Origin of the sequence: Methylobacterium sp. UNCCL125 (assembly GCF_900116795.1) — a bacterium.
In the GTDB taxonomy this organism is placed as follows: Bacteria; Pseudomonadota; Alphaproteobacteria; order Rhizobiales; family Beijerinckiaceae; genus Methylobacterium; species Methylobacterium fujisawaense.
In genome coordinates, this window is the sequence record NZ_FPBW01000012.1 from 57,239 (window position 1) to 114,463 (window position 57,225).

A 57,225-nucleotide genomic window follows, 5' to 3' on the forward strand; every position below is an offset into this window, starting at 1 on the left:
AACGCCGTGCAGGTTCACCCGAAGGGCGACGCCATCATGGCGCCGGGCGGACTCGTGTCGAACCCGGTGGAGGCGATCTCCCTCGGCGTCGGCCTGATGTTCGGCACCGCCGGCCTGCCGCACATCCTGATGCGGTTCTTCACGGTCTCGGACGCGCAGGCCGCGCGCAAGTCGGTGTTCTACGCCACCGGCCTGATCGGCTACTTCTACATTCTCACCTTCATCATCGGCTTCGGCGGCATCGCCCTGCTGATGTCCGACCCGGTCTACTTCAAGCTCGGCGCGGCCGGGACCTTCGACAAGCTGAAGGACATGATCGGCGGCACCAACATGGTGGCGGTGAACCTCGCCAACGCCGTGGGCGGCCCGTACTTCCTCGGCTTCATCTCCGCCGTGGCCTTCGCGACCATCCTGGCCGTGGTGGCGGGCCTGACGCTCGCCGGCGCCTCGGCGATCAGCCACGACCTCTACGCCCAGGTGATCGCCCGCGGGCGCACCACCGAGAAGCACGAGGTCAACCTGTCGAAGATCTCCGCGGTGGTGATCGGCATCGTGGCGATCTACCTCGGCTACGTGTTCGAGAACCAGAACGTCGCCTTCATGGTGGGCCTGGCCTTCGCGGTGGCGGCGAGCTGCAACTTCCCGGTGCTGGCCATGTCGATCCTGTGGCGCGGCACCACCACCTGGGGTGCGCTGGCCGGCGGCCTCGTCGGCCTGCTCGCCGCGGTGATCATGGTGGTGCTGTCGAAAGCCGTGTGGGTGACGACGCTGGGCAACCCGGCCCCGCTTTTCCCTTACGACAACCCGGCTTTGTTCTCGATGCCGTTGGCCTTCGCGACGATCTGGGTCGTGTCGCTCATGGACAAGTCCCGCCGGGCCCAGCGCGAGCGGGCCGCCTTCGAGGCGCAGTATGTGCGCTCCGAGACGGGCATCGGGGCGTCCGGCGCCCACGCGCACTGACCTCAACCAGACGCGTCGGACAGGCGGAGGGCGCGGCGCGAGCCGCGCCCTTCGTCGTTCCGGTGACAACTCGGTGCGCACCTGTGTTGATGAGGCTCTTCACAATCGCTTTACCGGTTGACCCGCAACGCCCTTGAGATAACGCATAGGTGATCTGCGCTTTGCGCAGGGCCGCCCGGGAGCGGGCCGGGAAAGGGCGATCCCATCGTCGGGCCGCCGATATGCGTTTGGGAGGACGTGTCTTATGGCTGTGGCAACCGCGATCCCGCGGGCCGGAGACGCCGCGAGGCCGATGACTTCGGCCGAGAAGCGGGTGATCTTCGCGTCCTCGCTCGGTACTGTGTTCGAGTGGTACGATTTCTATCTGTACGGCTCTCTGGCGGCGATCATCGGCGCGCAGTTCTTTTCTGCCTATCCACCCGCCACGCGCGACATCTTCGCGTTGCTCGCCTTCGCGGCCGGCTTCATCGTCCGTCCGTTCGGCGCCCTAGTCTTCGGCCGCATCGGTGATCTCGTCGGACGCAAATACACGTTCCTGATCACGATCCTGATCATGGGCCTGTCGACCTTCATCGTCGGCATCCTGCCCAACGCGGCCACCATCGGCATCGCGGCTCCGATCATCCTGATCGTCCTGCGCCTCGCCCAGGGCCTCGCCCTCGGCGGCGAGTATGGCGGCGCCGCCACCTACGTCGCCGAGCACGCGCCCAACGGCCGGCGTGGGTTCTATACGAGCTGGATCCAGACGACCGCGACCCTGGGCCTGTTCCTGTCGCTCCTCGTGATCCTCGCGACCCGGACCTTCACCGGCGAGGCCGCCTTCGCCGAGTGGGGCTGGCGCATCCCGTTCCTGGTCTCGGTGCTGCTGCTCGGCATCTCGGTCTGGATCCGCCTCCAGCTGTCGGAATCTCCGGCCTTCCAGCGGATGAAGGACGAGGGCAAGACCTCGAAGGCACCGCTCACCGAGGCCTTCGGCCAGTGGCGCAATGCGAAGTTCGCGATCATCGCCCTGTTCGGCCTCGTCGCCGGTCAGGGTGTGGTCTGGTACACGGGCCAGTTCTACGCGCTGTTCTTCCTGCAATCGATTCTCAAGGTCGACGGCTATACCGCCAACCTGCTGATCGCGTGGTCGCTGCTTCTCGGCACCGGCTTCTTCGTGGTCTTCGGCTGGCTGTCCGACAAGATCGGCCGCAAGGTCATCATCCTGGCGGGCTGCGCCATCGCGGCGGCGACGTTCTTCCCGATCTTCAAGGGCATCACCTCCACGGCCAACCCGAAGCTCGAGGCGGCGATCGAGAACGTGAAGGTGACGGTGACGGCCGATCCGGCCGCCTGCGGAAACCTGTTCAACCCGGTCGGAACCCGGGTGTTCACCGCGCCCTGCGACCTCGCCCGCGACTTCCTGTCGAAGTCGTCGGTGCGCTACACCACCGCTGCCGGGGCGGCCGGACAGCTTACGACCATCCGGGTCAACGATACGGAGATCCCCTATCCGCAGGGGGGCAACGTCGAGGCCAACAAGGCCACGACCGCGGCACTCCAGGCCGCGGGCTACCCGAAGGCGGGTGACCCTGAGATCGTTAAGATGTCGAATCCGTTCGACATCTTCCGGCCGCAGGTCGCGCAGGTGATCGGCCTGCTGTTCATCCTCGTTCTCTTCGTCACGATGGTCTACGGCCCGATCGCCGCCATGCTGGTGGAGTTGTTCCCGACCCGGATCCGGTACACCTCGATGTCGCTGCCCTACCATATCGGCAACGGCTGGTTCGGCGGCCTGCTGCCGGCGACCGCCTTCGCCATGGTGGCCCAGACCGGCGACATCTATTTCGGCCTCTGGTACCCGATCGTCATCGCGGTCGCGACCGTGATCATCGGTATCCTCTTCGTGCCGGAGACCAAGGATCGCGACATCTTCGCGGATACCTGAGCGGCGCAAACCGGCCAAACCAACCACGCGTCGACGACGCCCAGGCAGTTCCCACTGCCTGGGCGTTTCCATTTCCACAGAGATGTCCGCGCCCCTTCGGGCAGAGGGCCGCCGGTCACGGACCCGTGCCGGGTCGTGGCCGTAAGGCGGGCCGGGCCGTCTCGGCTTGTGTCGAACCCGCAACGCGACGGCGGAATCGCAATCCGTGCGGTCTGTCACGGATTGCGTTGCGGCGGATCCTATACAGAGGTCTCAAGTATCGACGGCAGACGGAACCATCACCGTCGAAACGGCGAGCCGACACGGAATGTCCTGATTTCCGACCACCACGTTGCAAGCAGTCAATGACTGCAACTTTCAGTCCGTTTCTCGGCCAATGCCGGTCGTCCAACAACTCCGCCGGCCGCCGGAAACTGTCCGAAATTTAATCTTTCGCCGATCGCCCCGGCGGAACCTTAGCGGTACAAGGCCGTATAAGGTTCCCCTACGATCCAGGGCCCCTGGGAATTCCATCGTGAACGATGTCGTGCCACATTTGCGCCGTCAGCCTCATCGGAAGCTGCATCTTCTACTTCTAATTATCTGGATGGCCGTGGCTCTGGGCTTGTGGGCGCTGATCAACACCCTCGCCGGGCGGCTGGTTTGGTGGTGGTGACGCTGGTTACAGCCCGCGATTGTTCTCGGGATAGTCGGTGAGATAGGCGCCGAGCAGATATCCCGCCTGATGGGCCGTCAGGTATCCCAGCATGATCAGAACGTGCAGCAGGTCGAGGCCGTAAACGGACATGAAAATGGTCATCGCAGTGAACATGACCACCGATGAGGTCATGGCGATGATCATCACCGAATAGGAGCGGCCGATCAGCGCTCCCACGAGAAACAACAGCGCTGCGACCACCATCTCGTCACCCAACCCGGATTCGTTCCAGGAAGTTCTTCTCACGAGCTTCCGGCGCACATCTGGGCAATGATGGCGTGCAGCCGAGAAAATATCAACCCGCTCCGCAGATGCCACCCATATTCGCAAAGATGGGGGTATTTGTTCGGCAATAATGCTCAAAAAATAGCATTCATCGTTACGGGACATCCATTGCTGAGCTTCGGCACAGGCCACGCCTGTTCACGGCAATGCTGAGAGACATCGCAGCCCGAACAAAAATCGCCGCGACCGCCCCAATCCGTGCGGATCGTTAACGGAAGCGCGGCGGCGCCGCGCGACGGACAGGCCTCTCGGCGGTGCTGGGGCACGGAGGCACGGGAGCGTCACGTCGTGACCCTCCCGACTCCGCCCGATCAATGCCGGAAGTGACGGTGGCCGGTGAGGACCATGGCCAAGCCGGCCGCATCGGCGGCCGCGATGACGTCCGCATCGCGCATCGAACCGCCGGGCTGGATCACCGCCGTCGCGCCCGCTTCGGCGGCCGCCATCAGCCCGTCCGCGAACGGGAAGAACGCGTCCGACGCCACCACCGAGCCGACCGCCAGGCTCTGGGACAGCCCGAGGCGCTTCGCACCCTCGGCGGCCTTCCAGGCGGCGATGCGCGAGGAATCAACCCGGGACATCTGACCCGCGCCGATCCCCACCGTCGCGCCGGCCTTGGCGTACACGATGGCGTTCGACTTCACGTGCTTGGCAACCCGATAGGCAAACCGGAGATCGGCCAGTTCGGCCTCGCTCGGCGCCCGCTTGGTGACGACCTTGAGCGGCATGTCGTCGACGACCACCGCATCCCGGCTCTGGACCAGCAGACCGCCGGCGAGCGTCCGCACGGTCTCGCCGGGGGCCCGCGGGTCAGGCAGTCCGCCGGCCAGAAGCAGGCGCAGGTTCTTCTTGCCCGCGACGATGGCCGCGGCCTCGGGCGTGGCATCCGGGGCGATGATCACCTCGGTGAAAATCTCGACGATCCTGCTGGCCGCCTCGGCGTCGAGCGTCCGGTTGAGGGCGACGATGCCGCCGAAGGCCGAGGTCGGGTCACAGCTCAGAGCCCGCTCGTAGGCTTCGAGCAGGCTGGTGCCTTCCGCGACGCCGCACGGATTGGCATGCTTGATGATCGCCACGGCGGCGGTCCGGGCCGGATCGAACTCGGCCACGCACTCGTAGGCGGCGTCCGTGTCGTTGAAGTTGTTGTAGGACAGCTCCTTGCCCTGGAGCTGCCGGGCGGTGGCCACACCCGAGCGGACCTTGCCGGGCGCGCGGTAGAAGGCGGCCGCCTGATGAGGGTTCTCGCCGTAGCGCAGCGCCTGACCGAGGGTGCCGCCGAAGGCGCGGAACTGGGCCGGCGCATCCGTGCCGAAGCGGCCGGCCATCCAGTTGGCGATGGCGGCATCGTAGGCCGCGGTGCGGGCAAAGGCCTTCTGCGCCAGGCTCCGGCGCAGTTCCGCGCCCAGGGCGCCGTCATGCGCCTCCAGTGCGGCCAGCACGCCGGCATAATCCGACACGTCGGTGACCACGGCCACATCCGCGTGGTTCTTGGCCGCTGCGCGGATCATGGCCGGGCCGCCGACATCGATGTTCTCGATGCAGTCGGCATCCGACCGGTCGGCCGCGATGGTGGCCTCGAACGGGTACAGGTTGACCACCAGCAGATCGATGGCGCCGATCCCATGGGCGGCGAGCGCGGCCTGATGCTCCGGGTTGTCGCGGATGGCGAGCAATCCACCGTGAACCGCCGGGTGCAGCGTCTTGACCCGGCCGTCCATCATCTCCGGAAAGCCCGTGAGATCGGCCACCTCGGTGACAGGCAGGCCGGCCTCCTGCAGGGCACGATGCGTGCCCCCGGTGGAGACCAGCGCGATGCCGCGGGCGTGGAGCGCCCGGGCAAAGTCGACGAGGCCGGTCTTGTCCGAGACCGAGAGGAGCGCGCGGGAGACCCGCACCTGATCGTGCGCCATAGCTTCGTGCCGAAAGTTCGAGATTTCCCGGCGCGGTAGCATGGAAACGGTGAGCCCGGCCAGCCGGCTCCCTCAGGGTGCCACACCGCGCAGCGGTGCGGACGCCTGACGCTCGAAGCTCCAGCGGACCTCCACGTCCTCGGAGACGCGCAGGTGCAGCACGATCTGGTCGGTGCGGCGCGGCCCCGTCAGGCCCGAGAAGTAGACGCTCTCCTCAATGGCGATCTCGGCGTTCTCGGCGCGGAACACCCAGACCTCGCCGAGCGCCGAGGCGAGTTCGAGCCCGTCCGGGATGCCGCGCACCGCGATGCCGGGATGGAGATGGAAGCGGATCGCCACATCCTGCGGGCGCAATCGCCGACCCCGGCTTGGCGCCTTGCCCTGGCGCAGGAAGGCGTCGCGGCCCTCCAGCCGCACCGACGCGTGGAACAGCTGCCAGCGGCGCTCGTGCACGATACCGAAATCGGGCGCGTAGCCGTTGTGCCGGGCCGCGAGGACGACGCTGTCGGCCTCCTCGGCGCGCTCGGCGGCCACCGCCGAGGGCCCGCTCAGCACCACGGGCCCGCGCCGGCGAATCAGCCAATCGGCCAGGAGCCGTTCGCCCCACCACCCGGTACGGGTGAGGAACCGGCACGACGAGCTGTGGGCGACTGAGGCCGTGGAGTGGGCCGGCGTCGAACGGGCGAGGAGGCGCAGATCCGCCCCGCTGGCCGGCAGGCCGCAATTGACCACGATGCGCTGGGGGCCGCTCGACATCTCGAAGGCGAGGCAGCCGGCACCGGCATTCACCGAGTAGGGCAGCGGCGGGCACGCGCCGACATCGGCCACGATCACGACCCGGCCGCCTTCCAGGCGCTCGTAGCCCGAGTTCGGCGCGTGCATCAGCGGCCGGGCGAGCGCGCCGTCGTAGACCAGCAGGGTCGCGAGGTGATCCGCATCCGTGGCGCCCATGCCGTTGAAGTGGCTCAGCGAGGCGTCCGGGTGGCGCAGGAGTCGCAGCAGCGGCAACATCCGGTCGACGGCCCGCAGCAGCGCCATCGGCGGCTCGACGCTGCGGCTGAGGTAGCTCTGGCGCAGGGGCAGGAGGTCGAGGAGCAGATCCATGGCGAAGCGCGGGTCGCGGGACCGGTGGCCACCATCGGTCAGGATCTGGCGGTCGAGCTCCCGTGTCAGAATCCGGGTCGCTCGACGCAGGATCGGCTGAATGCCGTCGCAGCACAGGCCGGCGTAACAGAGCGCCACGGCGGCGTTCAGGCGCCATTGCGGTGGCACACCCCGCCGCAGATCGCGCTCGAGTTGCTGCGCGTTGCGTCCGATCGCCTTGAGGAAGTTCTGGTAAAAGCCGTGATCGGCCCCCTCCAGCACGAGGGGCGACTGGCACAGGAACGAGATCAACCGGCGGGCCGCCACCGGCGTCTGCCGGGCGAGCGCCGCGTCCCCCCGGCCCGCGATGAAATCGGCCACGAAGGCGCGGGCATTGGCCCTGGCGAGGGCGGTGTCGGCGGCGCGCAGGTGGCGCAGCCAGCCGAAGCCGTAGAGCTCGTCAGCCCATTCCGGCGACGGCGCCGCGTAGTCGAAGGGTGAGCCGCCGCTCGCCGCGAGCGACCTGCCCGCGAAGACGAACAGCCCGGCATAGATGTCGTCCGCAAAGGTCGCGTCCGAGGTCCGCAGGTCCTGCGGTGCGATCACCAGTCCGGTCACCCGCATCCGGGCGAGGATGTCGGGCGGTGCGGTGACGCTGGCTCCGGCCGCGCGGCCCGCGCGTGCAGCCTCGCGCGCGACGAGCCGATAGAAGCGCCAGCGGTCAGGCCCCCAAGCCACGCGATCTCCGAGCTGCGCGTTTTCACAAGGCCCCAAGGCCTTGAGCCCTCGCGTACGAGGATCGGCTGGCACCCGTTTCGTAAGGCTAGTGGGGGCCTCTTAACCGGCGGTTTACGCTATGTCATGCCCGACGCCGTGAAGGCGACTGAGGACGGCACCGTCAGTCGTGGCGGCTCGTGACCTGGGCCGGATCGGCACAGCCGCGGAGCACGTCGTCAGGATGGAAGCTCGATCCTGTCCTGTCGGAGCCGGCATCCGGCCATGACACGGGCCAGCCCTCGGCGGAGCGGCTGCAGCGCAATCGATCCCGCGCCGGTCGGATCGGGTCACTTCGGCATGAGCGCGGCGTCGAACGCCGCCAGGTTCGACCGCATCAGGTCGAGATAGGTCGCTGCCGGACCGTCCGCCCCGGAGAGCGCGTCGGAATAGACCTTCCCGCCGATGCGGGCGCCGCTCTCGCGGGCGATCTGCTCCATCTGGCGCGGGTCGCTGATGTTCTCCAGAAACACCGCGGGTACGCGCTCGCGGCGAATCTGGCGGATGATCGACGCCACGTCCCGCGGGCTCGCCTCGCTGTCGGTGGAGACGCCCTGCGGCGCGATGAAGCGTAGGCCGTAGGCCGCCGCAAAATAGCCGAAGGCATCGTGGGTCGTGATGATCTGCCGCCGCTCCGGCGGGATTTGGAGGATCGCTGCCCGGACGTCCCGCTCCAGGGCATCGAGCTTGGCGAGGTAGCCGGCCGCGGCCTCCTGATAGGCGGCGGCATGGGCCGGATCGACCTTCACGAGGCCGTTCCGGATGTTCGCCACGTAGATCCGAACGTTGGCGACGCTCTGCCAGGCATGCGGATCGAAGGCGTGCTCACCGTGTCCGTGACCGCCCTCCCCGTGGACATGCTCGTCCTGCGCCGGGATCGGCGACACGCCCGTCGAGACGGTCACCACTGGGGCGCGCGTGCCGGAGGCGCGGATTAGCCGGTCGAGCCAGCCCTCCAGCCCGAGGCCGTTGACGAATACGATATCGGCCTCGGCGAGCTTGCGCGCGTCGGCTGGCGACGGGCTGAAGCCGTGAACGTCGGAATCGGGTCCGACCAGGGTGGTCACCGTCACGGACGCACCGCCGATCTGCCGGACGAGATCGCCCAGGATCGAGAAGCTCGCAACCGCCCGGATCGGGACGGTCTGCGTGGTGGCCACCGCCGGCACCCCAAGTCCGAGCCAGACGGACAGGACCGCGAGCGCCGCGATCCGGAATGTTGTTGCCACGCCCCGCACCGTTCCACCTTCCCGCGCCTTCGGTCGCACCTGCCACTAATGTAACATTGTTACATACACAAGCGGGATACATGCCCGGTCCCCAATGCGCGGCGTCGGACGCGTCGCGCCCCGTGGGTTCCGACGCTGTCCGGAGCGTCAAGATGGAGGATTCCATGTCCCGCCGTTTGAGAGCGAGCATCCTGGTAACAGGGGCCCTCGGCCTGGGTGTCGCCAGCGCGGCCGTTGCGCACGACCATGGACCCGACGGCTTCCGCGGTCACGGGCGCTGGAGTGCGCTCACGCCCGAGGATCGGGCGGCCTTCACGGATGCCCGCATCGCCGCCCTGCATGCCGGCCTGAAGCTCAACCCCGACCAGGAGAAGCTGTGGCCGCCCGTGGAAGCTGCAATCCGCGACATGGCCAAGATGCGCCAGCAGCGCCGCGAGGCGATGCGCGACCGCCCCAAGTTCAGCGACGATGCCCCAGCGGCCCTTCGGGCGATGGCAGATGCCGCGACGGCACGCGGAGAGGCCCTGCGCAAGCTGGCCGACGCGTCCCAGCCGCTCTACGCCAGCCTCGATCAGGACCAGAAGCGGCGCGCAACGATCCTCGCCCGGCCTATGGGCGGGCATGGTCACGGCGGCTGGCATCGCGGCCGGGAGGGCGACCGGGAGGGCGGCCGCGGTCCGGACGGCGACGACCGTTGAGCCAAAGGCCTTGATCCGCGGCGATGGCGGCGGCACACCGCTGCCGCCGCGCATCCTGCCCGAGGCCGGCGCTGATCCGACCTGGTAGGTTTCATGGCGCGCCTCCGCGGCGACACGGCTCCCCTCCTCGCGCGCCTCTGGCGCACCTGGCTGTACCCGCACCGGGCCACCCTTGCCGTGGTGCTGGTGCTGATCGCGCTGGTGGGCGCCTCGACCGGCCTCTACCCGGCGCTGATCAAGGCCGCCTTCGACGCCTTCGACCGGAAGGATGCGGCGGCCATCGCCTATGGGCCGCTGGTGGTGATCGTCGTCACCGCCACGCGCGGCTTCGCGCTCTATGGCCAGACCGTTCTGACGAACAGGGTGGTCACCCGGGTCGAGGCCGACATGCAGGCGGCGCTCTACGGGCACCTGATCGAGTCCGATCTCGCCCAGCTCGGCCGCGAGAGCCCGGCGGCGCTGACCCAGCGCTTCACCACCGATTTCGCCTTCATCAAGGAAGCGCTGACCCGCATCTCGACGGTGCTCCTGCGCGACATCGCCATGCTGATCGGCCTCGTGGGGGCGCTGATCTGGATGGATCCGGTGCTGACTCTGGTGGCCGGCGTCACGGTGCCGTTCGTGGCCGGACCGATCGGGCGGATCGGGAAGAAGCTCAGGCGGGTGTCGACCTCGACGCAGGAGCAGATGGGCGCCACCGCCAGCCTCATTTCCGAAAGCCTCCAGGGGGTCCGGGTCGCCAAGACCTACGCCATGGAGGCCTACCTCAAGGGCCGCGCCGCGCAGGCCCTCGACGAGGTGCGCCGCCTCAAGATGAAAGCCGCCAATGCCCGCGGGCGTCTCGACCCGCTGCTGGAGATCGGGGGCGGCATCGCGGTGGCGGGGGTGCTCGTACTGGTCGGGCAACGGGTGCTGGCGGGGGAGAAGACGGTGGGCGACTTCACCGGCTACGTGGCGGCGCTGCTGCTCGCCGCGCAGCCGGCCCGGGCGCTGGGGAACCTCAACGCCATCCTGCAGGAGGCGGCCGCCGCCCTCAGGCGCTACTTCGACGTCATGGACGAGGCGCCCGAGATACGCGAGGCGCCCGACGCGCGGCCGCTCACCGTGTCCGCCGGGACGATCCGCTTCGACGGCGTGCGGTTCCGCTACCGGCCGGATGCGCCGGCCCTGGAGGGGATCGATCTGACGGTCCCGGCGGGCTCGGTCACGGCCCTGGTCGGACGCTCAGGCTCCGGGAAATCCTCGCTGCTCAACCTCGTCCCGCGGCTCTACGACGTGACCGAAGGCCGCGTGACCATCGACGGACAGGACGTCCGCGCGGTGACCCTCGCGTCCCTGCGCGCGGCGGTGGCGGTGGTGTCGCAGGAGGTGGTCCTGTTCGACGACACGATCGCGCGGAATATCGGCTTCGGCCGGCCCGGGGCGTCGCCTGCGGAGATCGAGGCGGCCGCCCGCGCCGCCGCGGCCCACGACTTCGTCGCGGCCCTCCCGGAGGGCTACGACTTCCGTGTCGGGCCCGGCGGCGGCCGACTGTCCGGCGGCGAGCGGCAGCGGGTGGCGCTGGCGCGCGCCTTCCTGAAGGACGCGCCGATCCTGCTCCTCGACGAGGCGACCTCGGCCCTCGATTCCGAATCGGAGCGTCTGGTCCAGGAGGCGCTGACCCGGCTGATGCGGGGCCGCACCACCCTGGTGATCGCCCATCGCCTCTCGACGGTGCGCGACGCCGATCAGATCGCCGTGATGGAATCGGGCCGCGTGATCGAGACCGGACGGCACGACGCCCTGCTCGCGGCCAGCGGCGCCTATGCACGCTTGCACCGGCTCCAGCTGTCGGAGCCCGCGACCGCCGAATAACGCGCGTGTGCGGTGACACCGTCATGCGCCGGCTCCGTAGATTCGCGCGCCGGAGCGCGCCATAAGGGCCTCAGTCGATAAGGACCAGACCGTGAGCGACCTGACGTTCGAGATCCAAAGTCATCCCGCCCCGCGGACCGCCGAGGAGCGGGCCGCGCTGATGGCGAATCCTGGCTTCGGCAAGGTGTTCACCGACCACATGGTGGTGGCGCGCTACACGGCCGGTCGCGGCTGGCACGATGCGCGGATCCAGGCCCGCGAGGCGATTCCCCTCGATCCCGCCTCCGCGGTGCTGCACTACGCGCAGGAGATCTTCGAGGGCCTCAAGGCCTACCGCACTGCCGATGGCGGCGCCGCCCTGTTCCGGCCCGACGCCAATGCGCGTCGCTTCCGGCACTCGGCCGAGCGCCTGGCGATCCCACCGTTTCCGGAGGATGCCTTCGTCGACGCGGTGCGCAAGCTCGTCGAGATCGACCGCGCCTGGATCCCCGACACGCCCGACGGTAGCCTCTATCTCCGGCCATTCATGATCGCCACCGAGGCGTTCCTGGGCGTCCGGCCGGCCTCCGAATACCTGTTCATCACCATCGCGTCGGCGGTGGGCTCGTACTTCAAGGACCCGAACAGCACCGTCACGGTCTGGGTTTCGGAGCATTACACGCGGGCCGCCCCGGGCGGCACCGGCGCGGCCAAGTGCGGGGGCAACTACGCGGCGAGCCTCGCCCCGCAATCCGAGGCCGCGGCCCAGGGCTGCGAGCAGGTCGTCTTCCTCGACGCGGTTGAGCGCCGCTACATCGAGGAACTCGGCGGCATGAACGTGTTCTTCGTCTTCGAGGACGGCACGCTGGTGACGCCGCCGCTCTCGGACAGCATCCTGCACGGCATCACCCGCGACTCGGTCATAACCCTGGCGCGGGAAGCCGGCCTGACCGTGAAGGAGGAGCCCTACACGATCGACGCGTGGCGCACCGACGTGCGGGAGGGCCGCCTGACCGAGGCCTTCGCCTGCGGGACCGCCGCGGTGATCACGCCGATCGGCACCGTGAAGGGCCGCGAGGAGAGCTTCACAATCGGGAACGGCAAGGCCGGTCCGGTGGCCCAGCGGCTGCGGAGCCTTCTGGTGGACATCCAGCGGGGCAACACCAATGACGCCCATGGCTGGTTCCAGAAGATCTTTTAAGGCGTCTCGCCAGTTCGAACTCATGGCACGGGGGTCGAGCAGGCTTGGCTCGCACCCTCGGCGCGGCACCCGCACGTCCAACCCATCCCCGCATCGTGAAATGGCGCAGCGCAACGGAGGCCTCGCAGGAGGCCTCCGGACGGCCGCGCGATCCCTGGACCGCGCCTGCGAGGCTGCTGGACAGCACCTCAGGATAAGAGGGATCGATCGGACAGACCGCGTCGTGCCACGGCGGTTGCGCCCGTGACCGTCGCGGCGGGGCAGGTTCCCGATGCGGCCATCATCGGCCCGTGGAACCCCGGCGTCCGGTCCGATCTGCCGTCCGCCTTCCTGCCGCTGGTGACCGTCTACCGGTCCGAGCACGTCGAGACGCCGCTGCGCGACGCCCTGGATCTGAGCGACCTCTGCGGACTGCCGGCCCGCCAGCTCAGCCGGTTCCGGGCCCGCCGCCTCGTCGTCCACGAGGTGCTGATCCGCGTGATGTCGGACCTGTCCGTGCCGGTCGGTGCGGTCTATGCCGATCTCGGCGTGAACTTCCGGGCCATCGTGTCCACAATCCTGCGCGAGGGCATCGAGCCCCGCCTCAGTGAGATCGAAGCAGCCCTCGCCCAGATCCGCGCCGAGGCCGACGCGCTGCTCGATCGTGAGGTCGCCGCCATCCTCGACGAGGCGCCGGCCCCGCCGCCGCCCGAGCCGCGCTGGCTCGATAGGCTCCTCGGACGCCGCCCCCCGGCGGTCGTGGCCCCGCGCGAGGATCTCGCGACCCGGTCCCTGCGCCATCTCGAGACTTGGCAGCGGCGCGCCGCCGAATCCGGCGACGGCCTGGAGATCGCCGCCTGCGAGGCCCTGCGCAGCGTGGTGTCCGGCCTTATCGCGCGGCAGAACACCTTGATCCGCGACGGATCCCTGATGCGGACCATCGCCGGTACGCTGGTCTCGAACGGCTACGGCAGCCGCCGCATCGGCGAGCTGATCGAGCCCTGGATCGCCGCAGTGGTGGAGGCGCATGGCTATCGCCGGCTGGCGCCGCAGGACTTCCCGGTGGTGATGAACGTGAAAGGGGCCTCGGCCTCCGGCAAGAGCACGATCCGTCCCTACCAGCTCGGCCTCGCCAGACGTCTCGGCATGGCGTGGTCGGACTTCGCGGTGATCACACCCGACGTCTGGCGCAAGTACCTCCTCGACTACGACAGCCTGGGCAAGGCCTCCCGCTATGCCGGGACGCTGACGGGCTACGAGGTCGAGATCATCGACATGAAGCTCGACCGCTACGTCACCCGCAAGGCGGCCGAGCGGCGGATCTCGAACCTGCTCATCGACCGGTTTCGGTTCGACAGCTTCCAGGCCGAGGCCGGCTCTGACGGCGGCGGGCAATTGCTCACCCGGTTCGGCGACCGGGTCTACATGCAGTTCATGGTCACGCCCCCGGCCGACACCGTCGAGCGGGCATGGAAGCGGGGTGAGATGTTCGGCCGCTACAAGGCGGTGGAGGACCTGCTGGCGCACAACGTCGAGGCCTATACCGGCATGCCGCGCCTGTTCTTCAACTGGGCGCTCTCGCGCGACAAGCAGGTGGTCTGCGAGTTCCTCGACAACAGCGTGCCGCTGGGCGAGCGCCCGCGCACCATCGCGTTCTGGGCCGACGGGATCCTCAACATCCTCGACGTGAAAGGGCTGATCGACATCGACCGGTTTCGGAAGGTCGACATCTTCGCCCGCAGTCCCGAGGCGGTGTTCAAGGGCGCCGACCTTTCGGCATCCGCCAACACCACCTTCCTGCGCGAATGCCTGCGCCGGATGGCGATCGTCCGCTTCGTTCAGGCCGAGACCGGCCGTGCCATCCTGCGCCTCGATCGCGGACGGATCACCGCGCTGCATCCAGCCACCCTGGCGGCGGTGAAGGCGGGTCCGGACTGGGAGGCGGCCTGCGCGGTCATCGGATTCCCGGCCGATCCGACCGCGATTCCCACGCTCGATGAAACGCTGCACCCGACCGACGCGCCGACGCTCGGTGCCTGGGGCCCGATTTCTCCGTCGGGGCAAACGGAATAATATCGCCGCCCTGACAGTTCATCCCGTCCGTCTCAGGCTGGTATATTGCATACCTAGAACGGATGTGCATGATCGTCGGTGCACGAGAGACGCCGCCACAGCAAGGCCGCGCCGCCCAAGAGAGAGGCTCAGGGATGGAACGCCAGGATTCGCCGTCGGCGAAATGGTGGCAGCTCGCCTTCGGCGTGATCTGCATGGCCATGATCGCCAACCTCCAATACGGTTGGACGTTGTTCGTGGACCCGATCGACCAGCGCTACCACTGGGGACGCGCAGCGATCCAGCTCGCCTTCACGCTGTTCGTCGCCACCGAGACGTGGCTGGTCCCGGTCGAGGCGTGGTTCGTCGACCGCTACGGCCCGAAGATTGTGGTCGCGTTCGGCGGCGTGATGATCGCCCTCGCCTGGACGATCAACGCCTACGCCGACAGCCTAGCGATGCTCTATCTCGGCGCCGTCATCGCCGGCATCGGTGCGGGCTCGGTCTACGGCACCTGCGTGGGCAACGCGCTCAAGTGGTTCCCGCATCGCCGCGGCCTCGCCGCCGGTGCCACCGCGGCCGGCTTCGGCGCGGGTGCCGCCATCACGGTGGTGCCGATCGCCCGTATGATCGCGTCGAGCGGTTACCAGGACGCCTTCCTGTATTTCGGCATCGGTCAGGGCGCCGTGGTCCTCGCGCTCGCCTTCCTGCTGCGCAAGCCGTCGACCAACTCGCCGGTCCAGCGCAAGAGCACCCGCCTGCCGCAGACCAAGGTCGACCGCAGCCCCCGCGAGGCGGTGCGCACCCCGGTCTTCTGGGTGATGTACGCCATGTTCGTGATGGTCGCCTCCGGCGGCCTGATGGCGGCGGCGCAGATCGCCCCGATCGCCCACGACTTCCAGGTGGCGGGCGTGCCGGTGAGCCTGTTCGGCCTCCAGATGGCGGCGCTGACGCTGGCGATCTCGCTCGACCGGATCTTCGACGGGTTCGGGCGGCCGTTCTTCGGCTACGTCTCCGACAACATCGGCCGCGAGAACACGATGTTCATCGCCTTCTCGACGGCGGCGCTGGCGGTGATCGTGCTGCTGACCTACGGTCACATCCCGATGGTCTTCGTGCTGGCCACCGCGGTGTATTTCGGGGTGTTCGGCGAGATCTACTCGCTGTTCCCGGCAACCTGCGGCGACACGTTCGGCTCCAAGTACGCCGCCAGCAATGCCGGCCTGCTCTACACCGCCAAGGGCACCGCGGCGTTCCTCGTGCCCTTCGCCAGCCTCCTGTCGGCGGCCTACGGCTGGTCGGCGGTGTTCACGCTGATCATCGTGCTCAACGTGACGGCGGCGGCGATGGCGATGTTCGTCCTGCGCCCGATGCGGGCCCGCTACCTCGCCGCGGAGGAGCATCCCGCGGCGCTCGGCGCCCATCCGATCCGGGCGGCCTGAGCGGCCCCCGCCCCACGACGTCGCCCGAGCGACGCCCAGCCTTCACGGATCTCCCGCCCTCCCCTCCTCCGGGAGCGTGGGGGATCCCCCGCCAGCCGGCGCCCAGAGCCGCCCGTACCGATACCGATCCTCCGGGAGAAACCGTGATGACCGCACTCGCCAAGATCGTCCACACCGCCCCCGAGGTCGAGGCAGAGCCCGAGCTGACCGACGGCTTCCACCTCGTCATCGACGCGCTCAAGCTCAACGGCATCGAGACGATCTACGGTGTCCCGGGCATCCCGATCACCGATCTCGGCCGCATGGCCCAGGCCGAGGGGATGCGGGTGATCTCGTTCCGCCACGAGCAGCACGCCGGCAACGCCGCGGCGATCGCGGGCTTCCTTACCCAGAAGCCGGGCATCTGCCTCACGGTCTCGGCCCCGGGCTTCCTGAACGGCCTGACCGCCCTCGCCAACGCCACCACCAATTGCTTTCCGATGATCCTGATCTCGGGTTCCTCCGAGCGCGAGATCGTCGACCTGCAGCAGGGCGACTATGAGGAGATGGACCAGCTCGCCATCGCCAAGCCCCTGTGCAAGGCGGCCTTCCGGGTTCTGCATGCGGCCGATATCGGCATCGGCGTCGCCCGCGCCATCCGCGCCGCCTGCTCGGGCCGGCCGGGCGGCGTCTACCTGGACCTGCCCGCCAAGCTGTTCTCCCAGGTGATGGACGCCGAGGCCGGCCAGAAGTCGCTGGTCAAGGTGATCGATCCGGCCCCGGCCCAGCACCCCGCCCCCGAGGCGATCGCCCGGGCGCTCGACGTCCTGAAATCCGCCAAGCGGCCGCTGATCGTGCTCGGCAAGGGCGCCGCCTACGCCCAGGCCGACGCGGCGATCCGCAGCCTCGTGGAGACCAGCGGCATCCCCTACGTGCCGATGAGCATGGCCAAGGGCCTCCTGCCCGACACCCACCCGCTCTCGGCCGGCGCGGCGCGCTCGACGGCGCTGAAGGACTCGGACGTGGTGCTGCTGATCGGCGCCCGGCTGAACTGGCTGCTGTCGCACGGCAAGGGCAAGAGCTGGGGCGAGCCCGGTTCGACCAAGTTCATCCAGATCGACATCGAACCCCGCGAGATGGATTCGAACGTCGAGATCGTCGCGCCGGTGGTCGGCGACATCGCGTCCTGCGTGCAGGCGCTGCTCGACGGCATGGGCCAGGGCTGGCAGCAGCCTCCCTCCGACTGGATCGAGACGCTCAGGACCAAGCGCGAGGCGAACGTCGCCAAGATGGCGCCGAAGCTCATGAGCAACGCCTCGCCGATGAACTTCCACGCGGCGCTCGGTGCGCTCCGCACCATCGTCAAGGAGCGGCCGGACGCGATCCTGGTCAACGAGGGCGCCAACACCCTCGACCTCGCCCGGGGCATCATCGACATGTACCAGCCGCGCAAGCGCCTGGATGTCGGCACCTGGGGCATCATGGGCATCGGCATGGGCTTCGCGGTCGCGGCGGCGGTCGAAACCAGCAAGCCGGTCCTGTGCGTCGAAGGCGACAGCGCCTTCGGCTTTTCCGGCATGGAGGTCGAGACCATCTGCCGGTACGGGCTCCCGGTCTGCATCGTCGTGTTCAACAACAACGGCATCTACCGCGGCACCGACACGGATCCGACCGGCCGCGATCCCGCCACGACGGTGTTCGTGCCGGATTCCCGCTACGACAAGATGATGGAAGCCTTCGGTGGCGTCGGCTACCACGTCACCACGCCGGACGAGCTGACCCGCGCGGTCAACGAGGCGATGAACTCGGGCCGCCCGGCTCTGGTCAACGCCGTCATCGACCCGGCGGCCGGAAGCGAGAGCGGCAACATCGGCAGCCTCAACCCGCAAAGCGGCATCAAGAAGAAGAAGTGAGGGCGGCGGGCCCCTGAAGCCCGCAACCGGGATGTCTGCACGCCGGCCGGATCGCTCAGCGGTCCGGCCGTTCATGACTGCGCGGCACGCTTCGAGGCCGAGCCGCGGGTCCCCTCTCCCGTGCGGGAGAGGGACAGGGTGAGGGAACAGGTCCGTCCGGAAAGGGCGCGATCGGGACGCGCCTCAATGACGTGCTCGTCCTGAGAGTTCTCGCCCCTCACCCCAGCCCACTCCCGCACGGGAGAGGGAGTCTGGCGCCGCTGGCAAGCCACACAACGCGAATCCAACACCGATCCGACGAGTTCCTGCGATGATCGATCCCGACCTCGCCGGCCGCCTGCACTTTCGCCACCGACTGCCCGGCGGCGAACCCCTTCCGCCGGGCAGGCATGACCTCAGCCTCTTCGCCGAGCGCGACGCGGTGCTGGTGGTTCCCGAGGGCCTCGATCCGCGCCGGCCCTGCCCGCTCGTGGTTCTGTTCCACGGCGGCGGCGGCAGTGCCGAGCGCATCCTGCCGATGCTGGAGGCGCATGCCCGCGCAGCGCGCTTCCTGCTCCTCGTACCGCAATCCCTGTTCCCGACCTGGGACATCGTCATCGCCGGCCACGGGCCTGACCGCGAGAGGGTCGCGGCGGCACTGGCGCACGTGGCGGACCGGTTTTTGCTCGATCCGGGGCGGCTCTGCTTCGCCGGCCATTCCGACGGTGGAAGCTACACCCTCTCGCTGGGGCTCGCGAACGGCGATGTGGCGAGCCACCTGATCGTCTCGTCGGCCGGATTCCTGTCGGTCCATCTGCAGGTCGGCGCACCGCGCATCTTCCTGTCGCACGGGACGCAGGATGAGCAGATCCCGATCGACCGGAGCGCCCGGATCCACGTGCCGACGCTGCGCGAGGCCGGCTATCCGGTCACCTATGTCGAGTATGACGGGCCGCACGCCCATCAGCCGGCCGTGGTGGCCCAGGCAGTGGACTTCTTCTTGAGCGATCCGCCCGACGGCGTGTGAGCGTCAGGCCAGAGCGGTACGGGCCGAGGCGCGGGCGCGGATCGGCGCCTCGGGCGCGTCGGCTTCGGACAACAGCGCCGGGATGAGGTCCGTCTGCGAGACGATCCCGACCAGACGGCCGTCGGCGTCGACCACCGGCAGGTGGTGCAGCCCCGCCTCCGACATCCGCGGCACCAGCACGGCGATGGGTGTGTCGGGGCCGACGGGCTCGACCGCGCTCATGATGTCGGCGGCGCAGCCATGGGGTGCGCGGCCCCGCTCGGCCGTGAGCCGCAGGCGGCGGCCGAGGCCGAGGCGCGGCCCGGACCGGTCCCAGGCGGCCTTGTCGAGGAGATCCGTCTGCGTGACGATGCCGAGGACGCGTGCCCCCTCGTCGGTCACCGGAAGCGCCTTGATCCGGTGCCTGCGCAGCAGCCGCAACGCCTCGGCCAGCGGCGCGTCCGGCGCCACCGCGATCACGTCGCGCGACATGATCGCCGCGCAGGTGATCGGACTCGAGAGGCGGCCGTAGACCCGCATCTGCACGCGCCGCAGGATCTGCTCCAGGTCGCTGCGGTCGACGTCGAGGAGCTGGTCGAAATCCTCCAGCGCGGCGTCGAGGTCCGAGGCCCGGAAGCCCACCCGGGCGCCGGAGGGCGGATCGGCCGTTCTCGGACCCGCCGGGCGCAGATGCGGGTAGGCGCGCCCCGTCAGGTTGTTGAACAGCAGGGCGGTCGTCAGCAGCAGCAGCGAATTGGCCGCGACCGGCCAGAGCACGAAGCCGTAGCCCAGCTCGCGGATCGCCGGGCCGCCGAGAACGGCCGTTAGCGCTACGGCTCCGCTCGGCGGGTGCAGGCAGCGCAGGGCCATCATCAGGGCGATCGCAACCCCGATGGCGCAGGATGCCGCCACGAACGGATCGGCGATCCACGCCCCCGCCGTGACGCCCACGAGTGCCGCCACGATGTTGCCGCCGAGGATCGACCACGGCTGCGCCAGGGGGCTCGCGGGCACGGCGAAGAGCAGCACCGCCGAGGCGCCCATCGGGGCGATCAGGACAGGCAGCGCCTCGGAGCCCAGGGCGGCGCGGCAGACGAGGCCGGTCGCCAGGATGCCCGCCAGGGCACCGGCGGCGGAGCGCAGGCGCTCACGCTTGCTGATCGGGGTCAGCTCCGGCAGGAAACGGCTCAGGAATGCGCGCATCGGATCCGGGGCTCGCACATGAAAAGGACGGCGCTGGGGGAGCGCCGTCCTGTCTCAGGAACGCTGAGGTCGGGCGCTGTCTATCAGACCGCGCGAGCCTCGTGCATCGCCCGGATCTGCTCCGGCGAGTAACCGAGGTCTGCGAGCACCTCATCGGTGTGCTCGCCGAGCAGCGGCGACGCCTTCACCTCGACCTTCATGTCGGAGAACTTGATCGGGCTACCGACGGTCAGGTACTTGCCGAGCTTCGGGTGCGCCACCTCGACGACGGTGCCGCTCTCGCGCAGGGACTTGTCCTCGGCGATCTCCTTCATCGACAGCACCGGCGCGCAGGGGATGTCGTAGGTGCGCAGGATGTCCACCGCCTCGAACTTGGTCTTGTCGGCGAGCCACTCCTCGATCGTCTTGAAGATGTCGAAGATCTTGTCCTGGCGCGCCCGGGCGGTGTTGTAGCCCGGATCGGTGATCCACTCCTCCTTGCCGAGCGCCTTGCAGATCGGCGCCCAGGCATGACCTTGGATCGTGAAGTAGATGTAGGCGTTCGGGTCGGTCTCCCAGCCCTTGCACTTCAGCACCCAGCCCGGCTGGCCGCCGCCGCCGGCGTTGCCGCCCCGCGGCACCACATCGGAGAACTCGCCGTGGGGGTACTGCGGGTACTCCTCGAGGTAGCCGAGGGCGTCGAGGCGCTGCTGGTCGCGCAGCTTCACGCGGCAGAGGTTGATCACCGAGTCCTGCATCGACACGGCGACCTTCTGGCCCTTGCCGGTCTTGTTCTTCTGGTGAAGCGCCGTGAGGATGCCGATGGCGAGGTGCATGCCGGTGTTGGAGTCACCCAGCGCGGCTGCGCTGACGGTGGGCGGCCCGTCCCAGAAGCCCGTGGTCGAGGCGGCACCGCCCGCGCACTGGGCGACGTTCTCGTAGACCTTCAGGTCCTCATAGTGGTGGCCGTCCGAGAAGCCCTTCACCGAGGCGAGGATCATGCCCGGGTTCAGCTCCTGGATGCGGGCCCAGGAGAAGCCCATCCGGTCGAGGGCACCGGGGCCGAAATTCTCGACCATGACGTCGGAGTCTTGAATGAGCTTCTCGAGGACTTCCTTGCCGGCCTGGGTCTTGGTGTCGAGGGTGAGCGAGCGCTTGTTGGAGTTCAGCATCGTGAAGTAGAGCGCGTCTGCGTCCTCGACGTGGCGCAGCTGGGTCCGGGTCACGTCGCCGGCGCCGGGACGCTCGACCTTGATCACGTCGGCGCCGAACCAGGCGAGCAGCTGCGTGCAGGCCGGGCCGGCCTGGACGTGCGTGAAGTCGATGATCTTGATGCCTTCCAGCGGCTTGCTCATGGGGCGTTCTCCCTGTGCGGTTTGGTGATCGGGACCTTCGGATCGTCCGGCGGGCTCATGGCGCCCGGCGGGCCGGATCCGAGGAAGCTTCGAGTTCGGCCACGCGTTGGCGCAGGCGCTTCTCTTCGGCCCAGCGCTCGGTCTCGTCGCGGATCACGGCGACGATCCCGGTCACCCGGTCGGAGGCGTCCCGCACCATCCCCACCGTGAAGGCGATGGAGAGCTGGCGGCCGTCCTTGTGGAGCGCCGGCACCCTCAGGGTCTCCGCCCCGTAGCGGGTGACGCCGGTGCGCATGGTCTTGGCATAGCCGTCCCAGTGGCGGCGCCGGTGCCGCTCGGGGGTAATCAGATCGAGACTGTGCCCCAGCGCCTCGGCGGCGCTGAAGCCGAAGATGCGCTCGGCGGCGGCGTTCCAGACGGTGATGGCGCCGTCCGGATCGGACACCACCACGGCGTCTCCGATAGCCCTGACGAAGTCGGCGAGATCGGAACCGTTACGCTCCGCCTGCGCCAAGCCCGTCACCGGCGACATCCGGCCAACGGGCCAGGGATGAGGCGGATTGCAGAAGTCCGAAGCTGCGTCATCCGCGGCCACCCTCCCTGAACGTCGCCCGAAAGAGCGGCGTTAAAATTCCAGTCCGGTCTTGCTAAGGAACCGTGACCAGCCCTTTCGTTGGTATTTGGTATGCCAAATGGGGAATTCCGTCAACGCCTGCGGTGACAGGTGGAACTTTTCTTCAACTCGATGCCGCGAGACGCGGCCCCTGACGGAATGCCGGCGGGCGGTCTCGACACGGGCCGAGCAGCCCGGCATTTCGCCCTGGGCCTTCCGAACGCGATCGCTTTCGACACGCCGATGATCGCCACTCAGGATTTCGGGCTCCGGGCTCAACGATCAGGTATGCCCACCGATATCGAATGTCTTATCCGAATGTTGGCACTGCGACTTACTCTTGTCGCCTCGATGACGATTTCAATCTCGGACCGAAACAATTTATGGATCGTCACGCCGAATGATTTCCGTATCGGCTTTTATTGAGAGCCGATTATAAGCGACGGGATCGCCGCCGGCGCGTCATAGATCCGGGGCCTTTCTACAGGTGTTCCGCGGCGAGATCGCCTTGAGTGGGGCTTGGTGTGACTCCGACAGAACGCGGGCACCCCCATGGCCACGCATTCCGCGAGGACGACCGGGCGGCTGGATCCGGCAGACTGCCTCCGGCCCAACAGCGATGTGGTCATCGACGGCACGCACGGATTCCATCGGACCAGGCCGCGCCGCGACACGCGCGGAGGCGACGCCGAGGCATCCATAACGACATGCTTTTGCCGTCTCCCCGTGCGAGAGGCGATCGGCGTGCGGATTGCGGCGCGGTCATGATCCCGGTGACGGGTCGACCTTCTAGGCCGGGAGGGCCGGGAATCAGACCATGAATATGGAGATCCGGAAGGCAGAGGGACAGCCGGTTACGTCTGCCGACCGTCAACAGGCGGTCACTGAGTCGCTTCGGCAGATCGCGCGCATGTCGCGCTTCGCCGATCGCAAGAAGGGGATCCGGTCCTATCAGGTCCAGACCAAGAACGACCCCTGGATCCCGGTTCTGTTCGTGCTCTGTTTCATCCTGCCGGCCTTGGCCGGTGCCGTCTATTACGGCTTGATCGCGTCCAATCGCTACGTCACCGAAGCACGCTTCGCGATCCGACCGGCTCTCGGCTCGTCCGACAAGACATCCTCCGAAACCGGGGGAACCGCTTCCGGCACGTCGAACCAGATGGTGGCGCAGGATACACAGATCACGCGCGAGTTCATCCTCAGCCGGCCGATGCTGGAGATCCTTGAGGGGCAGCTGCCGCTGCGCCAGTGGTTCAGCAGCGATTCGATCGATTACTTTTCACGGTTCGATCCCGAAAAGCCGATCGAGAAGTTCGTCCGCTATTGGAAGCGGCGCGTCGGCGTCGAGGTCGAAGGCGGCTCCGGGATCATGTCCGTCACGGTCGAGGCCTTCGATCCGGAGCAATCGCTTGCCATTGCCAAGGCCGTCATGAAGGAGGCCGAGCGCAAGGTGAACGACCTCAGCGTCAAGTCGCGCGAGGACGCCGTGGCGGAGAGCGCGCGCGAACTCCGTCTTGCCGAAGAGCGCATGACCAAGATCCGCCTCGCCATGCGCGACCTGCGCAACCGCGAAGGTGTGCTGGACGCCCAGAAGACGAATGACATCAATATCAAGATGATCGCGGAGCTGCGGGCATCCCGCATCAACCTCGCGGTCCAGCTCGCGATCGGCCAGCGCGACCTCGGTCCCGATTCGCGCCGGATCATGGATCTCAAGCAGCAGATCAAGGATATCGACGACAACATCGCCCGGATCGAGCGGCAATCCGCCAGCCAGGATCCCGATCAGAAGCGGCTGCTGTCCGACGCGTTGACGCGGTTCGAGATCCTGGAGAACGACCGGAAGAACGCCGAGAAATATTACCAGCAAGTGCTGACCGCCTACGAGCGCGCCCGCATCATCTCGGCCCGGCAGATCGAGTTCTTCAGCCCGATCGTCGAGCCCGTGAAAGCGGAATCGTCGACCGAACCGCGGCGGCTCCTGATGATCGGCCTGATCATGGCGGGCGCCGGAATCCTGTTCGGAGCCTCGATGTTCGCTCGTAAGATGATGACCTGACCCACGCCCGCCCCGCGGAGTTGCCCGGGGCGGATACGTATCCTCGCCTCAGCGGGTGGACCGGGCGGCCGGGCCGATCGTACCGCCGGTCCAGCCCTGTGCCCGCCAATCCTCGGCGCGCTCGTCGATGTCGATCGAACCGGCTTGATCCAGAATGGCGAGGACGCGTTCGCCCCGCGACTCGTCGGCCCGAACGGTGACCAGAGTGCCGCCCCGTCGCACGCCTTCCGCATAGGTCTCGGCTTCGTCGGCGCTGAGACCCGCCGCCGTCAGGCCGCCGATCAGGCCTCCGGCCGCGGCGCCGACCCCGGCGCCCGTGACGGCGGCCACGAGCCAGCCCGCCGCGACCACCGGTCCGAGCCCGGGGATGGCCAGCAGCCCGAGGCCGGCGAGCAGCCCCGCGCCACCGCCCAACACCGTCCCGACCGTCGCCCCGGTGCCCGCCGACTCCGCCGCGTCCGACGGGTGGGGCACGGCGGAACCGGGCGCGTGCGGTTCAGCGGGTGAGTCGGGGCGGTTCGCGACAATGCTGATCTCGGCATGGGGGATGCCGGCAGCTTCCAGCCGGTCCACCGCGTCTGCAGCGGCCTCGTATCGGTCGAACAGGGCGGTCAAGATGCGGACGGCCATCGGATCCTCCCGGACATACCCGGGTCGGAGCCCGGAGACGTGGCGACATCGCGGAAAGCCCGCAAAGGGCTCGGACGGGTCCTCATCAAGCGCTTGCGGCAGCCCCGGTTCCCGGCACCGCCCGCCACATCTTAACGCCGCGCTAACCATCCACCCGGCAGATCTTGCCGAGTCCCCCCGGCCCGTCCGGGGGGAACGGTGACGGATGGAATCGATGGCAGAAGCGGCGAGCGCGCCGGCACAGGCGGGCGTCACGACGGTCCTCGGCCAGCTCACATTGCCGACGCGCGGCGACCTCCACGCGCTGTCCAAGCGGTCGGACCTGCTGTTCGCCACAGGCGTGCTGGGGATCCTGGCGGTCCTCATCTTCCCGCTGCCGGCAGTCCTGCTCGACCTGCTCCTGGCGGTCTCGATCATCATGTCGGTGCTGATCATGATGACCGGCCTGTCCATCGACAACCCGCTGGAATTTACCGTTTTCCCGACGTTGCTGCTCATCGCCACGATGCTGCGGCTCGCCCTGAATCTCGCCTCGACCCGCCTGATCCTCGGGCACGGACACGAGGGCACCGCCGCCGCGGGTCACGTCATCGAGGCGTTCGGCCATTTCGTCATGGGCGGCAACTTCGTGATCGGGATCATCGTGTTCGCGATCCTGATCATCGTGAACTTCGTGGTGATCACGAAGGGCTCGGGCCGCATCGCCGAGGTCGCGGCCCGCTTCACCCTCGACGCGATGCCCGGAAAGCAGATGGCCATCGACGCCGATCTCTCGGCCGGCCTCATCGACGAGAAGGCCGCGAAGGCCCGGCGGGCAGCGCTGGAAGAGGAATCGTCGTTCTTCGGCGCCATGGACGGCGCCTCGAAATTCGTCCGCGGCGACGCCGTGGCGGCCCTGCTGATCACCTTCATCAACGTCGTCGGCGGCATCATCATCGGGGTGGCGCAGCAGGGCATGAGCTTCGGCGACGCCGCCAAGAGCTACACGCTGCTGACCATCGGCGACGGTCTCGCGAGCCAGGTCCCGGCCCTGATCGTCTCGACGGCGGCGGGCCTGCTGGTCTCCAAGGCCGGTGTGCGGGGCGCGGCCGACAAGGCCCTCGGCAAGCAGCTCGCCCATTACCCCAAGGCGCTGGGCATGTCGGCGGCCGTGATGCTGCTGATCGCGCTCCTGCCCGGCATGCCGATGCTGCCCTTCGTGCTGCTCGGCGGCGGCGCCGGCTACGCCGCGTGGCGCATCAACAAGACCGCCAAGCTGGCCCCGCCCCTCGACGCCCAGGGCGTACCGATGGATGCGGCCGCGGTGGCGGCCGCGGCCGCCCCCAAGGAGGAGACGGTCACCGACCTCCTGAAGCTCGACGACCTCAAGCTGGAGATGGGCTACGCGCTCCTGGCGCTCGTCAACGGCGAAGGTCAGGACCGGCTCACCGACCAGATCAAGGCCCTGCGCCGCCAGCTCGCGGCGGAACTGGGCTTCGTGATGCCGTCGGTGCGCATCCTCGACAACGTCCAGCTCGACGCCAACGCCTACGTGGTGCGGGTGAAGGAGATCGAGGCCGGCACCGGCCGGATCTTCCCCGGTCAGTTCATGGCGATGGATCCGATGGGCGGCCAGGTCCAGCTGCCGGGCCAACACATGCTGGAGCCGACCTTCGGCCTGCCGGCCACCTGGATCGACGCGGCCCTGCGCGACCAAGCCCAATTGAAGGGCTACACCGTGGTGGATGCCGCAACCGTGGTGTCGACCCATCTCACCGAGGTCATCAAGGCCCACGTCTCCGAGCTCCTCAACCACGTCGAGGTCTCGAAGCTGCTGCGCGAGCTGTCCAAGGAGCACGCCGATCTGCTGAAGGAGATCGTCCCCTCGCAGATCTCGACCACCGGCATCCAGCGCGTGCTGCAGTTCCTGCTCGCCGAACGGGTCTCGATCCGCGATCTCGGCGCGATCGTGGAGGCGATCGCCGAAGTGGCGGGCGGGGTGAAGAACCCCCGGGACGTGGTCGAGCACGTCCGCGCCAGACTCGGCCGGCAGATCTGCGCGCAGTACCAGGACCAGAACGGGATGCTGCCGATCATCACCCTCTCGCCGGCCTGGGAGCAGGCGTTCATGGAATCGATCGTGGGCGAGCGCGACGAGCGCTACCTCGCGATGCAGCCCTCGAAGCTCAGCGAGTTCGTCAATGCGGTGCGCGACCGCTTCGAGATGGCGGCGCGCCAGGGCGAGATGCCGGTCCTCGTGACCTCGGCGCAGACGCGGCCGTTCGTCCGCTCGATCATCGAGCGCTTCCGCCGGGAGACACCGGTGATGAGCCAGGCCGAGATCCATCCGCGGGCGCGTCTGCGGACGGTGAATTCGATCTGAGCGCAGACGCTCCCTCGCGACCGGACGGATCGCGGCCCCTGGATGTCGGCGTCGGGCTCCGGAACGCCCGGCGGATCATCGCCTCAGGCCGAACGCGGGAGCCCGTTGCACCCCGCGCGGAGACCGGCCTCAGAAGGGTGAGGCTCGCACGACAGGGCTTCGTGCGCCGGCTTCCCAGACCGGACGCGAGCCGCGACGGCGCCCCCTGAAGGAATTCCCTAGGGCGAGTCAGATCGCCTTCTGCTTGAGCTCCCGCTCCATCTCATGGGCGTCGAGGCCAGGGGCAGTGACCGGCGGTTCCGGCACGACGGTCGCTTTCGGTCCGTTCGCTGGGGTGCCGATCGCCGCGGCCAGACGCGAGCGTTCGAATGCGATCACCACGATCACCGAGATCAGCGCCGGAAGCCAGAAATAGAAGACGCGGAACACCAGCAGCGCGGCGACGACGGCGTTCTTACGCGCCTCGTCGGTCTCCGCGATGTTCATGGCGGTGAGGAAGACGATCTCGAAGACGCCGAGGCCACCGGGCGCGTGCGAGGCGAGCGCCACCGAGAAGGAGGCCAGGAAGATCGCGAGGACAGGGATGAAGCCCGGATTGACCGCGTCCGGCAGGGCAAAATAGATGATCCCGGCCGCCCCCAGAAGCTCGAGCGGTGCCGCCGCGAGCTGGCGCAGCATGATCCCCGGGCGCGGGTATTCGAGCTTGAATTTCCGCAGGCTGATCGGCGGCAGCCGCAGAAGCGAACCGGCGACGTAGAGGGCGACGAAAGCCAGCATCCCGATGCCGACGGCGACGGCCGTACTGGGATTGGTCAGAATCGCCGGGAGCTTGTCCTGCAGGCGGGCCAGCAGATGCGGATCGTAAACCAGCGTGAAGCCGCCGAGCAGCACCGTCCCGAGGAAGAACGTGAAGGAGCAGAGCGCCACCAGCACGGCGACCTGCGCCGCCGACAGGCCCTTGGCCGTATAGGCGCGATAGCGGACCAGGGCGCCGGAGAAGACCGAGGCGCCGATATTGTGCGAGAGGGCGTAGGTCGTGAAGGAGCAGAGCGAGACGAACAGCCACGAGATGTGGCGCACGCCCAGATGCAGGAGGGCGATCCGGTCGTACCAGGCGAGCGCCGCATAGGCGACCAGGGTCGAGAAGGCCGCCAGCAGGATCCGGTGCGGCGGGATCGCGAGCACCGCGGCCCAGATCGCCGAGAGCGAGGTGGTCTTCAATTCCTGATAGAGGAAGTAGCCCGATACCACGACGGCCGCGAGGCCAATCATGGGCCAGATAAACTCGCTGATCTTCTTCATGAACACCGACGCCCTGGGGAGAGCCCCTGATGCGCCGGCACGCGACGCGCTGCAAGCGGCATGTCACCGCCGCGATCCCCCTTGTCAGGTGATCGTGACGGTTTCGTGCCGCGGGAGCCTGCCGATCGGTCCGTCGGCCGGGCTCAGCCCCGGGCGCGGTTCAGGCCGATCCCGTCCATGGCGGCTTGGTCCCGAGCCGATTCGGCCGCGCGCTCGGCGGTCCGCTCGCGGTCGTTCAGGATCTCGACCTTCTTCAGTTCCTCGAAAGCCTCGCCCAGCTCGGCCTTCGCCTCGGCGAGCTGACCCTCGAGAGCCTGGGCGGACTGAATCATGTTGTCCCGGCGCGTCGCCGCCGCGCGGGCATAGGTCGGGTAGGCGAAGTGACCGACATCGGTGATTCCGGCCCGGGCCTCCTCGACGGCGACCTCGCGATCGAGCTCCACCGCCATGCGCTGGAAGTCGGCCATCATCATCTCGATCTGGGTCACGCGCCGGCGCTTCTCATCGACCTGGAAGCGGCGCAGGCGGATCAGCGTGTCACGCGATTTCATTAGGACGCTCACTCCACGCAACGCTTGAGGCCGCGCCCGGGATCACGCCCGGACAGTGCCCATGTGCGAGCCTGCCCACGGCAGCCTCGCCCGGATCCCCCACCTGCACCATGTGGTTCGCCGAAGCGTCGCCGCCCCGAGGCATGGTGCCTAGGCCCCGCCGATGATCTCGGTGAGCCGTGCGTAACCATCGCCGATGGACGTTGCTTCTTCCTTACCCTGCCCCAGAAAAGCCTCAAGATACGGCATGAGCGCCACGGCCTCGTCGACCTCCTGGGAGGAGCCGGCCCGGTAGGCGCCAAGGCGGATCAACTCCTCCATATCGGCATAGGTGGACAGCACCCGCCGCGCCCGCCGGACCACCGGCAGATAGGCCGGATCGCACGAGCGCGGCATGGTCCGCGAGACCGAGCGCAACACGTTGATCGCCGGATAGCGCCCGCGCTCCGCGATGGCGCGCTCCATGACGATGTGACCGTCGAGGATGCCGCGCACCGCGTCGGCCACGGGCTCGTTGTGGTCGTCGCCCTCGACCAGGACGGTGAACAGGGCCGAGATCGTCCCCTGCCCCACGCCGGGGCCGGCCCGCTCGAGCAGGCGCGGCAGCTCCGAGAAGACGGTCGGCGTATAGCCCTTGGCGGTCGGCGGCTCGCCGGCGGCAAGGCCGATGTCGCGCTGGGCCATGGCGAATCGTGTGATCGAGTCGATCATGCACAGGACCTTGGCGCCCCGGTCGCGAAAATACTCGGCCACCGATAGGGTCATGTAGGCCGCGTTCCGGCGCATCAGCGCCGGCTCGTCGGATGTCGCCACCACCACGATCGAGCGGGCGAGGCCGGCGGCTCCGAGGTCGTCCTGAAGAAATTCCTGGACCTCGCGGCCGCGCTCGCCCACGAGGCCGATCACCGCCACGTCGGCGGCGGTGTAGCGGGCCAGCATCGACAGCAGCACCGACTTGCCGACGCCGGACCCGGCGAAGATGCCCATCCGCTGGCCGGCGCACATCGTCAGGAAGGTGTTGATGCACCGGACGCCGAGATCCAGCGGCCCGCCCACCCGCGTGCGGGCGTGGGCGGGCGGCGGGTCCGCGCGCAGGGGATAGACGTCGGGCCCGTGCGCCAGGGGGCCGAGCCCGTCGACCGGCCGCCCGAGGGCGTCGATCACCCGGCCGAGCCATGCGTCGGACGGCCGGATCGCGCCGGCCGATTCGTCGCGGACGTAGGCGGGGCAGCCGCGCCGCACGCCCTCGAGCGAGCCGAACGGCATGGCGAGCGCCCGGTCGCCCTGGAAGCCGATGACCTCGCAGGGCACCAGCCCGTGGCCGTTGGCGCCCTCGACATCGACCCGTCCCCCGAGCCGCATCGCCGCCACCGGCCCGGCGACCTCGACCAGCAGGCCGCGGATCGCCACGACCCGGCCGAACGTCTCCAGCACCTCGATCCGCTCCAGGGCGGCCTGCGCCGACGCGAGGGAAGCTACGGATCTTGCCGGATCCTGTGTCATCGGCCTGGCTCTCAACGCTTCGTTTACCGGCCTCCTTAACACTGCGGGTCACGGGCTCGTAGCGGCTCGATCCGGGTGGCGGCTTCGGCCGCGCCCGACGAAGTCGTACCGGTGTGTCCCATGGACAACAGCGGGGATCGGATCGTTGCGGAGGAAGTACTTACGCCGAAGGGGGCGAGCGGCCTGGACGCGGGCGGATCGGAATCGGGGTCGGGGCGAGACCGGGGAAACGCTGTTTCTCCTGTCAAGCTCGCGGAACTTCGAACGAGACGCTTGCGGGCAGGAATCAGGTTTTGTTAACGATTAATCCATAGCGTTCCACGTCAAGAGCGACGGAGCGCCCGTCCACAGGCCGGTGGCGGGCGAACGATAGGGACGTGTCTGCGCGCTGATGCGGCCGGCGGGGCTGGGGACCGACGATGCGGGTACTTTTGATCGAGGACGACAGCGCGACCGCGCAGAGCATCGAGCTGATGCTCAAGTCCGAGAATTTCAACACCTACACCACCGACCTCGGGGAAGAAGGTGTCGATCTCGGTAAGCTCTACGACTACGACATCATCCTCCTCGATCTGAACCTGCCCGACATGTCGGGTTACGAGGTGCTGCGCTCGCTGCGCGTGGCGAAGGTGAAGACGCCGATCCTGATCCTCTCCGGCATGGCCGGCATCGAGGACAAGGTGAAGGGTCTGGGCTTCGGCGCCGACGACTACCTCACCAAGCCGTTCCACAAGGACGAGCTGGTGGCGCGCATCCACGCCATCGTGCGCCGCTCGAAGGGCCACGCCCAGTCGGTCATCACCACCGGCGACCTGATCGTGAACCTCGATCAGAAGACCGTCGAGGTCGGCGGCGCCCGGGTGCATCTGACCGGCAAGGAGTACCAAATGCTGGAACTCCTCTCGCTGCGGAAGGGCACGACGCTCACCAAGGAGATGTTCCTCAACCATCTCTACGGCGGCATGGACGAGCCCGAGCTCAAGATCATCGACGTGTTCATCTGCAAGCTGCGCAAGAAGCTCGCCAATGCCAGCCAGGGCAAGAACTACATCGAGACCGTGTGGGGCCGCGGCTACGTGCTGCGCGAGCCGATGGACGGCGAGGAGCGCATGGCGGTCTAACCCGCCCGGCGCATCGTCTTCCGAAAAACCCCGTGCGGCCAGGCCGCGCGGGGTTTTCGCGTTTCGAAGGGGCTCCTCCGCGACGGCATCGCCGACGCAGCGCAGGGACATCGGGCCCCGCGCGACCGTGGCGGGCGTGGCGCAGGCCGGAGCTTCCGGCTTGCGATGGACGCTACGCTCAGCGCATCCCGGTCGCGGAGAAGACCTGTGCGGCCGGCGCGATCACCACGTAGCCGCCGCAGGGCGCGGCCCGGCTGATCACCGCACTGGCCACGCCCCAGATGTAGGTGCCGCGACGATCCTGCGCGACGACCGGGCCACCGGAATCACCGAAGCAGACCCGGGCGCCGTTGGCCCGGGCGATGGTGAGCCCGGTATTGCTGGCCGCGATCGGCGTCAGCGTGGCGGTGCGCAGGCGTCCGACGGTGCGGCCGGACAGGCCGGCGCCAGCGATCCGCAGGCTCTTCGGGACCCGCCCGGGATCCGCCGCCAGCGGCACGGGCCGCCGGTCGCGCACCGGCTCGGTCAGGCGGAGCACCGCGAGATCGAGGGAGAGGTCGGAGAGGCTGACGCCCGACGCCTCGTTCGGCAGCATCTCCCCCGGATCGGGACTGTAGCGGGCGGCGACCCGCGCCCCGTAGACCGGCCGCGCCGGCTCGCTGCCGCGGAAGAAGACCACCAGCGCGCCGAGCGGATCGCCGTTCACGCAATGGGCCGCCGTCAGCACGAGATCCGGAGCGATGAGCACACCGCTACAGCGGGTCAGGCGCAGAGCCTCCTCGGGCTGGGTGATCGTGCCGATCGCGACGGTGGCCTGCGCCAGGGCATCCCGCCCCGCGGCCGCCCCGCCGTCGATGGCGAAAGCCGGCCCCGACAGCCCCAATCCGAATGCCAGGGCCGATGCGGCGGCGGCGCAGCGCGCCCCGATGGTCGCGAAGATGGTCACGTGCTGCTCTTCCCCGGCGCGAGCCCCCGGACCACAGATGCCGCGCACGCCGCATCGCGCAAGCGGGCGCGAGGACGCGGCCGCCGTGACATCCGTGACGTCGGCGGCCGGCTCAGCAATCAGCGCGCCACCGTCCAGGCGGTGGTGCCGTCCTTGTTGTCCTTCACGGCGACGCCCATCGCGGCGAGGGCATCGCGCGCCCGGTCGGAGGCGGCCCAGTCTTTCGCGGCCCGCGCGGCGCGGCGCTCGGCGATCAGCGCCTCGACCGCCGCGACGTCCACGCCGGACGCCGCAACCTGCGCCTGCTCGCGGTCGCTGCGGGTGCTGGCGAGGAAACCGAGGAGGTTCGCACCGGCGCGCAACGCGCCGGGCTGCGTCTCCGCGCTGCTCGCGAGCCGGTGCAGCTCGTTGATCGCCGCCGGCGTGTTGAGGTCGTCGCAGAGGGCCTCGACCACCCCGGCGGGGACGTCGGACGCGGCGGGCGCATCGCCGGCGGCATTGTACCAGCGGTCGAGCACGCGGCTCGATTCCTCCAGGCCGCGCAAGGTCCAGTCGATCGGCTGCCGGTACTGGGTCTTGAGCATGGTGAGGCGCACGACCTCGCCCGGCCAGTCGTTCAGCACGTCGCGGATGGTGATGAAGTTGCCGAGCGACTTCGACATCTTTTCCCCCTCCACCTGGAGGAAGCCGTTGTGCAGCCAGACGTTGGCCATGACCGGCGTTCCGAAGCAGCAGCGCGACTGCGCCACCTCGTTCTCGTGGTGGGGGAAGATCAGGTCGATGCCGCCCGCGTGGATGTCGAAGGTCCGGCCGAGATGCTTGGCCGACATCGCCGAGCACTCGATGTGCCAGCCCGGCCGCCCCGCCGCCGCGATCCCCGCGGGCGACGGCCAGGACGGCTCGCCGGGCTTCGCGGGCTTCCACAGGACGAAATCGAGGGGCGAGCGCTTGTAGGGGGCGACCTCGACCCGGGCGCCCGCCTCCATCTCGTCGAGGGGCCGTTTCGACAGGCCGCCGTAATCCGGCATCGACGGGACGTCGAACAGCACGTGGTCCTCCGCCACGTAGGCGTGGCCGGCCCGGACCAGCGCCTCGATCATCGTCACCATCTCGGCGATGTGATCCGTGGCGCGGGGCTCGACGAAGCGGGGCCGCTCGCCTGGCACGTTGACGTCCTCCGGCATGAGCACGCCGAGATCGCGCACGTCGCGGTGGAACTGCGCCAGCGTCCCGTCGGTGAGTTCGCGGATGGTGATGCCGCGCTCGGCCGCCCGGGCGTTGATCTTGTCGTCCACGTCGGTGACGTTGCGCGCGTAGGTGACGTGCCCCGGCCCGTAGAGGTGGCGCAGCAGCCGGAACAGCAGGTCGAAGACGATGATCGGCCGGGCATTGCCGATATGGGCGGCGTCGTAGACGGTCGGGCCGCAGGCGTAGAGGCGGACATGCTGCGGATCGATCGGCGCAAAGGCTTCCTTGGCGCCGGTCAGCGTGTTGTAGAGCCGCAACATCGGCGCCATGAAACCCATCCCCATTCCGGCGCCGCGGCCTGATCCCGGCGCCGCGCCGGCGCCGGAAAACCGGCCCTGCCGTCAACGACCTGCGGGCCCCGCGCGGCGAAGAACGGCCGAAACGTGGCGGATCCGGAAGGCCCGCCACGGCACCCTGTTGCATCGCGGCGACGGCGCGGCCCGCGCGATGGGGCTAACCCAAAAGCGTGAGGAATTCGAGATGGCCTGCGCGCCCTGCACGTAAGGCTTCCTTAACCGCGCCGTCGGACCGTCCGGGGCACGATCCTCACGCCACAGATCCTGTGCCCAAGGACAATTCATGCGACGCTCGGCCGCCGGTTCCCTCGCCCTCGTCACCGTTCTTGCCTGCGCAGGCCTGACGCATGTCGCGCTGGCCGGCACCGACGGCGAGACGCCTGCGAAGGCGCCCGCCCGTGTCGAGAAGACCTTCCTGATCCCGTCAAGCGACGGCTACGGCGTCGGCGAATGCCTGACCACGCCGGGCAGCGCCTGCGGCCAAGTCGTCGCCAACGCGTGGTGCGAGGCGCAGGGCTACGCGGCCGCCAATTCCTACGGCGTGGCCGCCGCCGACGAATATACCGGCGCGATCAGCCAGCCGGTCCCGACGCCGTCCGAGCGCCCGATCCGGATCACCTGCCAGGACTGAGCCGGCCAGGGCCGGCCCAGTCGGCAGGGCGCTCCGCTCACTTCATGAAGTCGGCGCATCTCTGCGCCGGTTCGGTGCCCCAGGGCGCCAGCGGCACGGCCGAGGTCGAGTTCTTGGGCGAGCCCTGGATGACCTTGTCCGAATAGACCATGTAGATCAGCGTATTGCGCTTCGCGTCGCAGCCGCGGACGATCTGCATCGACTTGAAGATCAGCGACCGACGCTCGCTGAACACGACTTCACCCTGGCTGAGCTTGCCCTTGAAGGCGATCGGCCCGGTCTGCCGGCAGGCCAGCGAGATGTCCGAGACGTCCTCGGCGAGGCCCAGCGTGCCCTTGATCCCGCCCTTCTCGGGCTGGGTGTACCAACAGGCTACCCCCGAGACTGCCGGATCGTCCACGCCGTAGACCACGAGCTTGTCGTTGGGGGTCAGCGGCCGCCAGACCGTCGACTTGTCGAAAATGCGATCCGGCTCCTGCGCCGAGGCCGGACCGGCTGCGGCCAAGCCCACGGCCAACAGCCCGACATAGGTGAGACTCCGAAACAACATCACTGGCCAATTCCCCCTCACGCTTGCCGGCCGGATGTAGGAGGGGTGTCGCGGTCTTGCGAGGGGGCGTAGAATGGCTCCGCTTCGGTTCCGAAGCGCGGATGCGCGCGGGCCTGGATTCTCCGGATCGCCGCGCACCCGATCAACGCGATGCAGCCTATGCCTCACCGCCCGATCGTCCGTACGTTCGGCCGCCTCGTCCTGAGCGCGGCCATAGCCCTCGGACTGTCCTATCCCTTCGCCACCGCCGCGCGCGCGCAGGACGCGGCTCCCAGCCCGCCGCCGACCGAGGCACGGCCGGCGCCGCAACTACCGTCGCCCCAGTGCCGGCGGTACCGGGCGGAGCTGGCCTCGCTCCAGACCGGCGCCAGCACGACGCGCGCCCTGAACGACGAGATCGGGCGGCTCGAGGCCTATTTCCGCGGCCTCAACTGCGAGGGCGGCAAGTTCCTGTTCTTCGACACGCGACCGCCGCAATGCGGGGCGGTGGAGCAGCGGATCCGCGCCCTCAAGGCCACCTATGGCGGCGCCGTGATCGACGACAGCGGCGCCCGGAAGCGTGAGCTCCAGGGGCTCGTGGCCTCCACCTGCCCGCCGCGCGAGACCTATGCCGGCTCCGGCGAGGCCTATGCCCGGGGCGGCCCGCAGACGGTCTGCGTGCGCACCTGCGACGGCGGTTTCTTCCCCCTGAAGAACCTGCCCGAGGGACGCGGCGGTGCCGACGAGATGTGCCAGGCCCTGTGCCCGGGGACCGAGGCACAGGCCTATTCGATGCCGTATGGCGACGATGCCCTGAAGCACGCCGCCACGGTGAAAGGCAGCCGCGCCTATGCGAGCCTCGCCAACGCCTTCAAGTTTCGCAAGGAATTCGTTCCGAACTGCTCGTGCAAGCCGGAGGGCAAGAGCTGGGCCCAGTCCCTGGTGAAGGCCGAGAGCATGCTGGTCCGGCACAAGGGCGACATCTTCGTCACGCCGATGCAGGCCGAGGCGCTGTCCCGGCCGAAGGTGCGCCTCACCCTGGTGGGACGGGCCGACCGGACCGCGGCCGAACTCGCCGCCGATGTGGCCGGTCGCGCCGGGGTCGACACGAAGGCTGGCCTGACACCGGTGGAACCCGGAAAGGCCGAGCCGGCGGCGGCGAAACCCGATCACGTTGCCGTGCGCATCATCGCGCCGGACGTCGTCGCTGTCCCCAAGCGCCTCACGCCCTGAGACCTCCCCCGCCCGCGCGCGGGGGAACCAAATGCCGCGTTCCGGGTTCGGGTCGGCCTGAACCGACATGGGACCGCGATGCGTCTGCTCCGCCTGATCCTCCTCACCGGCACGGTGCTGCCGGCCCTCACGCTCATGCAGCCCGCCGGAGCCGAGCCGGGCCGGTTCCACCTCGCACAAGGTGGACCGGAGGAGCGCGGCCCCCGCGGCGGCGAGCCGCCACACGGCGGACCGCGCCCGGAGCGGCCGCCGCAGGAGCGGCCCGGCCCGCAGCCGGGTCCGCCGGCTGGACGTGAACGCCCCGAGCCCCGACCGGAGCCCCGACCGGAGCGCGCCGCGCCGCCGCCGCGCGAGCGGCCGGAACCGCCGGCCCAGCGTGCACCGCAGGCTGAGCAGCCTCAGCGGGAGCGCGGGCCCGAGCGCCGTCCCGAGCCGCCGGCATCGCGCCCTCCGGCACAGGAGCGGCAGCAGGAGCGCCAGGATCGGCAGCAGGAGCGCCAAGAGCGGCAGCAGGAGCAGCGCCAGCCGGATCAGCGCCAGCAGGAGCGCCGGGAGCAGCAGCCAGATCGTCCGGATCGCGGGCCTCAGGACCGCGCAGCCCCCGGGCGGCCCGGCCCGGAGCGGCAACAGGCGCCGGATCGGGACCAGGGTCCTGCTCCTCAGCCGAAGCCGGAGCGGCCGCCGGCACCGCCGCAGCAGCGTCAGGCACCGGACCGGGATCGCACGGCCCCGGAGACGCCCCCGAACCGTCCCGCACAGCGCGACGCCACACCCGACCGTGGGCCTCCCGGCCAGCGACCGGCCGGTCAAGGCGGCCCCGATGCGCGCCCGCAGGCGCCCAATGCGACGCCGGACGGGCCCGGCAGACCGTCCCAGCGTCTGGATGCCCAGCCCGAGAACCGTCCGCAGCCGAATACCGGCCCGGGCGCAGAGCCCGGCCGGCCGGGCTCGCCCAACACGGCTCCGGGGGTCCCGGGGCGGCCGTTCCAGCCTCAGGGAGGCCAACCCGAAGGGCGCGGGCAGCCCCAGCCGAACGGCGCGCCCGGCGCCGAGCCGGGACGACCGCTCCCGCCCAACATGGCCCCGGGCGTCCCGGGCCGCCCGTTCGTGCCGCCGGGACAGGGCGCGGCGCCAGGACAGGCTCCGCCCCCCGGAGGCGTGCCGCCGGGACAGCCGCCGGTGGGTGGCCCCGGCCGGCCGGTAGATCCCGGCCCCGGTGCCTTCAACCGGCCGGGCCAGCCGGGCTACGTCCCCGGCGGCTTCCGGCAGAACGACACGGTGCGCGATTTCGAGCAGGTCCGCAGCGACCGCCGCGAATTCGTCGAGGATGGCCGGACCTACTATCGGGAGCCGGGCCGCATCATCGTGCGGGATCGCGACAGCTACCTGATCCGCCACGACGAGAACGAGCGCTTCCGCGACCTCGACCCGCGCGGCTACCGGTTCGAGCGTCGGGGCGCCGAATTCTACAGCTACGTCGCGTGGTCCGGCGGCGGCCAGATCGTCACCGTCACCGACGATGACGGCCGGCTGCTGCGCCGCTACAGCCGCTACCCCGACGGCCGGGAGGTCGTCCTGATCGACAACAGCTATTCCGGTCCGCTGCGCCCGATCTACGAGGACGTGGTGGCGCTGCCGCCGCCCGATATCCGAATCCCGCGGGACCGCTACATCGTGGACTACGCCCAGGCCGACGAGGCGGAGGTCTACGAGGCGCTGACGGCACCGCCGGTTGTCCCTGTCGAACGCCGCTACACCCTCGATCAGATCCGCTACAGCCCGGACCTCCGCGCCCGTCTGCGCTCGGTCGACATCAACACGATCACCTTCGATACCGGCTCGTTCACCGTGACGCCGGATCAGGCGGCCAAGCTGTCGGTGATCGCCGCGGCCATGAACCGCGCGATCCAGGCCAATCCGCGGGAGGTCTTCCTGATCGAGGGCTTCACCGACGCGGTCGGCTCCGACATCGACAATCTCTCGCTGTCGGATCGGCGTGCCCAATCGGTGGCGACCGTGCTCACGGAGCAATTCCGGGTGCCGCCGGGCAATCTCACCACCCAGGGCTACGGCGAGCAGTATCTCAAGGTGAACACGCAGGGCCCATCCCGGGAGAACCGCCGTGTCGTGGTCCAGCGGATCACGCCTCTGCTGCAGCAGGGTCCGGATCAGGGACAGGCAGCGCCTCCGCCTCCGTCGGCGCAGCCGCCGCGCTGAGTCGATCGCCGCGCAGATTTGCCCTGCGCGGCGATCGACGGTCCGGGGCGCTGCCCTGCCTCGGGGCAGGTGGCAGAGGTGGACGGGAGGCGGCCCGGTCGGACGGAACGGCGTGGTGCTGATCCTGGGCAGCCTGTACGGTCGCCTCTGATCGTCGCCCTGCGGCTGTGCCACCGCCCGCCGCGCGCGATCCGAACCAGGAGATCCGCCCATGAGCGCGCGCAGCCACGCCCGACATGTCGTCGACCAGTTCGGCGCGCAGGCCTCCGCCTACGTGACCAGCGCCGTACACGCGGCGGGCGCCGACCTCGACCGGATCGGCGTTCTGATGCGCGCGCGGCCGGGTGCCCAGGTCCTCGACCTCGGCTGCGGCGGCGGCCATGTCGCCTTCACGGCCGCCGCCGCCGGCGCCGCCGTCACGGCCTACGATCTTTCGGCTGACATGCTGGCAGCGGTCTCCGCCGAGGCGTCCCGGCGGGGTCTCGACCGGATCGAAACCCGGCAGGGCGGCGCCGAGACCCTGCCCTTCCCGGACGCGATCTTCGACGCGGTGCTGACCCGCTACAGCGCCCACCACTGGCGCGACGTCCCGGCGGCGCTGGCCGAGGCGCGGCGGGTGCTGCGGGCAGACGGCCTGCTCGTCGTCAGCGATATCGTCGCTCCGGAGGATCCGCTGCTCGACACGCACCTGCAGGCCGTGGAGCTGCTGCGCGACCCCTCGCACGTGCGCGACTACCGGGTTTCGGAATGGCGCGCCCTTTTGGAAGCGGCCGGGTTCGAGCCCGGCGCCGTGATGGCGAGCCGGCCGCGCATGGACTTCGCCAGCTGGATCGCCCGGATGCGCACGCCGGAGATCCATGTCGCGGCGATCCGCGCCCTCCAGGCTGCGGCGCCCGCCGAAGTCACCGCCCATTTCGGCATCGAAGCCGATGGCAGTTTCCTGCTCGACGCCGCACTGATCGAGGCGACCCTGAGGCTTGGCCGTTGAACGGTCGCGGACACATCCCCATGTTGCAGGACCGCGCCACCAGAGGAAGCCGTCCCCGCCCAGCGGGGTGCCGGCTCAATGATCCGGTCTGATCGAGCTCCTCGTCGTCGTCCTGCTGATCGCGCTCAACGGCGTCTTCTCGCTGTCGGAGCTGGCCCTGGTCTCGGCTCGCAAGAGCCGGTTGCGCGCCTTGGCCGAGGAGCGCCGTGCCGGCGCGAGGGCCGCCCTCGCGCTGGCCGAGGAGCCGGGGCGGTTTCTGTCCACCGTTCAGATCGGCATCACGCTGATCGGCATCCTCTCCGGCGTGGTCTCGGGCGCGGCTCTGGGCGACCGCCTCGCCCTGATTCTGATCGATCTGGGCTTGGGCAAGGGCTGGGCCGACACATTGGGCTACACCCTGGTGATCGGCGTGATCACCTACCTGTCGGTGATCATCGGCGAACTGGTCCCCAAGCACCTCGCCTTGCGCAACCCCGAACGGATCGCCTGCATGGTGGCGCCCGGCATGCGGGTGGTCTCGCGCGCGGCTCTGCCGGCCGTGTGGCTCCTCGACGCCTCGACGCGGGCGGTGTTCCGGCTGATCGGCCAGGAGACAGAAAGCGCCAGCGCGGTGACCGAGGAGGAGATCCGTAGTCTCGTGGCCGAGGCCGAGACCGCGGGCGTCATCGAGGGCGACGAGCGGGCGATGATCTCCGGGGTCCTGCGCCTCGGCGACCGTCTGGTGCGCGGCGTCATGACTCCGCGCACCGACGTGACCTGGATCGATCTCACCGATGATCCGGAGACCGTCCGGGCACGCATTTTCGCCAGCCCCTATGCCCGTCTGCCCGTCGCCGATGGTGGCCCCGACGCGATGATCGGCGTGCTTCAGCTGCGCGACCTGATCGGCCCCTTGTCGCGAGGGGAGCCCCTCGACCTGCGCGCGCAGGTCCGCGCGGCGCCGGTGCTTCCGGACACGCTCGATGCCCTCGACGCCCTGGATACGCTGCGCCGGGCCTCGGTGCCCATGGCCCTGGTGCACGACGAGTATGGACATTTCGACGGGCTCGTGACCCCGGCCGACATCCTCGATGCCATCGCCGGGGCGTTCCTGTCGGAGGATACGGAGCCGGACGCGGTACCCCGCCCGGACGGGTCCTGGCTGATCGCGGGTTCGATGCCGGTCGATGAACTGACCGACCGGCTGGGCCTGCGTCTCCCGCCATCGCGCGACTATGCGACGGTCGCCGGCCTGGTCATCGCGGTGCTCCAGCACCTACCGGAGACGGGCGAGACCTGCGACATCGCCGGCTGGCGGTTCGAGGTCGTGGATCTCGACGGCCGGCGCGTCGACAAGTTGCTCGCGAGCCGTCTCGCCGAAACCGAGGCTTCGTAGCTCAAGCGGTCTCGCCGGACAGGCGCCGCGCCGCGCGTGCCCGTCCGATCAGCGGCAGCAGACCCGCGAGGTCCGGGCCGTGCTCCAGCCCGGTCAGCGCGAGGCGGAGCGGCATGAACAGGCCCCTCCCCTTCGCGCCGGTCCGGCTGCGGATCTCCGTCGTCCACGCTTTCCAGGTCTCCGGGCCGTATGGCTCCGGGGGCAGGGTCTCGCGAGCGGCCGAGATCACGGCCGGCTCGGTGAGGACAGGCTCGACCGGGCCGGCGACGACGCGCCACCAATCGGCCGCCTCGGGGACACGGCCGAGATTGGCCCGGACCGCCAGCCAGAAGGCTTCGGCCCGATCCGCCGGAATCCCGAGATCGGCGAGGCGCGCGGCCGCCTCCGCGTACGGCATGGCGTGGATCAGTCGGGCGTTGAGGCCGTCGAGTTCCGCCGGATCGAACCGGGCGGGCGCCCGCGAGATCTCGCCGAGGTCGACGAGGCGCGCGAGGGTGTCGAGATCTGGGACGGCCCGCACGGATTCGGCCGAACCGGTGAGCACGGCCAGCGAGCGGACCGCCGCGGGCTCGTAGCCGGCCTCGCGCAGGCCCCGCAGCGACAGGTGGCCGAGGCGCTTCGACAGCCCCTCCCCGTCGGCGGTCGTCAGCAGGTTGTGGTGGCCGAAGACCGGCACGGTAGCGCCCAGGGCCTCGAAGATCTGCACCTGCACGCCGGTGTTGGTGACGTGATCCTCGCCGCGGATGACGTGGGTGACGCCGAGATCGGCGTCGTCCACCACCGACGGCAGCGTGTAGAGATAGCTGGCATCGGCGCGGATCAGGACCGGGTCCGACAGGGACGCGCAGTCGACATGGGCCGGACCGCGGACGAGATCGTCCCAGGTGACGGTCCGCGCCTCCAGAAGGAAGCGCCAATGCGGGCGGCGGCCCTCGGCCTCGAACGCCGCGCGCTCCTCGGCGGTGAGCCGCAGAGCCGCCCGGTCGTAGATCGGCGGCTGGCCGCGTCCGAGCTGGCGTTTGCGGCGGCGCTCCAGCTCCTCCGGCGTCTCGTAGCAGGGATAGAGCCGGCCCGCTGCGCGGAGGCGGTCGGCAGCGGCGTCATGCTGCGCCTTGCGGGCGCTCTGCTTCGCGAACAGATCGGGCACGATGCCGAGCCACGCGAGATCCTCGGCGATCGCCGCGGCGAAGGCTTCCGTGGAGCGCTCCGCGTCGGTGTCGTCGAGCCGCAGCAGGAAGCGCCCCCCGGTCCGGCGGGCGTACAGGGCGTTGAGCAGGGCCGGCCGGGCGTTGCCGATATGGAGGTAGCCGGTCGGCGACGGTGCGAAGCGGACGAGAGTCATGGACCGCTCTGTAGCCGATCTCTGCGGGAATGTGCGCGGGACTTCATGACGGCGCCGGACCGATGCACCGCCCTGCGAAGTCCCGCTACCCAGGAGGTGGAAAACCCGTCAGAAGGGCGCGCGTGGTGCGGTGCGGGATATGAGCGGCATGGCGACGGACGGGACGGCCGACATCGTGGTGGTCGGCGGCGGGATGGTCGGCCTCGCCAGCGCCATCGCGCTGAAGGATCGCGGCCTCGACGTGGTCCTGTGCGATCCCGGCGAGGCCCGAGCCCGGACCTCCTACGGCAATGCCGGCGTGGTCAGCCGCGGCTCGATCCTGCCGATGTCGAGCCCCGCCCTTTGGGGCAAGCTCCCGGCCTACCTGCGCAACGCCGATTGCGGCCTGCGCCTGCACTACGCGCATCTCCCGCGGATCATCCCCTACACGGCGCATTTCCTGGCGGCCGCCCGCGCCTCCCGGTGGCGCCGCGCGGCAGCGGCGCTGCTCCCCCTGACGACCGCCGCCTATCCGGCCCATGAGCGGCTGGCCGCCCGGGCGGGGACCGGCGACCGGCTCCAGCGGACCGGCTGGATCAAGGCCTATCGCACGGAAGCGGCCTTCGCGGCCGCGGCCCTGGAGCGGGAGATCCTGGCGAGCCACGGCGTCGCCTTCGAGATCCTCGATACGGCGGCCCTGCGCGCCCTCGAGCCGGCCCTGGTGCGGCCCTACGCGCGGGGGATGCTGCTGACCGAGACCGGCTCGGTGCGCGAGCCCGGCCGTCTCATCGAGGCCTGCGAAGCCCTGTTCGACGCTCTCGGCGGTCGCCGCCTGCGCAGCCACGTCGCCCGCTTGGCGCCCGAGGCGGGCGGGTGGCGCATCGATCACGACAGCGGCACGGTGCAGGCCCGCCAGGTCGTCCTGGCGGCCGGCGCCGCCTCGGGAGCGATCGCCCGATCCCTCGGCTATCGCTTCGCGGTGGCGGCCGAGCGCGGCTACCATCGCCACTACGCCCTGCATCCGGACAGCCCGCCGCTGACCCGGCCAGTCCTCGACACGGGGGCCGGCTCCATCCTGTCGCCGATGGGCGACCACCGGGTGCGGGTCCTGTCCGGCGTGGAACTCAACGCCCGCCGCGCCGCACCCGATCACACCCAGATCGAGGCGGCATCCCGGGAAGCGGCCGGAACGCTCCGGCTCGGCGGGCCCCTGGACAATGCGCCGAGGCTCGGCTCCCGCCCATCGACGCCCGACGGGATGCCGGTCATCGGCCGGGCCCCGCGTCACCGTGGCCTGCTCTTCGCCTTCGGCCACGGCCATATCGGGCTGTCCACCGGGCCGATCACCGGCGAGATCGTCGCCGATCTCGCCACCGGCCGCACGCCCGCGGTGCCGGTGGCCGCCTTCGCGCCGGAGCGGCTTCTGCGCTGGCCGCGCCTGCTCTGACGGCGCTCCCGCCCTCAGCGCCAGTCGTAGGGGTTGTAGGGCTCGAGCGCAGCCTGGACCTTCCGCAGGACGTCCGGCTGCCGCTGGAGATCGGCCTCCCGGGCCAAAGCCCGGAGGAACGCCTGCGGGCCATGTTCCAGATCCCGCGCCAAGCCGTCGTAGCGGTCGGTGGGCTCGACATGGGGGGGATTCACCGCGACGCGGTACGCGAGGCCGCAATTCGGCGGGTCGATCCCGAGCCGATAGCAGATCCGCACCCGGGCGAAGGGCACGTCAGGGCGATAATCGACCCGGTACCCGCCGAACTGGAAGGCACCTCCGGTCACGCGCTCGGCATAGGCCAGCGTCCGCCCAACCGTGGTGAAGCCGGCGGTGCGCCGATCGCGCACGAGGTCGATCGCCGCGCGCTCCGTCGGGACGAAGGGCTGTGCACAGGCGGTACCGGACACCAGCGCGGCCAGGAGAGCGGGAACGACGAATCTCATGGCTTCTTCATGCAGACCGCGACGGGCTCGGCATCCTTGGCCGCCTTGGCGGTCATGTCGAGGCAGCCGACGGTGGATATACCGTCCGTCTGTGTCACGGACGGCAAAACCGCCATGCCCCGGCAATAGGCACCGATCAATTCCTCGTCACGACGACAGGCCACATCCAGGCGCACTTGGCTGTTCATCGACGGCCCCGGCGGACCGGGCGGCCCGGCCGGACCCGTCTCGCCCGTGGGACCGCGTGCCCCGGTCGCTCCGTTCAAGCCCGCAGGCCCCGCTGGCCCCGTAGGCCCCCGGTCACCCGTCGCACCGGGAGGTCCTGCCGGCCCCGGCTTCGGCGCGTCACAGGCGCCGAGCGCGAGCGCCATCGCGCCGAGCAGGAGCGCGATCGGTGGGCCTCTCATGCGGGTCTCCGGTGGGGCTTGCGCAGAGGGAACTTGGTGCGCAACCCAATCGGGTCAACGGCGCCTCGTCGATCGCCCGCATCGATACAACCAAAAGTAGTAGTCCCTGGATAAACCAGCTCTCGCCGATCGAATTAAGAGTTTTGCAAAATCTTGGCCTCACATCGACTTGTATGGCCATGTCTGACTGATCTGCTTGCTCATGAACGCCCGAAGACACTTCAGCGCGCGGAGCAAAGCGACGTCAGGTTGTCTGCTGAAGAGCCTGGGGCGTGACGCCAGCGGCGCGGCCGCGGTGGAATTCGCCCTCGTGGCGCTGCCCTTTCTCGCGCTGTGCGGCGCGGTCATCCAGATCGCCTTCCAGATCTGGGCGACGCAGAACTTCGATCGCGCCCTGCAGAACGCGGTCCGGACGATCTTCACCGGCCAGTTCCAGCTCGACACGGCGGGTCAGACCGATCCGGCGATCCTGCTCGCGGCCCTGAAGACCCGGATGTGCGGTCCGGCCAGCACGCCCGTCGCCACGGTCTTCAATTGCCAGAACGTCAAGATCGACGTCGCGACGGCGAGCAGCTTCGCGAATGCCACCGCCGCCAAGCCGATCGATACCGCGACGGGTACGTGGAACACCAGCTTCGGCAGCAACTACAAATGCGCTTCGCCGGGGACGATCGTGATCGTCACCGCGGCGGTGCCGTTCCCGACCTTCTTCAACCTGATGGGTCTGAACACGCGGCAATTCACCAGCGGCTCCGCAGCGGGATCGAGCCTTCTGACCTCTACCGCGGTGTTCCGGACCGAGCCCTACCAGATCGTCGGAGGGAGCCCATGCCCGTCGTCTCCGTCCTAGCCCGCAAGGCAGCGCGGCTGCGGCGCGACGGGCGTGGCGGCGCGATGGTCGAATTCGCCGTCATCCTGCCGCTCCTGCTCGCGATCTGGGCCGGCATGACCGAGGTGGCGCACGCCATCGACGAGTGGCGCAAGCTCACGCAGCTCGCCCGCACCGTGGCGGATCTGACGGCGCAGGGCGACACGCAGAACCCGATCAGCCCCACCTTGATGAACGACATCATCGCCTCCGCCACGGCGGTGATGCGCCCGTTCGATACGTCGAAGGTCACGATCGTGGTCAGCGCCATGGGCGTCGACCTGAAGAACCCGAGCCCGGTTCCGCTGGTCTGCTCCAGCGTCGCCAACGCCAACGCCACCGCGCGCAGCCCCGGATCCGCGGCCGACCTCACCGTCCCGGACGGCTACCTGACGCCGGGGATGCGCTACGTCCAGGCGGAAGTCACCATCAGCTACGCGCCGATGATCGGCAGCACCCTGGTCAAGCTCGCCAAGGGCGTCAGCGGCACGATCACATTCAAGAGCAGTGCACCTTGGCCGACCCGCGGCGGAAAGGCCTATGGCGCCAACACGTACACCGAGGTCGTCCTTCCGGACACCAAACACGCGAATTGCGATGGCACAGTGGTCAATCGTGCGTCCTGACAGCGCGCCCAAGCCGCGGCGACCCCGGTTCTTCCACGATCGCGGCGGCAACGTCGCGCTGCTGTTCGCGTTCCTCAGCGTGCCGATGCTGATGCTCGGCGGCGCGGCGATCGATTACGGGTTCGCCACACGGCTGGAGACGAAGCTGCAGGCCGCGACCGATGCCACCGCCCTGCTCCTCTGCCAGACGCCGCTCGCCACGCCGCAGGCCGACCTCAACACCCTCGCCGTGACGACCATGACCGGCGCCATGGGGACCGCGAACCTCGTGGTCGATCCTCTGGCCATCACCAACAACCCCCGCAAGATCACCCTGACCACGCACAAGCTGTCGACGACCTTCTTCGGCGCGCTCACCGGCACCAAGCGGATCAATCCGGGCGCCGTGGCGCAATGCGCCACCCCGCTTCCGAAGACCTTCGAGATCGCGCTGGTGCTGGACAATACCGGTTCGATGGCGGAATCGAGCGGCGGCCAGTCGAAGCTCAAGGCCGTGCAGTCGGCTGCGGCGAACTTCGTGGACTACGTCTACACCAGCGCGGCCTTCTCCAGCGCGACCAAGATCGCGATCGTGCCCTTCGCCGGCGCCGTGGCGGTCGATCCGACGGCCTACCGCTACGCCTCCTGGATCGATCTGAACGGCATATCGAGCTACCACTGGACCAATATTGTCCAGTCGCCCCCCGCGCCGTTCAAGAGCCGCTTCGACGTCTTCGCCAAACTGCAGGCCGTCAACCGCGCCTGGGGCTGGGCCGGGTGCCTCGAAACGCTGTCGTACCCGCTTAACGTGCAGGACGGCGCGCCAACCGCCTCGAACAAGGATTCCTACTACGTGCCCCTCCTGGCACCGGACGAGCCGGGGGATGCCAGTGCGCAGGTCGCTCCCTTCCCCGTCGGCAGCCAGAATCCGACGGCCTACAGCTACAACAGCTACCTCGACGACCGCACCGGCGGCAGCTGCCAGAACAGCAATTCCTACACGACGGCGCTCGGACAGGCGTGCAAGTACGTCAACCCGACGGACGCCGTGTCCGCCTCTCCCCTCGGCATCCCGAACGGTCCGAATTTCGGCTGCACGACTCAACCGCTTCAACGGCTGACCAACAACACATCGACCCTGAAGACCCTCATCAGCAACATGGCGCCGCTGGGATCGACCAATATCCATGAAGGGTTCATGTGGGGCTGGCGCACGCTCTCGCCCAACAGCGTCTTCGCCGACGGACAGCCCTACGCGTCGAGCACGAACAGCTCGAACGCGTCGACGATCAACAAGGTCATCATCCTGATGACGGACGGCACCAACAGCTGGAGCGCCAATCCGTACGCGCCCACCGGATCGCTCTATTTTGCGGCCGCCTACTTCAAGAACGCCAACGGCACGACACCCAATCCGCGCATGCCGCCGAAATACCAGAACATCGCGGATGCGAACACGGCCCGCTCCGCCCTCGACGCCCTGACGGCCGAGGCGTGCAGCAACGCCAAGGCGGTGAACATCTCGATCTACACGATCGGATTCAGCATTCCGTCCGACCCGATCGACGCGGCGGGTCAGACCCTGTTGAAGAACTGCGCCTCGTCGGCCGACCAATACTTCCTCGCCAACACGTCGGACGACCTGATCAAGGCCTTCCAGACGATCCAGGCGAGCATCGGCGCGCTGCGCCTGACGCAGTAGACCACCCGGTCGGAAAAAGCGGCGCCCCGGCGTTGAGCCGGACCGCGCTCAGTCGTCGCGGTAGACCCGCTCGCGGCGCTCGTGCCGCTCCTGGGCTTCGAGCGACAGGGTGGCGATCGGCCGCGCGTCGAGCCGGCGCAGGGAGATCGGCTCGCCGGTCTCCTCGCAGAAGCCGTAGGACCCGTCCTCGATCCGGGCGAGAGCCGCGTCGATCTTGCCGGTGAGCTTCCGCTGCCGGTCCCGCGCCCGGAGCTCGATCGCCCGGTCCGTCTCGGACGAGGCGCGATCGGCGAGGTCGGGATGGTTCTCGTTCTCGCTCTGGAGCGCCACCAGCGTATCCTGCGCCTCGCGCAGGATGTCGTTCTTCCAGCTCAGCAGCTTGCGCCGAAAGTATTCGCGCTGCCGGTCATTCATGAAGGGCTCGTCGTCGGACGGGACGTAGCCGTCCTCCAGCTGCACCTTCGCCATGCGTCACCCTCGCTGGATGGTAAACCGCCCACCAGGGGATGGCCGGTGTGCGGCGATAACGTGAGGTGCCGTATAGTCGAGGTGCCTCAGCGCTACAACGCACACAGATGCAGGGGTTGTAACCGGCTGTCACTGCATCGCCGCGTGCGGCAAACAGGCCACGGTACAGATCTTTTACGCTGTCATCGGGTCCGCAGCCGTACGATCGCGGCGGCGATTTCAGCGGTGAGGCTTCGGGCGAGCGGCAGCCTGTAATGGGTCTGATCGAAGAACTGGTCCGGATCCGCCGCCGCGGACCGGCCGTCGCGCCAGTCGACCACCGTGCTCATGGCGTGCTGCGCGAGCACCGCGCGCACTTCGGCCCGGCAGGCGGCCTCCGCCCGCGCCCGAGGGCTGCCGGGCGGCGGCTCGGCCCGCGCGTAGACCGGGGGAAAGACCACCACGACCGGCGTCGCCGCCGGGATACGGGCCAGCTCGGTGCGCAGCCGCGCTGCGATCGGGAACGGGCCGCCATGATGCGGTTCCGGCTCGGGTCCGGCCGGCTTTTCCAGGGCCGCCTTCTTGGCCGGATCGACGCCGAAGCCCTGGCTCAGATAGTTGCGCTCGTAATCCCACCAGCCGTCGGCCGCGGCGGTCTTGTGGCGCGGATTCAGGAGCCAGCCGAGGCGGTTGACCGTCTCCTGCGCGGCCGAGAAGCGGACGAGCCCCCTCAGATAGGCGGGCCAGTCGCCGACGAGCCAGTAGGGGAATCCATGCTCGCTCGGAAAGGCGGGGTCGTCCGCGCACCAGAATGCATCGGCCGAGAGCACGATCGCGTCGGGCCTCGCATGGTGCTTCAGATACCAGCCGAGCAGGGCGAACTGCTCGGAGGGACCGGTGGCCGGCACCGAGAGCTGCAGGAACGGAATGCCGGTGAGCCGCGTCAGGGCTGCCGGCTCGATCAGCTGGATATGCGAATTGCCGATCACCACGCCTGAATAGGCCGGATCGCGCCCGCGCATGGCCGAGGCGGTGCGGGGTCCCTGCGGCCGCACGGCGCCCCGGGACAGCAGCGTCGAGCGTCCGGTATCGTAGGGATCGACCACGACCGCGAGGGCCAGATAGCCCGCGAACAGGCCGACCATCGACAGGGCCAGGATGCGGACGAAGGCACGCCAGTCCCGATCGGTGGTGGGGGGAGCGGGCGCCATCCTCAGAACTGGAAGTAGATGAACTCGTAGTTCGCATCGTCGCCGATCTTCAGCAGGACGAGCACGAACAGCAGCGCGAAGCCGCAGGCGAGGAGCCGCCGCGGCGGCAGGCGGTGCACCGCAGTCCAGGCGGTGGGCCCGACCGTGGCGACCAGGGCGGCGATGGCGATGGTGCGCCACTTGAAGCCCGAGCCCCTGGGCGCCAGCCCGAACAGGCCCTTGAAGATCACGAGGGCCGCCTCGAAGCTCGTCGCCCGGAACAGCACCCAGGTGAGCACGACGAATAGGCTGGTGAGCGCCCAGCCGAGGGGCGCGGGGATCGCGATCCGGGCGCGGCGCGCCAGCACCCCGGCCCCCAGGCCGATCCCGTGGAGCGCCCCCCAGGCGAGGAAGGTCAGGCCCGCCCCGTGCCAGAGGCCGCCCAGCGTCATGGTGGCGGCGAGCGCCCCGACCTGCCGCGGCAGCCCGCGGCGGTTCCCGCCCATCGGCACGTAGAGGTAGTCGCGCAGGAAGCGCGACAGGGTCATGTGCCACCGCCGCCAGAAGTCGCGCAGGGAGGTGGCGCGGTAGGGCGCGTCGAAATTCTGGGGCAGGACGAGGCCGAACAGCAGCGCGATGCCCAGTGCCATGTCGGTGTAGCCGGAGAAGTCGAAATAGATCTGGAAGGTGAAGCCCAGCGTCGCCTGCCACGCCTCCACCACCGTGACGGCCTTGCCGGCGGCGGCGGCCTGGAAGACCGGATTCACGTATTCCGCGAGCGGATCGCCGAGGAACACCTTCTTGGCCAGCCCCACCGTGAGCAGCATCAGCCCGCGGGCGAAGCGCTCGGCGGCGTCGGGCCGCGCGTAGGGCGCCTCGTCGAACTGGTGCATGATCTCGCTCCAGCGCACGAGCGGGCCGGCGAGAACCTGCGGGAAGAAGGCGATGTAGAGGGCGTATTTCACGAGCCCGAAGCTCGGCGCCCGGCCGGCCCGCAGGTCGGCGAGATACATGATGTGGTGGAAGGTGAAGAACGAGATGCCGAGCGGCAGGGCGAGGCCGAGTCGCTGCGCCTCCAGGCCGGGGATCAGGTTGGCGAGATCGGCCGCGAAATCGAGGTACTTGAACACCCCCAGGAGGGCGAGGTTGGCGGCGATGGCGACCGGGATCAGCCATCGGCCGGGCCTGTGCCGATAGAGACGGGCCACGCACCAGTTCGCCAGGATCGAGCCGGCGAGCAGCGGCACGAACCGGACATCCCACCAGCCGTAGAACACGAAGGACAGGCCGACGAGGAGCGGCAGCCGCCACCCGGGCGCGGCGCGCGCCACCAGCCCGTGCAGGATCAGCGCGGCCGGCAGGAAGGCGAGGAGGAAGACGAAGGAGTTGAACAGCATCGGGCGAGGCGGCGCGGAGGAGCCCGGATGGGCCGCCGTTGTCTCCGAGCGGAAGGGACCGCCTTGTCGGGGATCGGGGCCGGCCCGTCAATCGCAGCCGCGCGATCGCGGCCATTCGGCAGCGCGGCGCCGCAGCAACCCCGTCTCAGGTACAAGCGTCCCGGTTGATGCAGCCCTCTAGGTCATCCGGGCGACGCCGAGTGCCTGAGGGCCGGGCGACGTCACCCGGGTGCGGCCTCACGCTCCGCGACGGGCCGCCTCGATGGTCAGGCCCAGCCCCACCGAACCGAACGTGTCCCCCTCCACCACCCGGGCGGCGGGCAGCGCGGCCGTGAGCGCGGCGCGCAGATGCGGCAGGCCGGTGGACCCGCCGGTCAGGAACAGGGCGTCGACCCGGTCGGCCGGCAATTCCGCCTGCGCGAGGCAGCGCGCGATCCGGGCCGCCACGGCCCGCGCGAGGTCACCGGTCTGGGCCGACAGGGTCGCGCGATCCACCGGCACGGAGAGGCCGCGCTCCAGAAGGCCGAGATCGAGCACCGTCGCATCCTGCTCGGAGGCCGCGATCTTGGCGCCTTCCACCGCCCCGGCCAGGGCGTGTCCGCGCTCCCCCTCCACCGCCTCGCGCAGCCGCGCGAGCAGGTCGGGCCGGGCGCCGTCGCGGATCACCTCGTCGATCTCCCGCAGGGTCTTCTGATTGTAGAGACGGTTGATCGCCGACCACGTGGCGAGGTCGTGGTAATAGGCGTTCGGCACCGCCAGGTCGCCCCGGCGCATCGGGCTTCCGAGGCCGAGGAGCGGCATCACCGTGCCGAGGCTGAGCTGACGGTCGAAATCGGTGCCGCCGATCCGCACGCCGTCATTGGCCAGGATGTCGCCGGCCCGGTCCGGCCGCCCCCGGCGCTCCGGCGCGAGGCGCACGATCGAGAAATCCGACGTGCCGCCGCCGATATCGGCGACCAGCGCGATCTCCTCGGACCGGACCTGCCGCTCGTAGTCGAGGGCGGCCGCGATCGGCTCGTACTGGAACGAGACCTCCCGGAAGCCGACGTCGCGGGCGATGTCCCGCAGCGTGTCTTCGGCGCGGCGGTCCGCCTCCGGATCGCCGTCGACGAAGTGGACCGGGCGGCCATGGACCACGCTGTCGAGGCTCTGGCCGCAGGCGGCCTCGGCGCGCTCCTTCACGGCCGTGAGATAGCGGGCGATGACGTCGCGCAGGCGCAGCCGCTGGCGGCCGACCGGTGTGGCCTCATCCATGAGCGGGGTGCCGAGGACGGATTTCAGGCCGCGCATCATCCGGCCGGACCGGCCCTCGACATAGGCCGCCGTCGCGGCCCGGCCGATGATGGGCTCCCGGCCGAGTTCGAAGAAGATCGCGCTGGGGATCGTCCGGTGCGCGCCTTCCAGGGGCAGCAGCGTCGGTCCGTCCGGGCCGTTATGCCCGAGGGTGGTGTTCGACGTGCCGAAGTCGAGGCCGCAGGCCGCCATCGTGTCGTAGATCCGGGTTCGTTCTGGGAGGCCGGTGGCCGTACAGGGCCGCGGCGTCCGGGTCCAGGCCGGGCGCGGCACGGCTGGTATGGCGGGAAGCGTGGACAGCGCGACGGCGGCGCACCCGGATCCGTCGGGCCGTGCTATGAGGCCTTATGCGTTCCGACATCGATCTCGGCCTGACCGGCGAGCGCCCCGCGCTCCTCGACCTCACCGAACTGCTCGCCACGCGGCTTCTGGTCCAGGGCAATTCGGGTTCCGGCAAATCGCATTTGCTGCGGCGGCTGCTGGAGCAGAGCGCCGGCCTCGTGCAGCAGGCGATCATCGACCCCGAAGGCGATTTCGCCAGCCTCGCCGACCGCTACGGTCACGTGGTGGTCGAAGCGGACGGCGACGACGTCGCCCTTCAGCGCATCGCTGCCCGGGTGCGGACGCACCGGGTCTCGGTGGTGCTGTCGTTGGAAAATCTCGACGCCGACGGGCAGATGCGGGCCGCTGCGGCCTTCCTGGGCGGCCTGTTCGATGCCGACCGCGACCATTGGTACCCGATGCTGGTGGCCGTGGACGAGGCGCAGCTCTTCGCCCCAGCGGCGGCCGGCGAGGTCTCGGACGAGGCCCGGCGCCTCTCGCTCGGCGCGATGACCAACCTCATGTGCCGCGGCCGCAAGCGCGGCCTCGCCGGCATCATCGCGACGCAGCGCCTCGCCAAGCTCGCCAAGAACGTCGCGGCCGAGGCCTCGAACTTCCTGATGGGCCGGACCTTCCTCGACATCGACATGGCCCGCGCCGCCGACCTGCTCGGCCTGGAGCGCCGGCAGGCCGAGACGTTCCGCGATCTACCGCGCGGCCATTTCGTGGCCCTTGGCCCGGCCCTGTCGCGGCGCCCGCTGACCATCGCGGTCGGACCGACCCAGACCGTGAGCCGGAGCTCCTCGCCGGTCCTCGTCCCCCTGCCCGACGCCCTGGAAGACGCCCGCGCGCTGATCCTCACGGCAAGCCCGGAGGAGATCGTGGCGCCGTTGGCCCCGCGCCCGAAGCCGCGCCCCACTCCGGCGCCGGACGTGCTCGTCCAGCTCGCCAATTACCGGCCGCCGGTGCCCGCCGAGGAGCCGGAAGAGGAGCCCATGGACCCGGAGGCTCGCGAGGCGGCCCTCGCCGAGGTTCTGGCCTCCGTGCTGGCGGATGCCGACGCCGCCGCCTGCACGCCCGCGACGCTCTATCAGGACTTCACCGTCCGCTGCCGCATCCGCCGCCTACGGGGCGACACGATGGGCCTGCCCGAGTTCAAGCGGCGACTCGCCGTGGCGCGGGCCGAGGCCGGGGGCGCGGTGGCGGACAATTCCGGCTGGGAGCAGGCCCAGGCGATCGCGGCGAGCCTGCCGGACGATCTCGCCGGCCTGTTCCTGGTGGTCGCCCGGGCCGCCATCGAGGGTGCCCCCTGCCCGACCGACACCATGCTGGCCGAGGCCTACGGCACCAGTTCGGGCGGCCGGGCGCGGCGGATGCTGGCCTATCTCGAGGAGCGCGGCGCCATCGTCACCCGCAAGGACCTGCGCGGTGCGCCGATCATCGCGGTGCCGGATCTCGGCGTCGAGACCGGACCGGGCGAGCCGCAGATGCTGCCGGCGGGACCGAAGCGGCGGGTGGTATAGCCGGGCCGGGCTCGCGTCCGACGCAACAGCTATCGCGCGCGCCGCGACGGGCCGAAGCGGCGCGCGGTGCCGCCGGACGGTGTGCCTCTGCTCGCGCCGACCGTCGCGGACGCCCGGTCAGACGCCCCGGGCCATCTCCAGCTTGGCGAGTTCCACCGCGGCCCGCAGCTCGATCTCGGCCATCAGGCCGTCCAGCCGCGGATCTCCCGACAGGCCCGCACGCTCGTTCAGCCGGCCGGCGATGGCGCGCAGCTCCTGCGGTGCGACGCGGCCACCGAGAAGCGCCGCCTTCAGTCGGTCGAGACCATCGAGAAGGTCGCGGCCGCGCTGGGCCGAGCGCCGCCGCCGCTCCTGGGGTGTATCGGCCTCGGACTGGAGAAGCAGGACCGCGTCCAGCCCGGCCAGCGTCGCGGCGGCTGCCGGCGCACCGGCCCCCGTCCCGGGAGCCGGGGCCGCACCGAGGCTGAAGCCGGCGCCCCCCTCGGGCTTCCGGGGAGCCGCGACGCCGCCGGCACTCTGGATCGGCTGGCGAGTCTCGACACGCATGATCCGGTTCGCGTTGCTCCAAGCGCCCCCGCGCAGGACCCGAAACTCGGCCCCTAGGGTTAAGCGCGGGTAAACGAGGCGGCAGAAGCTGCCGGGTCGGCAGGTTCGGTCCCGGTGCGTCGGAACGCGCTGCCGGGGACCCGGAGCGAAAAATACCATTCCTTCAAAGCCTTGCCGCACCGGCTCGACTGGCACGGCCCTGGCAGGATGGCGGCAGGTCCGTTCTTGGTCGAAAATCCGGCATGCGCCCGCGTCACGCGTTCTGTCCCCTCCGGTTTCTGCTCGGTGTCGTCGCGGGCGCCCTGCTGCTCGCCGCCCTGCCCGGGCCGGCGCTGGCCCTGTCGCGCGTCAAGGACCTCGCCTCCATCGAGGGCGTCCGCCAGAACCAGCTCGTCGGCTACGGGATCGTGGTCGGCCTCAACGGCACCGGCGACACGCTGAACAACATCCCGTTCACCAAGCAGTCGCTGCAGGCGATGCTGGAGCGCCTCGGCGTCAACACCCGCGGTGCCACGATGCGGACGCAGAACCTCGCCGCCGTGATGGTGACGGCGAGCCTGCCGCCCTTCGCCGCGCAGGGCACGCGGATCGACGTGACGGTCTCGTCTCTGGGCGACGCCAAGTCCCTCCAGGGCGGCACCCTGCTGGTGACGCCGCTCCTCGGCGCCGACGGCGAGGTCTACGCCCTGGCGCAGGGATCGGTGGCGATCGCGGGATTCTCGGCCGAGGGCGATGCCGCCAAGATCACCCGGGGCGTGCCGACGAACGGCAGGATCTCCAACGGCGCCAATATCGAGCGCGAGATCGCCTTCAAGCTGAACGACGCACGCGCGCTGCGACTCTCCCTGCGCAATCCCGACTTCACGACCTCGAAGCGGATCGCCGCCGCGATCAACGACTTCATGGGCGCCGACACCGCCGAGCCCACCGATCCGGCAACCGTCACGATCCAGATCCCGACCCGCTACAACGGCAACATGATTCGGCTGATCACCGAGGTGGAGCAGCTGAAGGTCGAGCCGGACCAGACCGCCCGGGTCGTCGTCGACGAGCGCTCCGGCATCATCGTCATGGGCCGGGACGTGCGCGTCTCCACCGTGGCGATCGCGCAGGGCAACCTCACCGTGACCATCACGGAACAGCCGCAGGTGAGCCAGCCGGCGCCGCTCTCCAATGGCCGCACCGTGGTGGTGCCGCGCACCGGCGTGAAGGTCGATACCGGCGACGGCAACAAGCTCGCCCTGGTCAAGGAGGGTGTCAGCCTGCGCGAGCTGGTCGACGGCCTCAACGCGCTGGGTGTCGGCCCGCGGGATCTGATCTCGATCCTGCAGGCGATCAAGGCGGCCGGCGCGCTTCAGGCCGACATCGAGCTGATGTGATCAACCGGACCTGGAGGGTCGAACCATGCTGCAACTCGCCAGTCTCGCGGCCAATGCCGCCGGCATCGGGACCTCGGTCGCCGGGAGCGCCGTCGACGGGGTCATCAAGTCGGCCAGCAAGGCCAAGGCTTGGAAGACCGCCACCGAGTTCGAATCGATGTTCTTGGAGAACAGCCTGGATCGGCTGACCCAATCGGACGGCACCGAGGGACCGTTGGGCGAGAACGGCACCGGCGGCGGTGTCTACCGCTCGATGCTGACCAAGGAATACGCGACCCAGATCGTGAAGAGCGGCGGCGTCGGCATCGCCGATTCGATTTTCCGTGAGATCATGAAGATGCAGGGTGCGGCGAGCGATGGAGCGACCAATGCAAAGGGCTGAACCGCTGCGCGTCGCGGACCGGGTCACCGCCGAGGCCCTGGTGGCCGGCGTGCTCGGCAACATGGCCGCCCTGGAGGCCGTGCTCGCCGAGGAGGCTGCCTTCGTCCGGGAGGGCCGCCTGCAGGAGGGCGTCGCCGCGGCCGAGCCGAAGGCCGCGCTGGCCGCCGCCTACATGCAGGGCCTCGAGGTCGCGAAGGCGAACGCCGTCGCGCTGAAGCGCTTCCATCCCGACGGGGTCGAGGCCCTGCGCACGGCCCATCGCCGTTTCACCGCGGCCGTGGAGGCCAACCAGACGGTGCTCGCCAGCGCCAAGACCGTATCGGAAGGGCTGATCAAGACCCTGGCGGAGGAGATCGGCCGGGCTCAGCTGCCGTCCGGCTACGGCCGGCAGATTCCGGCCCCCTCCCCGTACGGCCGCGGCGTGCGCAGCGGACCGCTGGTCCTCTCGCGCAACCTCTGAGCCGCGCCTCAACGGCGGCCGGTGCCGATCCGAAGGTAGGTCCGCACCTCGCCGAGATCCGTGTCCGCGCGGTTGTCGATCGCGAGGCGGCCGGCGACGGCCGGCGCCGCCGCCACGCCATGCCCCGCGCCCAGATCCGCTCCCGCCGTGACGCGGCCCGAGATGCGGATGCAGCCGCCGCTCCCCGGCAGGCGCACGAAGCCCGGCCCCTTGGAGGGGCACGGCACAGGTCCGGGCGTCTTGGGCAGGTCCCGGAGATCGAGGGCGGCGGCTGTCCCGGCGCCGGACAGGCCCGCCGCGATGAGAGCCGCCATAACCGCCAGCATGCGGAGCCGGCCGCGCATCTCAGGCGGCCTGGCGCGCG

Annotated in this window: 50 protein-coding genes (2 of these 50 only partly in view); 26 read left to right on the forward strand and 24 right to left on the reverse strand. The window is 69.6% G+C overall.

Annotated elements, in window-relative coordinates; translation table 11 throughout:
* Together BM396_RS13840 and BM396_RS13845 are read left to right on the forward strand one after the other, a co-directional pair.
* Positions 1-960: the 3' portion of a cation acetate symporter gene (locus BM396_RS13840; protein ID WP_043353743.1), read on the forward strand. The gene continues 723 nt to the left of window position 1, outside the view; 960 of the gene's 1,683 nt are visible here — the last part of the coding sequence; the start codon falls outside the window, past its left edge; it ends in the stop codon at positions 958-960.
* A gap of 292 nt (positions 961-1,252) precedes the next feature.
* Positions 1,253-2,887, forward strand: a complete 1,635-nt coding sequence (locus tag BM396_RS13845; protein ID WP_051976030.1) for an MFS transporter — start codon at positions 1,253-1,255, stop codon at positions 2,885-2,887.
* 661 nt (positions 2,888-3,548) lie between these two features.
* Here the strand turns inward: BM396_RS13845 and BM396_RS33320 are convergent.
* The 4 genes from BM396_RS33320 to BM396_RS13865 form a co-directional block, all read right to left on the reverse strand.
* Positions 3,549-4,001 carry a hypothetical protein gene (locus BM396_RS33320; RefSeq protein WP_244538873.1) on the reverse strand — a complete coding sequence of 151 codons (453 nt, stop codon included), beginning with the start codon at positions 3,999-4,001 and terminating at the stop codon, positions 3,549-3,551.
* A gap of 179 nt (positions 4,002-4,180) precedes the next feature.
* On the reverse strand, positions 4,181-5,779 hold the full coding sequence (gene purH / locus BM396_RS13855) for a bifunctional phosphoribosylaminoimidazolecarboxamide formyltransferase/IMP cyclohydrolase (protein ID WP_043381660.1): 1,599 nt from the start codon (positions 5,777-5,779) through the stop codon (positions 4,181-4,183).
* A gap of 72 nt (positions 5,780-5,851) precedes the next feature.
* Entirely contained in the window at positions 5,852-7,600 is a 1,749-nt protein-coding gene (locus BM396_RS13860) for a heparinase II/III family protein (RefSeq protein WP_043381662.1), read from the reverse strand.
* 326 nt (positions 7,601-7,926) lie between these two features.
* Complete coding sequence (locus BM396_RS13865) at positions 7,927-8,865, reverse strand: metal ABC transporter solute-binding protein, Zn/Mn family (RefSeq protein ID WP_081948642.1); 939 nt, start codon at positions 8,863-8,865, stop codon at positions 7,927-7,929.
* A 164-nt stretch (positions 8,866-9,029) separates the two neighbouring features.
* On the opposite strand from BM396_RS13865, the gene BM396_RS13870 reads away from it, so the two are divergent.
* The 7 genes from BM396_RS13870 to BM396_RS13900 all read left to right on the forward strand — a co-directional run bounded on the left by BM396_RS13870 (position 9,030) and on the right by BM396_RS13900 (position 18,968).
* Positions 9,030-9,563 carry a Spy/CpxP family protein refolding chaperone gene (locus tag BM396_RS13870; protein WP_043381811.1) on the forward strand — a complete coding sequence of 178 codons (534 nt, stop codon included), beginning with the start codon at positions 9,030-9,032 and terminating at the stop codon, positions 9,561-9,563.
* A gap of 93 nt (positions 9,564-9,656) precedes the next feature.
* Positions 9,657-11,417, forward strand: a complete 1,761-nt coding sequence (locus tag BM396_RS13875; RefSeq protein WP_043381667.1) for an ABC transporter ATP-binding protein — start codon at positions 9,657-9,659, stop codon at positions 11,415-11,417.
* Between the two features lie 91 nt (positions 11,418-11,508).
* On the forward strand, positions 11,509-12,597 hold the full coding sequence (locus BM396_RS13880) for a branched-chain amino acid aminotransferase (protein WP_043353724.1): 1,089 nt from the start codon (positions 11,509-11,511) through the stop codon (positions 12,595-12,597).
* Between the two features lie 243 nt (positions 12,598-12,840).
* Complete coding sequence (locus BM396_RS13885; RefSeq protein WP_043381670.1) at positions 12,841-14,649, forward strand: DEAD/DEAH box helicase family protein; 1,809 nt, start codon at positions 12,841-12,843, stop codon at positions 14,647-14,649.
* Between the two features lie 134 nt (positions 14,650-14,783).
* Positions 14,784-16,070 carry an oxalate/formate MFS antiporter gene (gene oxlT, locus BM396_RS13890; RefSeq protein WP_043353715.1) on the forward strand — a complete coding sequence of 429 codons (1,287 nt, stop codon included), beginning with the start codon at positions 14,784-14,786 and terminating at the stop codon, positions 16,068-16,070.
* A gap of 146 nt (positions 16,071-16,216) precedes the next feature.
* Positions 16,217-17,962, forward strand: a complete 1,746-nt coding sequence (gene oxc, locus BM396_RS13895) for an oxalyl-CoA decarboxylase (protein ID WP_051976031.1) — start codon at positions 16,217-16,219, stop codon at positions 17,960-17,962.
* Positions 17,963-18,272: 310 nt separating this feature from the next.
* Complete coding sequence (locus BM396_RS13900; RefSeq protein WP_043381672.1) at positions 18,273-18,968, forward strand: alpha/beta hydrolase; 696 nt, start codon at positions 18,273-18,275, stop codon at positions 18,966-18,968.
* Between the two features lie 3 nt (positions 18,969-18,971).
* Here BM396_RS13900 and BM396_RS13905 read toward each other — a convergent pair whose 3' ends face one another.
* The 3 genes from BM396_RS13905 to BM396_RS13915 all read right to left on the reverse strand — a co-directional run bounded on the left by BM396_RS13905 (position 18,972) and on the right by BM396_RS13915 (position 21,998).
* Entirely contained in the window at positions 18,972-20,150 is a 1,179-nt protein-coding gene (locus BM396_RS13905) for an HPP family protein (protein ID WP_043381675.1), read from the reverse strand.
* An 83-nt stretch (positions 20,151-20,233) separates the two neighbouring features.
* Positions 20,234-21,484, reverse strand: a complete 1,251-nt coding sequence (gene frc, locus BM396_RS13910; protein ID WP_043353710.1) for a formyl-CoA transferase — start codon at positions 21,482-21,484, stop codon at positions 20,234-20,236.
* Between the two features lie 55 nt (positions 21,485-21,539).
* Entirely contained in the window at positions 21,540-21,998 is a 459-nt protein-coding gene (locus tag BM396_RS13915) for a PAS domain-containing protein (protein WP_043381816.1), read from the reverse strand.
* A 210-nt stretch (positions 21,999-22,208) separates the two neighbouring features.
* Between BM396_RS13915 and BM396_RS32185 the strand changes: the two genes are divergently transcribed.
* Both BM396_RS32185 and BM396_RS13920 read left to right on the forward strand, forming a co-directional pair.
* Positions 22,209-22,523 (forward strand): hypothetical protein, encoded by a 315-nt coding sequence (locus BM396_RS32185; protein ID WP_139239491.1) that lies wholly within the window; start codon positions 22,209-22,211, stop codon positions 22,521-22,523.
* Positions 22,524-22,914: 391 nt separating this feature from the next.
* Entirely contained in the window at positions 22,915-24,156 is a 1,242-nt protein-coding gene (locus BM396_RS13920) for a KpsE/RkpR family capsule polysaccharide export protein (protein ID WP_043381678.1), read from the forward strand.
* A 48-nt stretch (positions 24,157-24,204) separates the two neighbouring features.
* On the opposite strand, the gene BM396_RS13925 is transcribed toward BM396_RS13920, so the two are convergent.
* A complete protein-coding gene (locus BM396_RS13925) occupies positions 24,205-24,786 on the reverse strand; it encodes a hypothetical protein (RefSeq protein WP_043381681.1) in 582 nt (193 codons plus the stop codon).
* A 214-nt stretch (positions 24,787-25,000) separates the two neighbouring features.
* Between BM396_RS13925 and flhA the strand changes: the two genes are divergently transcribed.
* Positions 25,001-27,148 carry a flagellar biosynthesis protein FlhA gene (flhA, locus tag BM396_RS13930; RefSeq protein ID WP_043350527.1) on the forward strand — a complete coding sequence of 716 codons (2,148 nt, stop codon included), beginning with the start codon at positions 25,001-25,003 and terminating at the stop codon, positions 27,146-27,148.
* Positions 27,149-27,376: 228 nt separating this feature from the next.
* Here flhA and BM396_RS13935 read toward each other — a convergent pair whose 3' ends face one another.
* The 3 genes from BM396_RS13935 to fliI all read right to left on the reverse strand — a co-directional run bounded on the left by BM396_RS13935 (position 27,377) and on the right by fliI (position 30,504).
* Positions 27,377-28,450, reverse strand: a complete 1,074-nt coding sequence (locus BM396_RS13935) for a lysylphosphatidylglycerol synthase domain-containing protein (protein ID WP_043350518.1) — start codon at positions 28,448-28,450, stop codon at positions 27,377-27,379.
* Positions 28,451-28,593: 143 nt separating this feature from the next.
* Entirely contained in the window at positions 28,594-29,001 is a 408-nt protein-coding gene (gene fliJ, locus BM396_RS13940; protein WP_012322462.1) for a flagellar export protein FliJ, read from the reverse strand.
* A gap of 150 nt (positions 29,002-29,151) precedes the next feature.
* Positions 29,152-30,504: a flagellar protein export ATPase FliI gene (fliI, locus tag BM396_RS13945; RefSeq protein ID WP_043381683.1), complete on the reverse strand. Its 1,353-nt coding sequence runs from the start codon at positions 30,502-30,504 to the stop codon at positions 29,152-29,154.
* 419 nt (positions 30,505-30,923) lie between these two features.
* On the opposite strand from fliI, the gene BM396_RS13950 reads away from it, so the two are divergent.
* Positions 30,924-31,625 (forward strand): response regulator transcription factor CtrA, encoded by a 702-nt coding sequence (locus BM396_RS13950; RefSeq protein WP_010683835.1) that lies wholly within the window; start codon positions 30,924-30,926, stop codon positions 31,623-31,625.
* A 178-nt stretch (positions 31,626-31,803) separates the two neighbouring features.
* On the opposite strand, the gene BM396_RS13955 is transcribed toward BM396_RS13950, so the two are convergent.
* Positions 31,804-32,571, reverse strand: a complete 768-nt coding sequence (locus tag BM396_RS13955; protein WP_051044778.1) for a trypsin-like serine protease — start codon at positions 32,569-32,571, stop codon at positions 31,804-31,806.
* A gap of 119 nt (positions 32,572-32,690) precedes the next feature.
* Positions 32,691-34,088, reverse strand: coding sequence for a cysteine--tRNA ligase (gene cysS, locus BM396_RS13960; RefSeq protein WP_043381819.1), 1,398 nt, complete (start codon positions 34,086-34,088; stop codon positions 32,691-32,693).
* 310 nt (positions 34,089-34,398) lie between these two features.
* Here cysS and BM396_RS13965 point away from each other — a divergent pair, with 310 nt between their 5' ends.
* A complete protein-coding gene (locus BM396_RS13965) occupies positions 34,399-34,746 on the forward strand; it encodes a hypothetical protein (RefSeq protein WP_043350520.1) in 348 nt (115 codons plus the stop codon).
* A gap of 37 nt (positions 34,747-34,783) precedes the next feature.
* On the opposite strand, the gene BM396_RS13970 is transcribed toward BM396_RS13965, so the two are convergent.
* Positions 34,784-35,296: a CreA family protein gene (locus tag BM396_RS13970; RefSeq protein ID WP_043381686.1), complete on the reverse strand. Its 513-nt coding sequence runs from the start codon at positions 35,294-35,296 to the stop codon at positions 34,784-34,786.
* 159 nt (positions 35,297-35,455) lie between these two features.
* Here BM396_RS13970 and BM396_RS13975 point away from each other — a divergent pair, with 159 nt between their 5' ends.
* The 4 genes from BM396_RS13975 to BM396_RS13990 all read left to right on the forward strand — a co-directional run bounded on the left by BM396_RS13975 (position 35,456) and on the right by BM396_RS13990 (position 41,088).
* Entirely contained in the window at positions 35,456-36,508 is a 1,053-nt protein-coding gene (locus BM396_RS13975) for a DUF2865 domain-containing protein (RefSeq protein WP_043381688.1), read from the forward strand.
* A gap of 78 nt (positions 36,509-36,586) precedes the next feature.
* Complete coding sequence (locus BM396_RS13980; RefSeq protein WP_043381691.1) at positions 36,587-38,725, forward strand: OmpA family protein; 2,139 nt, start codon at positions 36,587-36,589, stop codon at positions 38,723-38,725.
* Between the two features lie 211 nt (positions 38,726-38,936).
* Positions 38,937-39,713, forward strand: coding sequence for a class I SAM-dependent methyltransferase (locus tag BM396_RS13985; RefSeq protein ID WP_043381694.1), 777 nt, complete (start codon positions 38,937-38,939; stop codon positions 39,711-39,713).
* An 88-nt stretch (positions 39,714-39,801) separates the two neighbouring features.
* Positions 39,802-41,088 (forward strand): hemolysin family protein, encoded by a 1,287-nt coding sequence (locus BM396_RS13990; protein WP_043381697.1) that lies wholly within the window; start codon positions 39,802-39,804, stop codon positions 41,086-41,088.
* Between the two features lies 1 nt (position 41,089).
* Here the strand turns inward: BM396_RS13990 and BM396_RS13995 are convergent, their stop codons facing one another.
* The gene (locus BM396_RS13995) at positions 41,090-42,430 is read right to left on the reverse strand and encodes a glutamate--tRNA ligase (RefSeq protein WP_043381700.1); all 1,341 of its coding nucleotides are present in this window, start codon (positions 42,428-42,430) and stop codon (positions 41,090-41,092) included.
* A 148-nt stretch (positions 42,431-42,578) separates the two neighbouring features.
* Here BM396_RS13995 and BM396_RS14000 point away from each other — a divergent pair, with 148 nt between their 5' ends.
* Positions 42,579-43,856: an NAD(P)/FAD-dependent oxidoreductase gene (locus tag BM396_RS14000; RefSeq protein WP_043381702.1), complete on the forward strand. Its 1,278-nt coding sequence runs from the start codon at positions 42,579-42,581 to the stop codon at positions 43,854-43,856.
* A gap of 14 nt (positions 43,857-43,870) precedes the next feature.
* Here the strand turns inward: BM396_RS14000 and BM396_RS14005 are convergent, their stop codons facing one another.
* Both BM396_RS14005 and BM396_RS33325 read right to left on the reverse strand, forming a co-directional pair.
* The gene (locus tag BM396_RS14005; protein WP_043381705.1) at positions 43,871-44,341 is read right to left on the reverse strand and encodes a hypothetical protein; all 471 of its coding nucleotides are present in this window, start codon (positions 44,339-44,341) and stop codon (positions 43,871-43,873) included.
* Complete coding sequence (locus BM396_RS33325; protein ID WP_244538877.1) at positions 44,338-44,529, reverse strand: hypothetical protein; 192 nt, start codon at positions 44,527-44,529, stop codon at positions 44,338-44,340. The genes BM396_RS14005 and BM396_RS33325 overlap by 4 nt, the downstream gene beginning before the upstream one ends.
* Positions 44,530-44,950: 421 nt before the next feature.
* Between BM396_RS33325 and BM396_RS14015 the strand changes: the two genes are divergently transcribed.
* The 3 genes from BM396_RS14015 to BM396_RS14025 are packed head-to-tail and all read left to right on the forward strand — an operon-like array spanning position 44,951 to position 47,923.
* Complete coding sequence (locus BM396_RS14015; RefSeq protein ID WP_078947025.1) at positions 44,951-45,598, forward strand: TadE/TadG family type IV pilus assembly protein; 648 nt, start codon at positions 44,951-44,953, stop codon at positions 45,596-45,598.
* Positions 45,577-46,242: a TadE/TadG family type IV pilus assembly protein gene (locus BM396_RS14020; RefSeq protein ID WP_043381709.1), complete on the forward strand. Its 666-nt coding sequence runs from the start codon at positions 45,577-45,579 to the stop codon at positions 46,240-46,242. Before BM396_RS14015 ends, BM396_RS14020 begins: the two co-directional genes overlap by 22 nt.
* Positions 46,214-47,923, forward strand: coding sequence for a TadE/TadG family type IV pilus assembly protein (locus BM396_RS14025; protein ID WP_043346221.1), 1,710 nt, complete (start codon positions 46,214-46,216; stop codon positions 47,921-47,923). The genes BM396_RS14020 and BM396_RS14025 overlap by 29 nt, the downstream gene beginning before the upstream one ends.
* 48 nt (positions 47,924-47,971) lie before the next feature.
* Here BM396_RS14025 and dksA read toward each other — a convergent pair whose 3' ends face one another.
* From dksA to BM396_RS14045, 4 genes are all read right to left on the reverse strand, one after another.
* Positions 47,972-48,391, reverse strand: coding sequence for an RNA polymerase-binding protein DksA (dksA, locus tag BM396_RS14030; protein ID WP_012322444.1), 420 nt, complete (start codon positions 48,389-48,391; stop codon positions 47,972-47,974).
* A gap of 182 nt (positions 48,392-48,573) precedes the next feature.
* Positions 48,574-49,581, reverse strand: coding sequence for a hypothetical protein (locus BM396_RS14035; protein ID WP_043381712.1), 1,008 nt, complete (start codon positions 49,579-49,581; stop codon positions 48,574-48,576).
* A gap of 2 nt (positions 49,582-49,583) precedes the next feature.
* Complete coding sequence (locus BM396_RS14040; RefSeq protein ID WP_043381714.1) at positions 49,584-50,957, reverse strand: MBOAT family O-acyltransferase; 1,374 nt, start codon at positions 50,955-50,957, stop codon at positions 49,584-49,586.
* Positions 50,958-51,194: 237 nt separating this feature from the next.
* Positions 51,195-52,442 (reverse strand): Hsp70 family protein, encoded by a 1,248-nt coding sequence (locus tag BM396_RS14045; protein ID WP_043381716.1) that lies wholly within the window; start codon positions 52,440-52,442, stop codon positions 51,195-51,197.
* Positions 52,443-52,597: 155 nt separating this feature from the next.
* Between BM396_RS14045 and BM396_RS14050 the strand changes: the two genes are divergently transcribed.
* Positions 52,598-54,094 (forward strand): helicase HerA domain-containing protein, encoded by a 1,497-nt coding sequence (locus tag BM396_RS14050; protein WP_043381719.1) that lies wholly within the window; start codon positions 52,598-52,600, stop codon positions 54,092-54,094.
* A 117-nt stretch (positions 54,095-54,211) separates the two neighbouring features.
* Here the strand turns inward: BM396_RS14050 and BM396_RS14055 are convergent, their stop codons facing one another.
* A complete protein-coding gene (locus BM396_RS14055; protein WP_043381720.1) occupies positions 54,212-54,640 on the reverse strand; it encodes a flagellar assembly protein FliX in 429 nt (142 codons plus the stop codon).
* A 242-nt stretch (positions 54,641-54,882) separates the two neighbouring features.
* Here BM396_RS14055 and BM396_RS14060 point away from each other — a divergent pair, with 242 nt between their 5' ends.
* From BM396_RS14060 to BM396_RS14070, 3 genes are read left to right on the forward strand one after another with little or no spacing between them, the layout of a single operon-like run.
* Entirely contained in the window at positions 54,883-56,019 is a 1,137-nt protein-coding gene (locus BM396_RS14060; RefSeq protein WP_043352227.1) for a flagellar basal body P-ring protein FlgI, read from the forward strand.
* 25 nt (positions 56,020-56,044) lie between these two features.
* Entirely contained in the window at positions 56,045-56,401 is a 357-nt protein-coding gene (locus BM396_RS14065; RefSeq protein WP_043381723.1) for a rod-binding protein, read from the forward strand.
* Positions 56,388-56,861, forward strand: coding sequence for a hypothetical protein (locus BM396_RS14070; protein ID WP_043352231.1), 474 nt, complete (start codon positions 56,388-56,390; stop codon positions 56,859-56,861). Before BM396_RS14065 ends, BM396_RS14070 begins: the two co-directional genes overlap by 14 nt.
* A gap of 8 nt (positions 56,862-56,869) precedes the next feature.
* Here BM396_RS14070 and BM396_RS14075 read toward each other — a convergent pair whose 3' ends face one another.
* Together BM396_RS14075 and BM396_RS14080 are read right to left on the reverse strand one after the other, a co-directional pair.
* Positions 56,870-57,205, reverse strand: coding sequence for a porin family protein (locus tag BM396_RS14075; protein ID WP_043381726.1), 336 nt, complete (start codon positions 57,203-57,205; stop codon positions 56,870-56,872).
* A 1-nt stretch (position 57,206) separates the two neighbouring features.
* Positions 57,207-57,225, reverse strand: partial view of a hypothetical protein gene (locus tag BM396_RS14080; RefSeq protein ID WP_043381729.1) — the 3' end only. Its footprint extends 242 nt past the window's final position; 19 of the gene's 261 nt are visible here — the last part of the coding sequence; its start codon lies off the right edge, out of view; the stop codon is at positions 57,207-57,209.

Bases quoted from the DNA above. Each gene is read 5' to 3' on its own strand.
- flhA (WP_043350527.1), top strand. From the start codon at position 25,001: ATGGCAGAAGCGGCGAGCGCGCCGGCACAGGCGGGCGTCACGACGGTC.
- BM396_RS14035 (WP_043381712.1), bottom strand. From the start codon at position 49,581: ATGGCGCCCGCTCCCCCCACCACCGATCGGGACTGGCGTGCCTTCGTC.
- oxc (WP_051976031.1), top strand. From the start codon at position 16,217: ATGACCGCACTCGCCAAGATCGTCCACACCGCCCCCGAGGTCGAGGCA.
- fliI (WP_043381683.1), bottom strand. From the start codon at position 30,504: ATGACACAGGATCCGGCAAGATCCGTAGCTTCCCTCGCGTCGGCGCAG.
- BM396_RS14015 (WP_078947025.1), top strand. From the start codon at position 44,951: ATGAACGCCCGAAGACACTTCAGCGCGCGGAGCAAAGCGACGTCAGGT.
- dksA (WP_012322444.1), bottom strand. From the start codon at position 48,391: ATGGCGAAGGTGCAGCTGGAGGACGGCTACGTCCCGTCCGACGACGAG.
- BM396_RS14065 (WP_043381723.1), top strand. From the start codon at position 56,045: ATGCTGCAACTCGCCAGTCTCGCGGCCAATGCCGCCGGCATCGGGACC.
- BM396_RS14005 (WP_043381705.1), bottom strand. From the start codon at position 44,341: ATGAGATTCGTCGTTCCCGCTCTCCTGGCCGCGCTGGTGTCCGGTACC.
- BM396_RS13975 (WP_043381688.1), top strand. From the start codon at position 35,456: ATGCCTCACCGCCCGATCGTCCGTACGTTCGGCCGCCTCGTCCTGAGC.
- BM396_RS13900 (WP_043381672.1), top strand. From the start codon at position 18,273: ATGATCGATCCCGACCTCGCCGGCCGCCTGCACTTTCGCCACCGACTG.
- cysS (WP_043381819.1), bottom strand. From the start codon at position 34,088: ATGGCGCCGATGTTGCGGCTCTACAACACGCTGACCGGCGCCAAGGAA.
- BM396_RS13875 (WP_043381667.1), top strand. From the start codon at position 9,657: ATGGCGCGCCTCCGCGGCGACACGGCTCCCCTCCTCGCGCGCCTCTGG.
- BM396_RS13980 (WP_043381691.1), top strand. From the start codon at position 36,587: ATGCGTCTGCTCCGCCTGATCCTCCTCACCGGCACGGTGCTGCCGGCC.
- BM396_RS14070 (WP_043352231.1), top strand. From the start codon at position 56,388: ATGCAAAGGGCTGAACCGCTGCGCGTCGCGGACCGGGTCACCGCCGAG.
- BM396_RS14050 (WP_043381719.1), top strand. From the start codon at position 52,598: ATGCGTTCCGACATCGATCTCGGCCTGACCGGCGAGCGCCCCGCGCTC.
- BM396_RS14040 (WP_043381714.1), bottom strand. From the start codon at position 50,957: ATGCTGTTCAACTCCTTCGTCTTCCTCCTCGCCTTCCTGCCGGCCGCG.
- fliJ (WP_012322462.1), bottom strand. From the start codon at position 29,001: ATGAAATCGCGTGACACGCTGATCCGCCTGCGCCGCTTCCAGGTCGAT.
- BM396_RS13925 (WP_043381681.1), bottom strand. From the start codon at position 24,786: ATGGCCGTCCGCATCTTGACCGCCCTGTTCGACCGATACGAGGCCGCT.
- BM396_RS13905 (WP_043381675.1), bottom strand. From the start codon at position 20,150: ATGCGCGCATTCCTGAGCCGTTTCCTGCCGGAGCTGACCCCGATCAGC.
- BM396_RS13985 (WP_043381694.1), top strand. From the start codon at position 38,937: ATGAGCGCGCGCAGCCACGCCCGACATGTCGTCGACCAGTTCGGCGCG.
- BM396_RS14000 (WP_043381702.1), top strand. From the start codon at position 42,579: ATGGCGACGGACGGGACGGCCGACATCGTGGTGGTCGGCGGCGGGATG.
- frc (WP_043353710.1), bottom strand. From the start codon at position 21,484: ATGAGCAAGCCGCTGGAAGGCATCAAGATCATCGACTTCACGCACGTC.
- BM396_RS13935 (WP_043350518.1), bottom strand. From the start codon at position 28,450: ATGAAGAAGATCAGCGAGTTTATCTGGCCCATGATTGGCCTCGCGGCC.
- BM396_RS13845 (WP_051976030.1), top strand. From the start codon at position 1,253: ATGACTTCGGCCGAGAAGCGGGTGATCTTCGCGTCCTCGCTCGGTACT.
- BM396_RS33325 (WP_244538877.1), bottom strand. From the start codon at position 44,529: ATGAACAGCCAAGTGCGCCTGGATGTGGCCTGTCGTCGTGACGAGGAA.
- BM396_RS14025 (WP_043346221.1), top strand. From the start codon at position 46,214: ATGGCACAGTGGTCAATCGTGCGTCCTGACAGCGCGCCCAAGCCGCGG.
- BM396_RS13970 (WP_043381686.1), bottom strand. From the start codon at position 35,296: ATGTTGTTTCGGAGTCTCACCTATGTCGGGCTGTTGGCCGTGGGCTTG.
- BM396_RS14020 (WP_043381709.1), top strand. From the start codon at position 45,577: ATGCCCGTCGTCTCCGTCCTAGCCCGCAAGGCAGCGCGGCTGCGGCGC.
- BM396_RS14075 (WP_043381726.1), bottom strand. From the start codon at position 57,205: ATGCGCGGCCGGCTCCGCATGCTGGCGGTTATGGCGGCTCTCATCGCG.
- BM396_RS14055 (WP_043381720.1), bottom strand. From the start codon at position 54,640: ATGCGTGTCGAGACTCGCCAGCCGATCCAGAGTGCCGGCGGCGTCGCG.
- BM396_RS14045 (WP_043381716.1), bottom strand. From the start codon at position 52,442: ATGGCGGCCTGCGGCCTCGACTTCGGCACGTCGAACACCACCCTCGGG.
- BM396_RS13920 (WP_043381678.1), top strand. From the start codon at position 22,915: ATGAATATGGAGATCCGGAAGGCAGAGGGACAGCCGGTTACGTCTGCC.
- oxlT (WP_043353715.1), top strand. From the start codon at position 14,784: ATGGAACGCCAGGATTCGCCGTCGGCGAAATGGTGGCAGCTCGCCTTC.
- purH (WP_043381660.1), bottom strand. From the start codon at position 5,779: ATGGCGCACGATCAGGTGCGGGTCTCCCGCGCGCTCCTCTCGGTCTCG.
- BM396_RS13950 (WP_010683835.1), top strand. From the start codon at position 30,924: ATGCGGGTACTTTTGATCGAGGACGACAGCGCGACCGCGCAGAGCATC.
- BM396_RS13870 (WP_043381811.1), top strand. From the start codon at position 9,030: ATGTCCCGCCGTTTGAGAGCGAGCATCCTGGTAACAGGGGCCCTCGGC.
- BM396_RS13965 (WP_043350520.1), top strand. From the start codon at position 34,399: ATGCGACGCTCGGCCGCCGGTTCCCTCGCCCTCGTCACCGTTCTTGCC.
- BM396_RS14060 (WP_043352227.1), top strand. From the start codon at position 54,883: ATGCGCCCGCGTCACGCGTTCTGTCCCCTCCGGTTTCTGCTCGGTGTC.
- BM396_RS13995 (WP_043381700.1), bottom strand. From the start codon at position 42,430: ATGACTCTCGTCCGCTTCGCACCGTCGCCGACCGGCTACCTCCATATC.